General features: G+C 67.0%; 54 protein-coding genes. 29 read left to right on the forward strand and 25 right to left on the reverse strand.

The annotated features are described in order from the left end of the window. Window positions 1-30: 30 nt before the first annotated feature. Window positions 31-447, forward strand: coding sequence for a methylmalonyl-CoA epimerase (gene mce, locus ASE59_RS04170; protein ID WP_056452270.1), 417 nt, complete (start codon window positions 31-33; stop codon window positions 445-447). A 41-nt stretch (window positions 448-488) separates the two neighbouring features. Beyond that, complete coding sequence (locus ASE59_RS04175; protein ID WP_056452273.1) at window positions 489-1,181, forward strand: prolyl hydroxylase family protein; 693 nt, start codon at window positions 489-491, stop codon at window positions 1,179-1,181. 229 nt (window positions 1,182-1,410) lie between these two features. Here ASE59_RS04175 and ASE59_RS04180 read toward each other — a convergent pair whose 3' ends face one another. The 3 genes from ASE59_RS04180 to purF all read right to left on the reverse strand — a co-directional run bounded on the left by ASE59_RS04180 (window position 1,411) and on the right by purF (window position 4,069). Further along, on the reverse strand, window positions 1,411-1,791 hold the full coding sequence (locus ASE59_RS04180; protein ID WP_235515635.1) for a hypothetical protein: 381 nt from the start codon (window positions 1,789-1,791) through the stop codon (window positions 1,411-1,413). A gap of 113 nt (window positions 1,792-1,904) precedes the next feature. Beyond that, window positions 1,905-2,612, reverse strand: coding sequence for an SDR family NAD(P)-dependent oxidoreductase (locus ASE59_RS04185; RefSeq protein WP_056452276.1), 708 nt, complete (start codon window positions 2,610-2,612; stop codon window positions 1,905-1,907). After that, window positions 2,609-4,069, reverse strand: coding sequence for an amidophosphoribosyltransferase (gene purF / locus ASE59_RS04190; RefSeq protein WP_056452279.1), 1,461 nt, complete (start codon window positions 4,067-4,069; stop codon window positions 2,609-2,611). Before purF ends, ASE59_RS04185 begins: the two co-directional genes overlap by 4 nt. A 116-nt stretch (window positions 4,070-4,185) precedes the next feature. Here purF and hisI point away from each other — a divergent pair, with 116 nt between their 5' ends. Continuing rightward, complete coding sequence (gene hisI / locus ASE59_RS04195) at window positions 4,186-4,545, forward strand: phosphoribosyl-AMP cyclohydrolase (protein ID WP_056452282.1); 360 nt, start codon at window positions 4,186-4,188, stop codon at window positions 4,543-4,545. Further along, on the forward strand, window positions 4,542-5,009 hold the full coding sequence (locus ASE59_RS04200; protein WP_056452285.1) for a hypothetical protein: 468 nt from the start codon (window positions 4,542-4,544) through the stop codon (window positions 5,007-5,009). Before hisI ends, ASE59_RS04200 begins: the two co-directional genes overlap by 4 nt. Before the next feature lie 9 nt (window positions 5,010-5,018). On the opposite strand, the gene ASE59_RS04205 is transcribed toward ASE59_RS04200, so the two are convergent. Genes ASE59_RS04205 through ASE59_RS04215 form a run of 3 tightly spaced genes read right to left on the reverse strand, consistent with a single transcriptional unit; the run spans window position 5,019 to window position 8,523 of the window. After that, entirely contained in the window at window positions 5,019-6,197 is a 1,179-nt protein-coding gene (locus ASE59_RS04205) for an SAM-dependent methyltransferase (RefSeq protein ID WP_056452288.1), read from the reverse strand. A gap of 42 nt (window positions 6,198-6,239) precedes the next feature. Next, window positions 6,240-7,604 carry a cryptochrome/photolyase family protein gene (locus ASE59_RS04210; protein ID WP_056452291.1) on the reverse strand — a complete coding sequence of 455 codons (1,365 nt, stop codon included), beginning with the start codon at window positions 7,602-7,604 and terminating at the stop codon, window positions 6,240-6,242. 10 nt (window positions 7,605-7,614) lie between these two features. Beyond that, on the reverse strand, window positions 7,615-8,523 hold the full coding sequence (locus ASE59_RS04215) for a histone deacetylase (RefSeq protein WP_056452869.1): 909 nt from the start codon (window positions 8,521-8,523) through the stop codon (window positions 7,615-7,617). Window positions 8,524-8,586: 63 nt separating this feature from the next. Here ASE59_RS04215 and ASE59_RS04220 point away from each other — a divergent pair, with 63 nt between their 5' ends. From ASE59_RS04220 to ASE59_RS04255, 8 genes are all read left to right on the forward strand, one after another. Next, window positions 8,587-9,066: an RNA pyrophosphohydrolase gene (locus tag ASE59_RS04220; RefSeq protein ID WP_056452292.1), complete on the forward strand. Its 480-nt coding sequence runs from the start codon at window positions 8,587-8,589 to the stop codon at window positions 9,064-9,066. Between the two features lie 64 nt (window positions 9,067-9,130). Continuing rightward, the gene (locus ASE59_RS04225) at window positions 9,131-10,027 is read left to right on the forward strand and encodes a YdiY family protein (protein WP_056452295.1); all 897 of its coding nucleotides are present in this window, start codon (window positions 9,131-9,133) and stop codon (window positions 10,025-10,027) included. A 27-nt stretch (window positions 10,028-10,054) separates the two neighbouring features. Then, window positions 10,055-11,260 (forward strand): hydrolase, encoded by a 1,206-nt coding sequence (locus ASE59_RS04230; protein ID WP_056452298.1) that lies wholly within the window; start codon window positions 10,055-10,057, stop codon window positions 11,258-11,260. Continuing rightward, entirely contained in the window at window positions 11,257-12,270 is a 1,014-nt protein-coding gene (locus ASE59_RS04235; RefSeq protein WP_056452301.1) for an arginine N-succinyltransferase, read from the forward strand. The genes ASE59_RS04230 and ASE59_RS04235 overlap by 4 nt, the downstream gene beginning before the upstream one ends. A gap of 2 nt (window positions 12,271-12,272) precedes the next feature. Next, entirely contained in the window at window positions 12,273-13,526 is a 1,254-nt protein-coding gene (locus ASE59_RS04240) for an N-succinylarginine dihydrolase (RefSeq protein ID WP_056452872.1), read from the forward strand. A 66-nt stretch (window positions 13,527-13,592) separates the two neighbouring features. Continuing rightward, window positions 13,593-13,814, forward strand: a complete 222-nt coding sequence (locus ASE59_RS04245; RefSeq protein WP_056452304.1) for a hypothetical protein — start codon at window positions 13,593-13,595, stop codon at window positions 13,812-13,814. A gap of 9 nt (window positions 13,815-13,823) precedes the next feature. Further along, window positions 13,824-14,621: a TrmH family RNA methyltransferase gene (locus tag ASE59_RS04250; RefSeq protein ID WP_056452307.1), complete on the forward strand. Its 798-nt coding sequence runs from the start codon at window positions 13,824-13,826 to the stop codon at window positions 14,619-14,621. Between the two features lie 30 nt (window positions 14,622-14,651). Then, a complete protein-coding gene (locus tag ASE59_RS04255) occupies window positions 14,652-15,596 on the forward strand; it encodes an arginase family protein (protein ID WP_056452310.1) in 945 nt (314 codons plus the stop codon). A 4-nt stretch (window positions 15,597-15,600) separates the two neighbouring features. On the opposite strand, the gene rmuC is transcribed toward ASE59_RS04255, so the two are convergent. The 3 genes from rmuC to recR all read right to left on the reverse strand — a co-directional run bounded on the left by rmuC (window position 15,601) and on the right by recR (window position 18,258). Further along, window positions 15,601-17,025 (reverse strand): DNA recombination protein RmuC, encoded by a 1,425-nt coding sequence (gene rmuC, locus ASE59_RS04260; protein ID WP_056452313.1) that lies wholly within the window; start codon window positions 17,023-17,025, stop codon window positions 15,601-15,603. An 80-nt stretch (window positions 17,026-17,105) separates the two neighbouring features. After that, complete coding sequence (gene def / locus ASE59_RS04265) at window positions 17,106-17,630, reverse strand: peptide deformylase (protein ID WP_056452316.1); 525 nt, start codon at window positions 17,628-17,630, stop codon at window positions 17,106-17,108. Window positions 17,631-17,661: 31 nt separating this feature from the next. Continuing rightward, window positions 17,662-18,258, reverse strand: coding sequence for a recombination mediator RecR (gene recR, locus ASE59_RS04270; RefSeq protein WP_056452319.1), 597 nt, complete (start codon window positions 18,256-18,258; stop codon window positions 17,662-17,664). Window positions 18,259-18,311: 53 nt separating this feature from the next. On the opposite strand from recR, the gene fmt reads away from it, so the two are divergent. Together fmt and truA are read left to right on the forward strand one after the other, a co-directional pair. Then, window positions 18,312-19,217 carry a methionyl-tRNA formyltransferase gene (gene fmt, locus ASE59_RS04275; protein ID WP_056452322.1) on the forward strand — a complete coding sequence of 302 codons (906 nt, stop codon included), beginning with the start codon at window positions 18,312-18,314 and terminating at the stop codon, window positions 19,215-19,217. Next, window positions 19,214-19,957, forward strand: coding sequence for a tRNA pseudouridine(38-40) synthase TruA (truA, locus tag ASE59_RS04280; protein ID WP_056452325.1), 744 nt, complete (start codon window positions 19,214-19,216; stop codon window positions 19,955-19,957). Before fmt ends, truA begins: the two co-directional genes overlap by 4 nt. Window positions 19,958-20,064: 107 nt before the next feature. Here truA and ASE59_RS04285 read toward each other — a convergent pair whose 3' ends face one another. The 9 genes from ASE59_RS04285 to ASE59_RS04325 form a co-directional block, all read right to left on the reverse strand. Beyond that, window positions 20,065-21,267, reverse strand: coding sequence for a class I SAM-dependent RNA methyltransferase (locus ASE59_RS04285; protein WP_056452327.1), 1,203 nt, complete (start codon window positions 21,265-21,267; stop codon window positions 20,065-20,067). Next, entirely contained in the window at window positions 21,258-22,646 is a 1,389-nt protein-coding gene (locus ASE59_RS04290) for an NAD(P)H-hydrate dehydratase (RefSeq protein WP_082458059.1), read from the reverse strand. The genes ASE59_RS04285 and ASE59_RS04290 overlap by 10 nt, the downstream gene beginning before the upstream one ends. Then, window positions 22,643-23,032, reverse strand: coding sequence for a hypothetical protein (locus ASE59_RS04295; protein ID WP_056452330.1), 390 nt, complete (start codon window positions 23,030-23,032; stop codon window positions 22,643-22,645). Before ASE59_RS04295 ends, ASE59_RS04290 begins: the two co-directional genes overlap by 4 nt. A gap of 267 nt (window positions 23,033-23,299) precedes the next feature. Continuing rightward, complete coding sequence (gene ilvD / locus ASE59_RS04300) at window positions 23,300-25,021, reverse strand: dihydroxy-acid dehydratase (protein WP_056452333.1); 1,722 nt, start codon at window positions 25,019-25,021, stop codon at window positions 23,300-23,302. Window positions 25,022-25,030: 9 nt separating this feature from the next. Further along, window positions 25,031-25,750, reverse strand: a complete 720-nt coding sequence (locus ASE59_RS04305; protein ID WP_056452337.1) for an N-formylglutamate amidohydrolase — start codon at window positions 25,748-25,750, stop codon at window positions 25,031-25,033. Beyond that, on the reverse strand, window positions 25,747-26,481 hold the full coding sequence (locus ASE59_RS04310) for an enoyl-CoA hydratase/isomerase family protein (protein ID WP_056452340.1): 735 nt from the start codon (window positions 26,479-26,481) through the stop codon (window positions 25,747-25,749). The genes ASE59_RS04305 and ASE59_RS04310 overlap by 4 nt, the downstream gene beginning before the upstream one ends. A gap of 148 nt (window positions 26,482-26,629) precedes the next feature. Continuing rightward, window positions 26,630-27,457, reverse strand: coding sequence for a 4-(cytidine 5'-diphospho)-2-C-methyl-D-erythritol kinase (locus tag ASE59_RS04315; RefSeq protein ID WP_056452343.1), 828 nt, complete (start codon window positions 27,455-27,457; stop codon window positions 26,630-26,632). Window positions 27,458-27,461: 4 nt separating this feature from the next. Continuing rightward, window positions 27,462-29,141 carry a tetratricopeptide repeat protein gene (locus tag ASE59_RS04320; protein ID WP_082458060.1) on the reverse strand — a complete coding sequence of 560 codons (1,680 nt, stop codon included), beginning with the start codon at window positions 29,139-29,141 and terminating at the stop codon, window positions 27,462-27,464. Next, window positions 29,032-30,693, reverse strand: coding sequence for an electron transfer flavoprotein-ubiquinone oxidoreductase (locus ASE59_RS04325; protein WP_056452349.1), 1,662 nt, complete (start codon window positions 30,691-30,693; stop codon window positions 29,032-29,034). Before ASE59_RS04325 ends, ASE59_RS04320 begins: the two co-directional genes overlap by 110 nt. Window positions 30,694-30,813: 120 nt before the next feature. On the opposite strand from ASE59_RS04325, the gene ASE59_RS04330 reads away from it, so the two are divergent. From ASE59_RS04330 to moaB, 3 genes are read left to right on the forward strand one after another with little or no spacing between them, the layout of a single operon-like run. Continuing rightward, the gene (locus ASE59_RS04330; protein WP_056452352.1) at window positions 30,814-31,530 is read left to right on the forward strand and encodes a uracil-DNA glycosylase family protein; all 717 of its coding nucleotides are present in this window, start codon (window positions 30,814-30,816) and stop codon (window positions 31,528-31,530) included. Then, window positions 31,527-33,299, forward strand: coding sequence for a lytic transglycosylase domain-containing protein (locus ASE59_RS04335; RefSeq protein ID WP_321163214.1), 1,773 nt, complete (start codon window positions 31,527-31,529; stop codon window positions 33,297-33,299). The genes ASE59_RS04330 and ASE59_RS04335 overlap by 4 nt, the downstream gene beginning before the upstream one ends. Further along, window positions 33,289-33,816: a molybdenum cofactor biosynthesis protein B gene (gene moaB / locus ASE59_RS04340; RefSeq protein WP_056452354.1), complete on the forward strand. Its 528-nt coding sequence runs from the start codon at window positions 33,289-33,291 to the stop codon at window positions 33,814-33,816. Before ASE59_RS04335 ends, moaB begins: the two co-directional genes overlap by 11 nt. Window position 33,817: 1 nt before the next feature. Here moaB and ASE59_RS04345 read toward each other — a convergent pair whose 3' ends face one another. Continuing rightward, window positions 33,818-34,147: a VOC family protein gene (locus ASE59_RS04345; protein ID WP_056452357.1), complete on the reverse strand. Its 330-nt coding sequence runs from the start codon at window positions 34,145-34,147 to the stop codon at window positions 33,818-33,820. Between the two features lie 56 nt (window positions 34,148-34,203). Between ASE59_RS04345 and ASE59_RS04350 the strand changes: the two genes are divergently transcribed. The 8 genes from ASE59_RS04350 (at window position 34,204) to coaD (ending at window position 40,867) form a co-directional block, all read left to right on the forward strand. Further along, complete coding sequence (locus ASE59_RS04350; protein WP_056452360.1) at window positions 34,204-35,274, forward strand: PA0069 family radical SAM protein; 1,071 nt, start codon at window positions 34,204-34,206, stop codon at window positions 35,272-35,274. A 60-nt stretch (window positions 35,275-35,334) separates the two neighbouring features. Further along, window positions 35,335-36,753, forward strand: a complete 1,419-nt coding sequence (locus tag ASE59_RS04355; protein WP_056452362.1) for a M48 family metalloprotease — start codon at window positions 35,335-35,337, stop codon at window positions 36,751-36,753. 39 nt (window positions 36,754-36,792) lie between these two features. Beyond that, on the forward strand, window positions 36,793-37,959 hold the full coding sequence (locus tag ASE59_RS04360; protein ID WP_056452365.1) for an NAD(P)/FAD-dependent oxidoreductase: 1,167 nt from the start codon (window positions 36,793-36,795) through the stop codon (window positions 37,957-37,959). Continuing rightward, window positions 37,923-38,456, forward strand: coding sequence for a DNA-deoxyinosine glycosylase (locus ASE59_RS04365; protein WP_082458094.1), 534 nt, complete (start codon window positions 37,923-37,925; stop codon window positions 38,454-38,456). Before ASE59_RS04360 ends, ASE59_RS04365 begins: the two co-directional genes overlap by 37 nt. A gap of 195 nt (window positions 38,457-38,651) precedes the next feature. After that, window positions 38,652-39,119: a hypothetical protein gene (locus ASE59_RS04370; protein ID WP_235515636.1), complete on the forward strand. Its 468-nt coding sequence runs from the start codon at window positions 38,652-38,654 to the stop codon at window positions 39,117-39,119. Between the two features lie 103 nt (window positions 39,120-39,222). Next, window positions 39,223-39,465 carry an exodeoxyribonuclease VII small subunit gene (locus ASE59_RS04375; RefSeq protein ID WP_055999565.1) on the forward strand — a complete coding sequence of 81 codons (243 nt, stop codon included), beginning with the start codon at window positions 39,223-39,225 and terminating at the stop codon, window positions 39,463-39,465. After that, on the forward strand, window positions 39,465-40,370 hold the full coding sequence (locus ASE59_RS04380) for a polyprenyl synthetase family protein (RefSeq protein WP_056452374.1): 906 nt from the start codon (window positions 39,465-39,467) through the stop codon (window positions 40,368-40,370). Before ASE59_RS04375 ends, ASE59_RS04380 begins: the two co-directional genes overlap by 1 nt. After that, window positions 40,367-40,867: a pantetheine-phosphate adenylyltransferase gene (gene coaD / locus ASE59_RS04385; RefSeq protein ID WP_082458061.1), complete on the forward strand. Its 501-nt coding sequence runs from the start codon at window positions 40,367-40,369 to the stop codon at window positions 40,865-40,867. The genes ASE59_RS04380 and coaD overlap by 4 nt, the downstream gene beginning before the upstream one ends. Here the strand turns inward: coaD and ASE59_RS04390 are convergent. Further along, window positions 40,864-41,415: a DedA family protein gene (locus ASE59_RS04390; RefSeq protein ID WP_056452378.1), complete on the reverse strand. Its 552-nt coding sequence runs from the start codon at window positions 41,413-41,415 to the stop codon at window positions 40,864-40,866. The genes coaD and ASE59_RS04390 overlap by 4 nt on opposite strands. Window positions 41,416-41,515: 100 nt before the next feature. On the opposite strand from ASE59_RS04390, the gene ASE59_RS04395 reads away from it, so the two are divergent. The 4 genes from ASE59_RS04395 (at window position 41,516) to ASE59_RS04410 (ending at window position 44,622) form a co-directional block, all read left to right on the forward strand. Beyond that, on the forward strand, window positions 41,516-42,547 hold the full coding sequence (locus ASE59_RS04395; protein ID WP_082458095.1) for a COX15/CtaA family protein: 1,032 nt from the start codon (window positions 41,516-41,518) through the stop codon (window positions 42,545-42,547). A 128-nt stretch (window positions 42,548-42,675) separates the two neighbouring features. Next, a complete protein-coding gene (gene rplM / locus ASE59_RS04400) occupies window positions 42,676-43,155 on the forward strand; it encodes a 50S ribosomal protein L13 (RefSeq protein WP_082458062.1) in 480 nt (159 codons plus the stop codon). Then, the gene (gene rpsI / locus ASE59_RS04405; protein ID WP_082458063.1) at window positions 43,155-43,715 is read left to right on the forward strand and encodes a 30S ribosomal protein S9; all 561 of its coding nucleotides are present in this window, start codon (window positions 43,155-43,157) and stop codon (window positions 43,713-43,715) included. The genes rplM and rpsI overlap by 1 nt, the downstream gene beginning before the upstream one ends. Before the next feature lie 157 nt (window positions 43,716-43,872). Continuing rightward, on the forward strand, window positions 43,873-44,622 hold the full coding sequence (locus ASE59_RS04410; RefSeq protein ID WP_056452384.1) for a class I SAM-dependent methyltransferase: 750 nt from the start codon (window positions 43,873-43,875) through the stop codon (window positions 44,620-44,622). Window positions 44,623-44,841: 219 nt separating this feature from the next. On the opposite strand, the gene ASE59_RS04415 is transcribed toward ASE59_RS04410, so the two are convergent. The 5 genes from ASE59_RS04415 to kduD all read right to left on the reverse strand — a co-directional run bounded on the left by ASE59_RS04415 (window position 44,842) and on the right by kduD (window position 51,249). Next, window positions 44,842-45,600, reverse strand: a complete 759-nt coding sequence (locus tag ASE59_RS04415; protein WP_056452387.1) for a metallophosphoesterase family protein — start codon at window positions 45,598-45,600, stop codon at window positions 44,842-44,844. A 46-nt stretch (window positions 45,601-45,646) separates the two neighbouring features. Continuing rightward, complete coding sequence (locus ASE59_RS04420; RefSeq protein ID WP_056452391.1) at window positions 45,647-46,822, reverse strand: MFS transporter; 1,176 nt, start codon at window positions 46,820-46,822, stop codon at window positions 45,647-45,649. A 17-nt stretch (window positions 46,823-46,839) separates the two neighbouring features. After that, window positions 46,840-49,428 carry a PAS domain-containing protein gene (locus ASE59_RS04425; protein WP_056452394.1) on the reverse strand — a complete coding sequence of 863 codons (2,589 nt, stop codon included), beginning with the start codon at window positions 49,426-49,428 and terminating at the stop codon, window positions 46,840-46,842. A gap of 70 nt (window positions 49,429-49,498) precedes the next feature. Continuing rightward, window positions 49,499-50,500, reverse strand: coding sequence for a sugar kinase (locus ASE59_RS04430; RefSeq protein WP_056452891.1), 1,002 nt, complete (start codon window positions 50,498-50,500; stop codon window positions 49,499-49,501). After that, complete coding sequence (gene kduD / locus ASE59_RS04435; RefSeq protein WP_056452397.1) at window positions 50,497-51,249, reverse strand: 2-dehydro-3-deoxy-D-gluconate 5-dehydrogenase KduD; 753 nt, start codon at window positions 51,247-51,249, stop codon at window positions 50,497-50,499. The genes ASE59_RS04430 and kduD overlap by 4 nt, the downstream gene beginning before the upstream one ends. Window positions 51,250-51,399: the final 150 nt, after the last annotated feature.

Genomic DNA, 51,399 nt, shown 5'->3' on the forward strand with positions numbered 1-51,399 from the left:
TGGTCCCCCTCCCCGTGCCGGGGAGGAGTTGTGAGCCTCGGCCGTCTGAACCATGTCGGGGTCGCCACGCCTTCGATCGCCGCTTCGATCGCGATGTATCGCGACCTGCTGGGCGCGGACGCCATCGGTGAGCCGTTCGATCTGCCGGCGCAGGGGGTGAAGGTGTGCTTCATCGACGCGCCCAATACGCAGATCGAATTGATCGAACCGTATGACGATGCATCGCCGATCGCGGGGTTTTTGGCAAAGAATCCGGCGGGCGGACAGCATCACCTGTGCTTCGAGGTGACGGACATCCATGCCGCGATCGCCGACCTGACCGCCAAGGGCGCGCGGGTGCTGGGGACGCCGCGGATCGGGGCGCATGGGACGCCGATCGTGTTCGTCCATCCGCGCGACTTGGGCGGGGTGCTGATCGAGTTGATGGAGACCCCGGCGGGTCACTGACCCCTTCCCCTTGCCACTGCGATCTGATTGAACCCCTGCCCATGAACACGCCGATCCGCAAAGCCCCTGGTAGCCCCTCCCCCGTCCGTGCCGAATGGGGCCGGACGGTCGAGGCGAAGCTTGCCGCGATCTCCGGCATCCGCCGCGCCAAGACCGAGGCGGCGGTGCTGTTCGCGCTTCCCGATTTCCTGTCGAAGGATGAATGCGAGCTGCTGATGGCGACGATCGATGCCGGGCGGCGCAAGTCGACGTTGCTGACGAGCAGCAACGATCCCAATTTCCGGACGTCGGACAGCTGCGACCTCGACCGCTGGCACCCCGATCTGCAGCCGATCGACGAGCGGATCGCGCATCTGCTGGGCATCCCGCCCGAATATGGCGAGACGATGCAGGGGCAGCGCTACGCGCCGGGGCAGCAATTTCGCGCACATGCCGATTATTTCAACGAGAACGAACATTATTGGGCGCCGATGGCGGTGCAGGGCGGGCAGCGGACCTGGACGGCGATGGTCTATCTGAACGAGGTCGAACAGGGCGGCGCGACGTGGTTTCCGGTCGCCGGCGTTCGCTTCAACCCGCGGCCGGGGATGCTGGTCGCGTGGAACAACATGAACGCCGATGGCAGCCCCAATCTGTCGACGCTGCACGAGGGGATGGCGGTGGTCGATGGGACCAAATACATCATCACCAAGTGGTTTCGCGAGCGGCCATGGACCCCGACCGTGCAGCCATAAGCAGCCAAAGTTCACTAAGTTCACACTCGCGGCGTTTCGTGCGCCGTGGCGTTTCCTGATTGCATTCCGTCGTCCCGAGCTTGAGCCCGTGCCCTGCTTTTCAACAAGGGCTGGAAGGCAGGCAGGACTCCGGATCAAACCGGAGTGACGAGGGTGGCGGTTCAACGGCGTGTAGGAAAGCGCGATCGGCGCGGTGGCGGGGCATTCGTGACACCCCGCCGCCCTTCCTTCACGCCTTCTTGCGCGCCCGCTTCGGGGCCGCAGCGGCTTCGGTGTCTTCTTCCTCGTCGGGCGTTTCCTCGCCCGCTTCGCTCAGCGCTTCGCCAAGGGCACGCAGCTTGTCCTGCTGCTTGTCGGCCTTGTCGGCGATCTTGGTCGTGGCCGCACCCAGGCGGTGGAGCAGGTCGTGGACCCGGTCGCTATCGGGTGCGTCCTTTTCCAGTTGCTTGCGCAGCGAGGCGAGGTCGCGCAAGATGCCCTTGGCACCCGACACGTCGGTATCGGCCAGCGCCGCTTCCCAATCCTCGATCATCGTCGCGCCCTTGGCGGGCTTGGTATCGTCCAGTCCGCGATTGATCGCGTTCATCGTTCCGGCGAATTTCAGGGCCATGCAAAAGCTCCTCGAACGGCAAGCTGCACGCGCAGCCGCCGGACAACGAGCGAGGCGGGAGCCGGCCCCGGCAGGAACCAACTATTTGTTTTTGCCGGGGTCCGGAACCTTCGTCAGTCGACGCGGATACGGGTGCCACTGTCGAAGCCGTCGGCCATCAGCCGGACGATCGCATCGGCGACGCGTTCGGGTGGCTTGACCGACTGGGGATCTTCACCCGGATAAGCGCGCTCGCGCATCTTGGTCCGGGTGGCGCCGGGATCGACGATCGCAGTGCGGACCGGCGAGATGTTCGCCATTTCGAGCCCGTAGCTGGCGATGATGTTGTCGAACGCCGCCTTCGACGCGCCGTACATGCCCCAATAGGCGCGCGGGGCGGCACCAACCGACGAGGTGACGCCGACCACCCTGCCCGACCGCGCGAGGCGGAGCATCGGCGAGAAGGCAGCGATCAGCGCGGCATTGGCGGTGACGTTGAGCGCCATCACCTTGTCGAACTCCTTCAGGTCGAACGACGGCACCGGCCCCAGCGTGCCGAGCGCGCCGGCGTTGAGCACCAGCATGTCGAGCGCGCGCCAGCGTTCGGCGATCGCCGAGACCAGTTGCGGAATGGCGGTGCGGTCGTAGAGATCGACCGGCGCGATCGTCGCCGATCCGCCGGCGGCGTAGATCGCGTCCTCAACCTCCTCCAGCCCGCCTGCGGTGCGCGCGGTCAGGATGACGTGCGCAGCCTCCGCTGCCAGCGCGATGGCGGTGGCGGCACCGATGCCGCGGCTGGCACCGGTGACGAGGGCCAGTTGCCCCTTCAGTCGATCGCTCATCCGACGCGTTCGGCCAGCATTGCCAGTTGATCGACCGAGCTGGTTTCGTCCTGATCGGTCAGCGGCGTCGGATAGTCGCCGGTGAAGCAGGCGTCGCAATATTTCGGGCGTACCGACGTGCGCGACGCTTCGCCGAGCGCCCGGTACAGCCCGTCGATCGAGACGAAGGCAAGGCTGTCCGCCTGGATATAGTCGGTCATGCCGCCGAGATCGAACTTGGCGGCGAGCAGCTTGGCGCGTTCGGGGGTATCGACGCCGTAGAAGCAGCTGTGCCGGGTCGGCGGCGAGGCGATGCGCATATGCACTTCGGCCGCACCGGCATCGCGCATCATCTGCACGATCTTCAGGCTGGTCGTGCCGCGGACAATCGAATCGTCGATCAGGACGATACGCTTGCCCTCGATCAGCTTGCGGTTGGCATTGTGCTTCAGCTTGACGCCCAGATGGCGGACCTTGTCGCCCGGCTGGATGAAGGTGCGGCCGACATAGTGCGAGCGGATGATGCCCAGTTCGAACGGGATGCCCGACGCCTGCGCATAGCCGATCGCGGCGGGCACGCCCGAATCGGGGACCGGGATGACCAGATCGGCCTCGACCGAGTTTTCCTGTGCCAGTTCGGCACCGATCGCCTTGCGCACCGAATAGATCGAGCGGTCGTCGCTGATCGAATCGGGGCGCGAGAAATAGACCCATTCGAATATGCAGGGACGCGGGGACAGCGGCGCGAACGGGCGGATCGAGCGCAGTTCGCCATTCTTGACGATGACCAGTTCACCCGGTTCGACTTCGCGGACGAATTCGGCGCCGACCACGTCGAGCGCGACGGTTTCGGAGGCGAAGATGTAGCCGTCGTCGCCGAGCTTGCCCATCACCAGCGGCCGGATGCCGAGCGGATCGCGGCAGGCGATCATGCCCTCGGGCGTCATGCAGATCAGCGAATAGGCGCCTTCGACCTGCTTCAGCGCATCGATGAACCGGTCGAGCAGCGTCCGGTAGTTCGACGTGGCGACCAAGTGGATGATGACTTCGGTGTCGCTGGTCGACTGAAAGATCGATCCGGTGCGGACCAGATCCTTGCGCAGCCGCATGGCGTTGGAAAGATTGCCATTATGCGCCACCGCGAACCCGCCCGACGCCAATTCGGCATACAGTGGCTGGATGTTGCGGTTCGACGTCTCGCCGGTGGTCGAATAGCGGACATGGCCACAGGCGGTGGCGCCGGGCAGCGATTCGATGATTTCGGGGCGATCGAAATTGCCCGCGACATGGCCCTGCGCGCGCTGGGTATGGAACATGGCCCCGTCCCAGCTGCAAATGCCGGCCGCTTCCTGCCCGCGATGCTGGAGCGCATGAAGGCCGAGGGCCACCAGCGCCGCAGCGCCGTCCGCGCCGGATACACCGAAAATGCCGCACTCCTCGCGCAGCTTGTCGTCGTCGAATGGATGGGTGGTGAACATAGGCCCTTCCGGGGATAAGCGTGTCACGCGGCTGCCATATAAGTAGGCGGAATCGATTTGTCGCCCTTTGATCGTCGATTGCGGCGGAACCGTGATCGGGGATAGGAGTTGCGGCGATGGACAATCGCGATACCGGACTGGTGCTGAACCCGAAATTCGATGGCGACGGCCTGCTGACCGCGATCGCTGTCGACGCCGCCAGCGGCGAACCGTTGATGGTCGCGTTCATGAACGACGAAGCGCTGCGGCTGACGCTGGAGACGCGCGAAGCGACCTTCTGGTCGCGGAGTCGCGGGCGGTTGTGGAAGAAGGGCGAGACGTCGGGCAACGTGTTGCGCGTGGTAGAGGCGCGGATCGATTGCGATCAGGATGCGGTATGGCTGCGGTGCGAACCGGCGGGACCGGCGTGCCATACCGGGGCGGACAGCTGCTTCTTCCGGCGGATCGAGGGCGATCGGCTGGCGCCGGCGACGTGAAGCTTTGGGTCGTGGCGGCGCTGATGCTGGCGGGGTGTTCGCCGTCGGCAGCGCCGGGGGACGAATCCGCAACGCTGGAACAAGCGGCGATTGCGCGCGGGGTGGTGCGCAACCCGGCGGCGACGACGCCGATCGGGCTGTACGCGCGCGAGGGGGACCGGCTGTGCATCGCCGGCGACCGGATCGGCATGTTCGTCGATTATGGCGACGATATCGGATGCAGCGGGCGCGGGACGTTCACGCGCGACGGCGAGGCGCTGCGGATCGATCTGGGCAATGGCTGCGCATTCGAAGCCGCGTTCGATGGCGATCATATCCGCCTGCCCGGTGCGTTGCCGGCGACGTGCAAGCGGCTGTGTACGAGGCGCGCATCGCTTGCCGGCTTCGAGGTCAACCGGTTGAGCGAAAGCGGGTCGGAGGCGGCGGCGCTGCGCGATCCGAAGGGGCGGCAGTTGTGCGGTTGATGCCGCCGGTTACGCCTTCACCAGCGTCACCTGCGCGACGGTGATGCCGCCGCCGCGAAAGCCGCCTTCGCAATACATCAGATAGTAGCGCCAGAGATCGGCGAAGCGGTCGTCGATCATCGGCAGGCGGCCATCGGCGCGAGCCTTGTCGAACGCTTGCCGCCACAGGCGCAGCGTCTCGGCATAGTCGAGGCCGAAGCGGCGGACGTCGCGCCATGCAAGGCCCCGCGCCTCGGCCAGCGCGCGGAAGCGGGGCTCGGACAACAGCATCCCGCCGGGAAACACATGCGCCTGAATGAAGTCGACATTGCGCGCATAGGCATCGAACAGCGGTTCGGCTATGGCGATATACTGGATCGCGGCCCGGCCACCGGGTTTTAGCCGGACGGCGATGGCATCGAGATAGGCCGGCCAATATTCCCGACCCACCGCCTCGACCATTTCGATGCTGGCGATCGCGTCATAGGTGCCGGTGACGTCGCGATAGTCGGTCAGCGACACGGTGACGCCGGTCAGCGCGAGGGCATCGACGTGGCGCTGCTGCTCGGTCGACAGGGTGATCGCGTCGACCCGACGCCCGGCATCCGATGCGGTGCGGGCGAACGAACCCCAGCCGCAGCCGATTTCGAGGATGCGGTCCCCTGGACGAGTGGCGGTGCGATCGAGGATCGCCGTCAGCTTGGTATGCTGCGCTTCGACAAGGCCGGTCCTGCCGTCGAAGATCGCGCTGGAATAGGTCAGCGTCGGGTCGAGCCATTCGCGGTAGAAGTCGTTGCCGAGGTCGTAGTGCGCGGCGATGTTGGCGCGGGCGCCGGGGCGGTCGTTGCGGCGAGCGCGGTGGGCCAATCGGCGAAGCAGCCGCGATACGCCGCCCGCGCGCGCGGCGCTGCGGAGCGTTTCGGCATTGCGCATGAACAGGTCGAACAGTGGAACCGGATCGGGGCTGGACCAGTCGCCATCGGCCCAAGCCTCGTACCAGCCGGCCGACCCGCCGCGCGCCAGCCGCCACATCGCGCGCCAGCGGTGGAGCACGACCACCGCGACCGGCCCCGGTGCATGGCCGCCGACCCGGCGGAGGGTGCCGTCGGGCAGCGTCGCCTCGATCGCGCCCGCGACCAGACCAGCATCGATTCGGGCCAAGGCCCGGCGAAACAAGGGAGACAGGAAGCGATAGGGGTCGGACGACATCGCGCGCCTACATGCACGGCGCGCGCCCGCCGACAAGAGGGATCAGATGCCGCGCGCCGCCGCCAGCGCGCGCTCGCGTGCCTCGCGGTGCTCGATGATCTTTTCGGGATAGTCCTTTGGCCGGCAACCGGCGGCGTCGGGATCGTGGATCGCTTCGTCCGACAGGTGGGCCAATTCGGGCACCCAGCGGCGGATGTAATCGGCGGCGTCGAACTTCTCGGACTGGGTCAGCGGGGCCATGATCCGCCCGAACATGTTCGAATCGACCCCGGTGCCGGCGACCCATTGCCAGTTGACGGCATTGTTGCCGAAATCGGCATCGACCAGACAGTCCCAATACCAGCGCTCACCCTCCCGCCAGTCGATGAGCAGATGCTTGATGACGAAGGACGCGGCGATCATCCGCACGCGATTGTGCATCCAGCCGATCTGCCACAGCTGTCGCATCCCGGCATCGACGATAGGGTAGCCGGTGCGGCCCTGTTGCCAAGCCTTCAGGTCGCGGTTTGCGGCCGCCCCGGTCCGCCATTTCAGCTTGTCGTAACGCGGGCGGCCATTGGTGTCGGCATAGTCGGGCATCGACAGGATGACGCCGCTGGCGAAATCGCGCCACGCCAGTTCCTTGCGATAGGTGGTCAGGCTGTCGCCCTGTTCATCGAGCGCTGTCCAGACCTGTCGCGGGGAGATTTCGCCATGGTGGAGGTGCGGCGACAGGTTCGAACTGCCGTCGATCGAGGGCAGGTTGCGCGCCTCGGCATAGTCGTCGAGGCGGCTGGTAAAGGATTTGAGCGCCTTCAACGCGCCGTCCTCGCCCGGCTGCCATGCTTTGCCGAAAGCGGTTGACCAGTCTGGCTTGGTCGGCAGTAGCTTCCAATCGGTCAGCTTGTCGGACTTTGGCCATTTCTCCGGCGCGGGGATGGCGCGTGGCATCGCCAGCGGTTCGTCCGGGGGCAGCATCTGGTTCAGCGCCTTCCAGAAGGACGAATAGATTTTGAACATGCCGCCAGAGCCAGTGCGGACGCATTCGGGCGGACGCAGATGGTTGCCGTCGTGCAGCGTCAGATCGTCGCCGAGTTCGTCCTGCGCCTTAACCCACCATGGTTCGTAATGGCGCATGGCATGGACGAGCGACGCGCCAGTTTCGTGCATCAGCTTGCGCAGTTCGGCGACCGCTTCGCCCCGGCGCATGATCAGCCGCGATCCCTTCGCCTGTAGCGCGTCGTCCATGGCGGCGAGGCTGTGGTGCAACCACCAGCGTTGCGCGCCGCCGATCGCCCAGTCGCCGGGGCTTTTGTCGTCGAGGATGTAGACCGGGACCACCGCAACGGCATCGATCGCGGCGACGAGCGCGGGCTGGTCGCGCAGGCGGAGGTCCTGGCGGAGCCAGAGGATTACGGGTTCGGTCATGCGACAGGCGTTACGCCTGCGCCGCGATCCCGGTTCCCTGCGCCACCGCGACGATCGATGCGATATGGCGATGGGCGACTTCGAGCAGGTCACCATAGCCGCCGCCCAGTGCACTGGCGATCGGCAGGCCGCGTGTCCGCGCCAGTTGCCCGATCCAGCGGTCACGTTCGTTGAGGCCCGCCTTCGTCAGCGACAGCCGACCCAGCCGGTCGTCGGCGAAGGGATCGACCCCGGCCTGATAGAGTAGCAGCGACGGCGCGAAACTGTCGATGAGGGGCACGAGCGTCGCTGCCAGCGTCGAGAGATATTCGTCGTCGCCGACGCCGTCGGGCAGACCGACATCGAGCGTCGAGCGGGCTTTCCGTGCCGGGAAGTTCTTTTCGGCATGGATCGAATAGGTGGCGAGACCGGTGCGTCCGGCGAGCAGCGAAGCGGTGCCGTCGCCCTGATGCACATCGACATCGATCACCAGCACCCGCTCGCAGGTGCCTTCATCGACCAGCCGGTGGGCGGCGATGGCGAGGTCGTTGAACACGCAATAACCCGCGCCGGTATCGGCCAGCGCGTGGTGGCTGCCCCCGGCAGTATTGGCGGCATAGCCGCGCTCCATCGCCACGCGGGCAGCGGCATAGGTACCGCCGGGGACCGCGACCGCGCGCAATGCCATGGGTGGGGTGACGGCGAAGCCGATGCGGCGTTCCTTGGCCGGGGGTACGCGCGCCTCGATCACCTCGGCGACATAGCTGTCGTCATGGACCGCTTCGATCCAGTTGCGCGGCATCGGTTCGCCTTCGTGCCAGTCGATCGCCGGCCCCATCCCCAGCAGCAGGTCGCGGACGAGACCGTTCTTGCCCCAGCGATAGCGGCTACCCGGCGGGCTTTCGGCAACGTAATGCGGATGGTGGATAACGGGGATCACGCCGCCCAAGATAAGATGCCTTTGGTCCTCGCAAAAGCGGTGAGGCGCGGATAGGACGCGGGCATGGACAAGACCACCCTCCCCTATCGCCCCTGTGCGGGCGTCATGCTGATGAACCGCGACGGACAGGTGTTCGTCGGACAGCGGCTCGATTCGACGCTGGAGGCGTGGCAGATGCCGCAGGGCGGGATCGACGAGGGTGAAGAAGCGCGCGACGCTGCGGTTCGCGAGTTGCGCGAGGAAACCGGGGTAATGCCCGACAAGGTACGGCTGATCGCCGAGGCGCCGGGGGAATTCCTCTACGACCTGCCCGACGACATGATCGGCCGGATCTGGAAGGGGAAATGGCGCGGACAGCGGCAGCGCTGGTTCCTGTTCGCGTTCGAAGGCGAGGATGGCGATATCGACATCGCCACTCCGGAGCCTGAATTCCGGGCATGGCGCTGGGCCGACCCAGCCGATCTGCCGACGATGATCGTACCGTTCAAGAAGACGTTATACGAACAGGTGCTGGCCGCATTTGCGGATCACTTGCATCGGTGAAGCGCGCGAAAGCTGCGATGAACGGTTCAGCCTGACGACAGGCGATCGGCTATAGCGGGCGACGATGCCCAATCCCGCGCTCCTCCTGCCGCTCGGCCTGTATTTCGCGGAACCGCCGCCCGAACCCGATCTTCCGATCGAGATCCGGACGATGCTGGAAGAGGCGATGGCGTCGGGCAACGACAACGACGTCGCGACGATCGTCCGCTATGCGCGCAAGGCTGCGCCGAAACATTCGCAGAAGATCGCCGATCTGGCATCGCATTATACGTTCGAACGGACCGAGAAGACCGAGAAGCGGCTGCGCACCGCGTCGTTCGGGGCGCTGGTGAAGGGGCGCGCGGAAGTCGGTGGCTGGATCAACAGCGGCAATTCCGACAGCCTGGGCGTCACCGCCGTGCTCGACCTGTCGCGCGAAGGCTATCGCTGGCGACACAAGCTGAAGTTGCAAGCGGATTATCAGGAAAATAACGGCATTCCGACGCGGGAACATTATCTCGGCGCGTTCGAACCCAACTACAAGGTCGACGACCGGCTCTATATCTATGGCGCCGTGCAGTATGAATCGGACAAGTTCTTCGGCTATTACGACCGCTATTCGGCGTCGAGCGGTGCGGGCTATACCGCGATCGCACGCGGACCGGTGACGCTCGATCTGGAACTGGGGCCGGCGTTCCGGCATACTTCGTTCACCACCGGCACCGTCGAGCGCAATCTGGCGGCACGTGGGTCTGTCGATTTCGACTGGCGGATGACGCCGGCACTGACGCTGCGGCAGGATACGTCGGCCTATGTCCAAGCGGCGAACAGCACGGTGACCAGCCTGACGGCGGTCGATGCCAAGCTGTTGGGACCGCTGTCGGCACGGCTGTCGTACAACGTCCAGTATGAAAGCCGCCCGCCGGTCGGGCGCGTCAATACCGACACCACGGGGCGTGCATCTTTGGTCTATGCTTTCTGAAGCGAGCAATCCCGGTTACACGGGGGCATGGATGGGACGTATGAAGAAGCCCGGCTGATCGAAACGATCGACGGCCCGGCGATGCAGGCACAGGTCGAGCGATGGGTCGCGGTCAATAGCGGCACGCGCAACCTGTCCGGGTTGGCGACGATGGCCGGGTTGCTGGCGGACGATTTCGCCGCGCTGCCCGGCGCAATCGAACTGATCGATCCTGATCCGGTTGAGACGGTCGACGGCGACGGGAAGGTGCGCGCGATCGACCATGGCCGCCATCTGCTGCTGCGCGTTCGACCGGAGGCGCCGGTGCGGATGCTGTTCACCGGGCATATGGACACCGTGTACGGCGTGGACCACGCGTTCCAGTCCGCACGCTATCTGCCCGATGGGTCGCTGAACGGCCCCGGTGCGGCCGATATGAAGGGCGGGCTGTCGGTGATGCTCGCCGCGCTGAAGGCAGTCGAGGCGGCGGGGATCGGCGTTCGCTTCGGCTATGACGTCGTCATCAATTCCGACGAGGAAACCGGATCGTTCGCCTCCGCCCGGCTGATCGAGGGCATGGCGGCGGGCAAGGTCGCGGCGTTCACCTATGAACCGGCGCTGCCCGACGGGACGCTGGCCGGCGCGCGCGGCGGGACCGGCAATTTCTCGATCGTGGTCCGTGGGCGCAGCGCCCATGCCGGGCGCAATCCGGAAGAAGGGCGGAACGCCATCGTCGCCGCCGCCGACATCGCGCTACGGCTCAACGCGGTGAAGGGGCCGCGACTGGCGGTCAATCCGGCGCGGATCGAGGGCGGCGGACCGAACAATGTCGTGCCCGACCATGCGGTGTTGCGCGTTAATTTCCGCCCGCACGGACAGGATGAGATCGCGCGTGCTCGGTCGCAGATCGATGCGGCGACGGCAATGGTCGCCGCCGCCCATGACGTCGGCGTCGCGGTGCATGGCAGCTTCAACCGGCCGCCCAAGCCGATCGATGCCGGTGCCGCCAAGCTGTTCGCGCTGGTACAGGCGGTTGGGCACGACCTGTCGATCCCGATCGGCTGGCGCGACACCGGCGGGGTGTGCGACGGCAACAACATCGCCGCACAGGGCGTGCCGGTGATCGACACGATGGGGGTGCGCGGCGGCGCGATCCATTCGGCCGAGGAATACATGATCGTGGACAGTCTGGCCGAACGCGCCGCGCTGTCGGCAGTCGCCATTTCGCGTATCGTGGCACAGGGGGGTTTGTGACGTTTCGTATCCGCGCAGCACGCGAAGAAGACCTAAAATATCTCTATGAAATGGCCAAGCTGACCGGGGGCGGGTTCACCAACCTGCCGCCCGATCGCAACGCGCTGATGACCCGGCTGGAGCGCAGCGCCATCGCCTTCAGTCACGAGGAGGATGCCCCGCGCGACGAGGTGTTCGTACTGGTGCTGGAGAATATCGATACCGGCGAGGTGCGCGGCACCTGTCAGGTATTCACCAAGGTCGGGCAGCGCTGGCCCTTCTACTCCTATCGCGTCGCGACGCTGACCAAGCATAGCGAGGCGCTGGGGCGGACGTTCCGTGCCGATATCCTCAATCTGGTCAACGATCTGGAAGGGTCGAGCGAGGTCGGCGGGCTGTTCCTGCATCCGGGCGAACGCGCGGGGGGTCTGGGGCTGTTGCTAGCCCGGTCGCGCTATCTGTTCATCGGGCGGCATCGCGGGCGCTTTGCCGACCGGGTGCTGGCCGAATTGCGCGGGATCATCGACGAGGCGGGCGGGTCGCCCTTCTGGGACGGGGTGGCCGGGCGCTTCTTCGGCATGACCTTTCAGGATGCCGACCAGTTCAATGCGATTCATGGCAACCAGTTCATCGCCGACCTGATGCCGCGCCACCCGGTCTATATCGCGATGTTGCCGGAGGCGGCGCGAGCCGTCATCGGCCTGCCGCATCCCACGGGGCGGGCAGCGATGCGGATGCTGGAGAATGAAGGCTTTGCGTACGAGAATTACGTCGACATCTTCGACGGCGGCCCGACCATGACCGCGCGCACCGACCAGATCGCGACGATCCGCGACCGGCGCGAGGGCAAGGTCGTGGCAATCGACAACGGCGGCGGTAAGGCGTCGCTGCTGGCGACCGGGCGGCTGGCCGATTTCCGCGCATGTCTGGGCGAGGTGACGGTCCGCGACGACGGGATCGTGATCGATGCGGAGGCGGCACGCGCGCTGGGCGTCGAGGTCGGCGACACGCTGTGTCATGTGGGGCGGTGACGATAGTGCGGGAAATCAATTTCGACGGGATCATCGGTCCCAGCCATAATTATGCGGGGCTGAGCCACGGCAATCTGGCGGCGACGCGCAATGCCGGGGAGGTGTCGCGGCCGCGCTTGGCGGCGCTGCAGGGCATTGCCAAGATGCGCGCGAACCTCGCACTGGGGCTGACGCAGGGGATCCTGTTGCCGCACCCGCGCCCGGACCCGCGGTGGCTCGGGCGGCTGGCGACCGATTATGTCGCCGCCCCGCCGCATCTGCGGGCGCAGGCGTTGTCGGCGTCGGCGATGTGGGCGGCCAATGCCGCGACCGTGTCCCCTGCCGCTGATTGCGGGGACGGGCGCTGCCACCTGACCGTCGCCAATCTGGTGACGATGCCGCATCGCAGCCACGAATGGCTGGAGACGCTGAAGCAGCTCGAACTCGCCTTTGCCGATCCGGCCTTCGCGGTACATGGACCGGTCCCCGCCCCGTTCGGTGACGAGGGCGCAGCCAACCACATGCGGCTGTGCGACGCGCATGATGCCGAAGGGGTCGAGGTGTTCGTGTATGGCGTGGCGGGCGGTCCGTTCCCCGCGCGCCAGCATCGCGAGGCGAGCGAGGCCATCGCCCGCGCGCACTGGCTGGATAGCGACCGCACCTTGTTCGTCCGGCAGTCTGACGAAGCGATCGCGGCCGGGGCGTTCCACAACGATGTCGTCGCGGTCGCCAACGAACGCGTGCTGTTCGCGCATGAACAGGCATTCCATGACCGCGACGGTTTCCATGCCGACCTGCGGCGCGCGATGCCGTCGGTCGAGATCGTCGAGGTGCCGGCCGATCGGGTAAGCCTGGCCGATGCGATCGCCTCCTATCTGTTCAACGCGCAGTTGGTGACATTGCCCGATGGCGGCATGGCGCTGATCTTGCCGGCCGAGGCGCGCGAGACCGAATCGGTGTGGACGTGGTTGCAGGAACTGGTCGCGGGCAACGGCCCGATCCGGCGGCTGGAGGTGGTCGACGTCCGCGAATCGATGGCCAATGGCGGTGGTCCGGCTTGCCTGCGGCTGCGGGTGGTGGCCGATCCGGCGACGATCGATCCGCGCTTTCTGGTCGACGATGCGAAACTTGACCGGATCGCAGCGGTGATCGAGGCGCATTGGCCCGAACGGATCGCACCGACCGACATCGCCGATCCGGCACTGATCATCCGGATCGGCAAGGCACGCCATGCGCTTCTCGAAGCGCTCGACCTTGTCGGGTTAATTGACAGTTAACCATGTTGCTTGGTCAGAAACCGGCGAAAAACCGCCAGTGGTACGTAAATTGCGTGACTTCGAACCATGCTGACCCGGCTCAAGAACCTGTTCACGATCAAGTCGAAGTTCGAGGCGTTCCTCGTCATCTACGGTCTTGCCGTGGGGGCGGTGGAACGCGGGTTCCATTATATGCAGATGTACCCGGGGATCGCCGGCAAGCTGATGTTCGCGGTGTGCCCGATCGCGGTGTTCATGGCGGGTACGCGCATCATCGATTCAATCGACGCGGACAGCGAGGTTCGCTAGGGGCGGCGCATGCCTCGCGAGATAACCGCCTATTCGAACCCGATGGTGAAGGCCGCGCGCAACCTGCGGGAGAAGCGCCATCGCCGCGACCAGCGCCGCTTTCTGGCCGAAGGGCTGCGCATCCTGACCGAAGCGCGCGAGGCGGGCTGGCTGCCCGCCGAACTCTATTTCGCGAGCGACGCGCCGCATCCGCTGCTGGAAACATTGATCGACGAGACCGAGGCGTCGGGCGGCATCGCCATCGCCACCACGGTCGATATCCTGTCGAAACTGTCGGGCAAGGATAATCCGGGGTCGGTGGTCGGCGTCTATGACGAATTTTCGACCGAGCTGACGGGCATCGACCGGCGCAATGCGTCGCTATGGCTGGTTGCCGAACGGCTGCGTGATCCGGGCAATCTCGGCACGATCCTGCGCACCGCCGATGCGACGGGTGCGGGCGGGCTGATCCTGATCGACGAGTGCGTCGACCCGTTCTCGGTCGAAGCGGTGCGGGCGAGCATGGGGGCGATCTTCACCGTCGCGGTGGCGCGGGCCGACTGGACGACGTTCAAGACGTGGCTGCGGGGCGGTCCGGGCACGCTGGTCGGGTTGAGCCTCGACACGACGCAGGATTACCGCGCGGCGACCTATCCCGACCCCACCTTCCTGCTGACCGGCAACGAGGCACAGGGCATGCCCGAGCATATGGCGACGGAATGCGATCTGCTGGTCAAGATCCCCATGCTGGGCAAGGCCGACAGCCTGAACGCGGCGGTGGCGACGGCGGTGATGGCGTACACCGTGCTCGGGCAGCATCGCCCCTGAACCTTTGGGAGTGCGGCGCATTCAGCGGGGATGACACGCCCGACCTTTGCCGCCCTGCCCGCCGCCGATCTCGATAGTCTCGATACGCCCAGCATCGTGCTGTTCGGCGCGAGCGAGGCGACGCCCTATGACGATGGCGAACCGAGCCATTCGGCCGATGCGCCCGCCGCGATCCGCGCGGCGTCGCTGGGGTTTGCGCGGCAATTGTCGCAGATCGATTTCGATCTGGGGTTCACGCCCTTCCCCGATCCGAACGACGCGCGCGGCGTCGTCGATCTGGGCGATGTCGATACCCGACCCGAGGACGCAGCGGGCAATCGCGAGCGGATCGAAGCGACGACGCGCGCGGTGCTTGCTGCGGGTGCGGTGCCGATCGTGCTGGGTGGCGACGATTCGGTGCCGATCCCGTTCGCGGCGGGCTTTGCCGACCGCGAGCCGCTGATCGTCGTGCAGATCGATGCGCATGTCGATTGGGGCGACGATATCCGCGGGGAACCGCTCGGCTATGGATCGCCGATGCGACGGCTGGCGGAAATGCCGCATGTGACGGGCATGGTGCAGGTCGGCGTGCGCGGTCTGGGCAGCGGCGGTGCGTGGCAGATAGAGGATGCGCGGAACTGGGGCAGCCGGATCGTCACCGCTTACGACCTGATCCGGAGCGGGATTGACGCGGCGATCAATGCAGTGCCGGCGGGTGGACGCTATCTGGTGTCGATTGATTGCGACGGGATCGACCCGGCGGCATTCCCGGCGGTGGCGATGCCGACGCCGGGAGGCCTGCGCTATGAAGAGGTCGTGCTGCTGCTGCGCGCACTGGCCGCGAAGGGTGAGATCGTCGGGCTGGTGCTGGCGGAATATGTGCCGGCGCGCGACGATCCGCACCGGTTGTGTGCGACGATGGCGGCACGGATCGTGGCGGTGACGATGGGCTTGATCCTCGGCGATAACGGCCAGACACCGCCGCTCCCCGCCTGAGCCGCTATTCCGCCGCTGTCTCGGCCTGCTCGGTGCGGTCCTCGACGGCTTCCTCGGCCTGCGCGATCGCGACGGCCAGCTTGGTCAGCGGGCGCGGCGATTGCTCGACGACCGGCAGCGGATCGATCGACTTGCCGGCGGTGTCGATGTTGAGCGTTTCGAACCGCTTGGCCGAGGTCATCACCTGCGATTCGAGGCTGCCGACGAACGCGTTATAGGCGGTGTTCGCCCCTTCGAGATTCTTGCCGAGCTTGGCGACATGATCGCCCATCTTGGCAAGGCGGGCATGGAGCTCGCGGCCCAGCTGGCCGATCTGGCGCGCTTCGCCTGCAAGCTTCTCCTGCCGCCAGACCGCCGCGACGGTACGGGCGATGGCGATCAGGTTGGTCGGCGTCGCTATCAATACGCGGCGGTCGAAGGCATAGTCCCACAGGTCGGGGGCGTGTTCGAGCGCGGCGGCGAGGAAATGCTCGCCCGGCACGAACATCACGACATAGTCGGGCGTATCCTCGAACTGCGACTGATAGCTCTTGGCGCCGAGCGCGTTGACATGGTTCTTCATCGACGCGACGTGCGCGGTCATGAAGGCGGCGCGCTCGACCTCGTCGACGGCGCCATGCGCGTCCTGATAGGCGTTGAGCGAGACCTTGGCGTCGATGACCAGGCTCTTGCCGCCGGGTACCTTGACGATCGCGTCCGGACGCAGGCGACCTTCGCCGTGATCGACCGAGACCTCCATCTGGAAATCGGTGTGCTCGGCGAGGCCGCAGGTTTCGAGGACGTTGCGCAACTGTTGCTCGCCCCAGCGACCGCGCGCCTTGGGTGCGGAGCGCAACGCGTTGACCAGCTTCGCCGCTTCGCTCTTCACCGATTCCTGACCGACGCGCATCGCGTCCATCAGGCCCTTGAGCGTGCCATAGGCTTCCTGCCGCTCGCTCTCGACCTTGCCGATGCTGGCTTCGTAGCGCTTGAGCGTCGCCTCGACCGGAGCGAGCAGCGCTTTCAGTTTCATCTCGTTGGTGTCGCCGGCCTGCGCGAAGCGTTCCTGCGCGCGTTGCAGGAAGGATTTCTGCGCGCCGTCGAGCATGATCTGCGCGGTTTCACGGAATTGCGAGGCCATCGCCTCCCGCGCGTCCTTGAACTCGGTCAGCCGTTCCTCGAACGCCGCCGCATTGGCTTTCAGCGCAGCGTGGTCGAGAAGCAACGCGTCGCGATCGGCGCGAATTTCGGCCAGTTCCTCGCGCAGCGTCGGCACTTCCTTGGCGCGTTCGCTGGCGAGAGCGAGGTCGGCGATGGCGGCCTTGAAATCATCCTCGCGCTTGTCGCGCTCCTCGCGCAGCGACTGGACCTGCCGGCTGCCCATCAGCCAGCCGATCGCCAACCCCGCGAGCAGGACGGCGGCGACGATGACGATGACGAGCGGGTCCATGCGATACTCCGGGTGGAACGGACCCGGAACCTACCCCCGCCCCGCCCGCCGGACAAGGCGAACGGGGATCGGTTCGTCGCTTACGCCGCCTTGCGCGCCTTGTTCAGCTTCTTGATGACCATGTCGCGCTTCAGCCGCGACAGATGGTCGATGAACAGCACACCGTTCAGGTGATCCATCTCGTGCTGGAGGCAGGTCGCCATCAGTCCGTCGAGCCATTCGTCATGCTGCTCGCCCTTCTCATCGAGCCATGCCACGCGGCAGCGCGCCGGGCGGACGACGTCGGCATATTGCTCGGGGATCGACAGGCAGCCTTCCTGATAGGTCGACAGCTCTTCCGACTCTTCCTCGATCACCGGGTTCACGAACGCCCTGGGCGCCTTGATCGGCTTGCCCTCTTCGTCTTCCTCGTCCTGCAGATCGATGACCAGCACGCGCTTGGGCACCGCGACCTGGATCGCGGCGAGGCCGATGCCGGGGGCGTCGTACATCGTCTCGAACATGTCGGCGATGAGCGTCTTTACCTCATCCGTCACGCCGTCGACCGGTTCGGAGACGAGGCGGAGGCGGGGATCGGGAATTTCGATGATCGGAAGAATGGCCATAGCGGTTAGCTAGGTAGCATATTTCGAGCGGTCAAGCGACCGGACGTCGTGCTCTCAGCGCCTGCGCCAGCGTCCCTTCGTCGAGATAGTCCAGCTCGCCGCCGACCGGCAGGCCATGGGCGAGCTGGGTCAGGCGGACTGGGAATTTCTCGATCCGCTCGGCGATGTAATGGGCGGTGGTCTGCCCTTCCAGCGTGGCGTTCATCGCCAGCACGACTTCATCGATGCCGCCCGCCGTGACCCGGCCGACCAGCGAATCGATAGCAAGGTCGTCGGGGCGCACCCCCTCCAGCGCCGACAGCCGCCCGCCGAGGACATGGAAGCGGCCGGGAAAAAGGCGCGCGCGGTCGAGCGCCCACAGGTCGGCGACCTCCTCGACCACGCACAGCGATCGGTCATCGCGGCGCGGATCGGTGCAGATACCGCACGGATCGGTGGTGTCGACATTGCCGCACACCGAACACGTCGCCAGATTGCGCGCCACCCGGTCGAGCGCGACCAAGAGCGGATCGAGCGCAGTCTCGCGCTTCTTGACCAGATGCAGCACCGCGCGCCGCGCCGAACGGGGGCCGAGACCGGGAAGGCGGGAGAGCGCCTGCGTCAGCGCGTCGATTTCGGGAGAGGCCATTGTGACCAAGATAGGGGGTTGCGCGCGCCGACGCCACGGTGTCGAGAGGAGGGATGCGGATCATCTTCATGGGCACGCCCGATTTTGCGGTGCCCATCTTTCAGGCGCTGGTCGATGCCGGGCATGACGTCGTCGCGGCATACAGCCAGCCGCCGCGCCGCGCCGGGCGTGGCAAGGCGCTGACCCCCTCCCCCGTGCATCGTTTGGCCGAGTCGCTGGGGATCGAGGTGCGGGTGCCGGAGACGTTGCGCCATCCGGCGGTGCAGGCGGACTTCGCGGCGCTGGAGGCGGATGTGGCGGTGGTGGCTGCCTATGGCTTGCTGTTGCCGCGCGTCGTGCTGGATGCGCCGAAGCTCGGGTGCCTGAACGTCCATGGGTCGCTGTTGCCGCGCTGGCGCGGGGCGGCGCCGATCCAGCGCGCGATCCTGGCCGGGGACGCGGAGACCGGGGTCGGCATCATGCAGATGGCGGCGGGGATGGATACCGGACCGGTACGGTTGGAGGGGCGGACGCCGGTTGCCGGTAAGACCGCCGGCGAACTGGCCGAGGAATTGAGCGCGATGGGTGCGCGGTTGATGCTGGAGGTGCTGGCCGACCCGGACGCCTATCCGCCGGTCGAACAGGCGGCCGAGGGCGTGACCCATGCCGCCAAGATCGACAAGAGCGAGGCGAGGCTGCGCTTCGATGGCAGCGCGGTGGAGGCCGAGCGGCAGGTGCGCGCGTTCAATCCGGCACCCAGCGCCTTCTTCGAACTGAATGGCGAGCGGGTGCGGGTGCTGGCGGCGGAAATAGTCGACGGGTCGGGTGCGCAGGGGACGGTCGTCGACGATGCGCTGACCATCGCCTGTGCCGAGGGCGCGTTGCGGCCGACATTGGTCCAGCGCGCCGGGCGGGGCGCGATGACGCCGGCCGAGTTGCTGCGCGGCTTCGCGATCCCCGAGGGCACGCGGCTGGCATGACCCGTTTCGCATTGACAGTCGAATATGACGGGCGGCCGTTCGTCGGGTGGCAGCGCCAGTCCGAAGGGGCGAGCGTACAGGGTTCGATCGAACGCGCGCTGTTCGAGGTTACCGGGGAAAGCGCCGCCGTCCATGCCGCCGGGCGGACCGATGCCGGGGTCCATGCCACCGCGATGCGGGCGCATGTCGATGTCGCCAAGGATTTTGCACCGTTCCGATTGATGGAGGCGCTCAACGCGCGGCTGCGGCCCGATCCGGTCGCGATCCTCGATTGCCGGGTCGTGGCCGACGACTGGCATGCGCGGTTCTCGTGCATCCAGCGCGCCTATGTCTATCGCATCGTCTGTCGGCGGGCGCCGTTGACGCACGAATTGGGGCTGGCGTGGCGGGTACCGCAGGAACTGGATGCGATGGCGATGGCGGAGGGTGCGGCGCGGCTGGTCGGGCGACACGACTTCACGACCTTTCGATCGGCGCATTGTCAGGCCGACAGTCCGATGCGGACGCTCGATCGACTGACGGTCGAGCGCGATGGCGACCGGATCGCGATCCATGCCGCCGCCCGGTCATTCCTGCACCACCAGGTGCGCTCGATGGTCGGCTGTCTGGCGATGGTCGGACAGGGGAAGCGGACTTCCGACGACCTTGCCGGTATTCTCGCCGCGCGTGATCGGGCGGCGCTATGGCTCAACGCGCCGCCCGACGGGCTGTATTTCGTGGGCGCCGAATACCCCGGTTGAGCCTCAAAGTTCACGAAGTTCACACTCGTACGCGGTTTGCGCCATTGCCGGTTTCGCCCTGCCCCCGCCGCCGATCCTAAATGACAGGTCGGCGGCGAGTAGGAAAGTCAGCGGACCAGCCGCGCGACCAGTTCGACATGGGTCGACCAGCGGAATTGTCCGACCGGCTGCACCCAATCGAGACGATAGCCGGCCTGAACCAATGTCTTCGCATCGCGCGCGAAACTACTGGGATTGCACGAAACATAGGCGATGACCGGCACCCTGGACTCGGCCAGTGCTGCCGCCTGTTCGCGTGCCCCCGCGCGGGGCGGGTCGAGGATGAGGGCGTCGAAGCGATCGATCTCGACGGGCGTCAGCGGACGGCGGAACAGGTCGCGGTGATCGGCGACGACCGGGCGACCGGCGCGGGCGGCGGCGAGTTTCAGTGCCATGATCGCCTCGCGCCCCGCTTCCCCGGCATAGGTGCGAACGTTACCGCCGCGCGACAGGGTGAAGGTGCCGAGGCCCGCGAACAGGTCGGCGACGATAGCGGCGCCGGCAATGGCTTCGTCGACCGCGGCGATCAGTGCCGCCTCGCCATCACCGGTCGCCTGCAGGAAGCTGCCGGGTGGGAACGGAACAGGCACGCCGCCCAGCGTTACCGTGACCGGTTCGGGTTCCCAGCGCGCCTCCGGCCCCATGCCGTCGTCGATCGACAGCCGGGCAAGGCCCTGTTCCTGCGCGAAGATGGTCAGTGCTTCGGCGGCGGCGAGTCCTTCGGCAACCTTGCCGATGATGAGCACATCGACGCCCTGATCAACGCGGGCGAGATGGACGTCGGCACGGGTTCGATCCTTCAGCGCCGTGGCGAGCAGGCGGCGCAACGGGGCGATGGCGTCGAACAGTTCAGGCAGCAGGACATGGCATTCGCGGACGTCGACGATGCGGTGGCTGCCGGCCTCGGTAAAGCCGAGCGTCACCTGCTTGCCACGGCGATCGCCATGCAACGTCGCGCGGCGGCGGGTCTTGGGGGCCGAGAGGATCGTTGGGCGAACGGTCGCGGTCAGCGATTGGGAGGCAAGCGCACCGGCGACCCGGTCGGCAACGAAATCGAATTCCGACGGTAGATCAAGATGTTGCAGCTGACATCCGCCACAGGTCGGGAAGTGTCGACAGGGTGGCGTGGCATGATGCGGCCCCGGTTCGACCGACCCGTCCCCGAGCAGCCGGTCGCCGGGCGCGGCGAACGGGACATGAACGCCATCGCCGGTCACGCCCTCGCCCCGCGCCGCGACGCGGACAATCACATCGTCATCGATCAGCGACATTCGGCGATCGCCTGTCCCAGATGGTCGATCAGCGCATCGGCGAAGAAGGCCGGCCCGGAGAGGTGGGCGGCGCGGGCGTGCAGCCAGACCGCCTGTTCAGCCGCCGCCGACCCGCCCGGCCGCAGACGCGCCGCGAGCGTGCCGGCCAGCACGTCACCGGTGCCGGCGGTCGACAGCCACGACGGGCCATGGGTAGAAATTATGGCAGTGCCTTGCGGGCAAGCGATCACGGTATCGGGGCCTTTATGAACGATGGTCGCGCGCGCCTGTAGCGCAGCTTCACGGGTGCGGTCGATCTTGTTACCGGTCTTTGCGGCAAACATACGGGCAAATTCACCTTCGTGCGGAGTCAGCCATGTCGGTGCGGTGCGGGCGGCGATGCGTTCGGGGCCGGCCTGTCCGAGCAGCGAGATCGCATCGCCGTCGATTACCAGTGGCGCGTCGGCGGCGAGCGCCCTGTCGAGCAGGGCGCGGGCATGGTCGTCACGACCAAGGCCGGGGCCGATCAGCACCGCCGCCAGCCGATCGTCGTTGAGCAACGCCTGCGGATCGGTGCGGCGGACCAGTGCGTCGGGGCCGCCCTGCCCCGCATCGTCGCCGGTCAGTACGACATAGCCCGCCCCCGCCGACAGCGCGCCACGCGCGGCGAGCCTTGCCGCGCCGGGCATCGCGCCGCCGAGCACGGCGATCAGGCCGCGACTGTATTTGTGAGCATCGCGGGCTGGTGCAGCGATGGCGGGACGTTGGATCGTGCGGGTGGCCGTGGGCAGCCCTATGCCGAGGTCAGCAAGGACCACGTGCCCCATCCGACCCGTATCGGGTCCGGTAAGATGGGCGGGCTTGAGGGCTCCCAGCGCCACGGTCAGATCGGCGCGACCGGCACCGGTGAAACCTTGCTCGGCATCGCTGTCGACCCCGCTCGGCAGGTCGATCGCGACGACGAACGCATGTTCCGACAGGGCGGCGAGCGGATCGGCGAGTTCGGGGGCGAGCGGGCGGGTGAGGCCGGTACCGAACAGGCCGTCGACAAGGATCGGGCGAGGCTCGGCTTCGTTCAGGTCGAGTACCGGACCGGTCCATTCGGCGCGCATCCGGGCGGCTGCACCTTCGGTCGTTCCGGGGAGCGCGACGACGGTTACATCGCAGGCCCAGTCCCGTAAAGTTCGTGCGACTACAAAGGCATCGCCGCCATTATTGCCGCGTCCTGCGAGGACGAGAATCGGCCGGCCGAACGCGATCCGGCGCACCTGTTGCGCGACGGCCGTACCGGCGCGTTCCATCAGGTCGTCCTGCGCGACGCCGGACGCGAAGGCGGCTGCCTCCGCCGCGCGCATTTCTGCAGCACGCAGGACCGGCGCCCCGGTCGGAAAAAGGGTCATCGGGCGACCGGACCGACCGTGGCCGGCAGCCGATACCGTGCGTCGCCGATCGCGACCTCGATCCGGTCGTTACCGATGACGGTAACCTTCGCGACCTCTGCACCATCCGCCGCGATCACCCCGCGCCCGTCGCGGGTAATGCGGAGGCGATGAAAACCGCCATCGGGCTGGCGGAGCGTCAGGATCGTGTCGTTGCCGTCGGCAGTGCGTTCGATCGTGCAGTCGGCCGCGACTGGCGCCGTGCCCGTCGCGCATTCGATGCGCCCGGCATCGGCAGCGGCAGTGCGCTGCTCCGCGTCGACATTGGCGAGGACATTCGGGTCCGGGCGCCGGTCACAGGCGCCGAGCAGCAGCGCGGGGATCAGGAAAAGGCGTTTGTCGATCATGGCCGATCGATACCACAGGGTGGCAGACGCGTATCCCCCGCCTTTCGCCGTCAGGGTTCAGATGGGGAGCAGGCAGTTCCGCGGCCTGCGCAAGACCTCCGGGAAAGTCCGCTGCCAATCCCGGAACCCTTCCGTATCCCCGCGACCGCGAGGGTCCAGAGCCACGCAAAGTCGAGGCTTGCGCAATCTGGCTCTGGATCCCCGCCTACGCGGAGATACGGTCGAGCGGACCTTCGCAACGGTCTTGCCTGCGCCCGCGTACCTTGCTCAGATGTCGGCGTAGACGTGACGCTCGGCCTTTGCGCCGGGATGGGTTACCGCGCCCTGGTAGGCCGGGCCGACGGTGGTCGAATAGCGCCACAGCGCCCCCGCCTGATAATCGTTCACGCGCGGCTGCCATTTGGCGCGGCGATCGGCCAGCACGTCGGGGGCGACGTCGAGGTCGATGGTGCCGGCCTCGGCATCGATGGTGATAATGTCGCCATCCTCGACCAGCGCGATCGGCCCGCCTTCTGCTGCTTCGGGACCGACATGGCCAATACAGAAACCACGGGTCGCACCCGAGAAGCGGCCATCGGTGATGAGCGCGACGCTTTCGCCCATGCCGAGGCCATACAGCGCGGCGGTGGTCGACAGCATCTCGCGCATGCCCGGACCACCCTTCGGCCCCTCATAGCGGATGACGACGACCGATCCCTCGGTGATGTTGCGTGCCTCGACGGCGGCGAAGGCGTCTTCCTCGCAATCGAAAACCCGCGCGGTTCCCGTGAATTGCAGCCGCTTCATACCGGCGACCTTCACGATCGCGCCATCGGGGGCGAGCGTGCCGCGCAGGCCGACGACGCCGCCGGTCGGCGACAACGGCGTCTTCACGTCGTAGATCACCTTCTGGTCGGGGTTCCACGTCACCTCATCGATATTCTCGCCGAGCGTCTTGCCGGTGACGGTCATGCAGCTGCCGTCGAGGAGATCGTTGGCAAGCATCGTCTTCATCAGCATGTAGACGCCGCCGGCCTCGTACATGTCCTTGGCGACATATTTGCCGCCGGGCTTGAGGTCCGCGACATAAGGCGTTGATTTGAAAGCCTCGGCAACGTCGAACAGGTCAAAATCGATGCCCGCTTCCGAAGCCATCGCCGGCAGGTGCAGCGCGGCGTTGGTCGATCCGCCGGTCGCCGCCACGACGCGCGCGGCGTTGATGAACGCGGCGCGGGTCGCGATGTCGCGCGGGCGCAGGTTCAGGCGGATCAGCTCCATGACCTGCTTGCCGGCCGCGATCGCGATTTCCTCGCGGCTGCGATAGGGGGCGGGCACCATGTTCGAATTGGGCAGCGACAGGCCGATCGCTTCACCGACGCAGGCCATGGTGTTAGCGGTGAACTGTCCCCCGCAAGCGCCATGGCCCGGACAGGCGACCTTTTCCAGCGCGGTCAGGTCGTGCAGCGGGCAGGTGCCGGCGGCGTAGCGGCCGACCGCCTCGAACACGTCGACGACGGTGACGTCGCGATCCTCGAACCGGCCGGGCAGGATCGATCCGCCATACACGAAGATCGACGGCACGTTCAGACGCAGCATCGCCATCATCATGCCGGGCAGCGATTTGTCACAACCGGCAAAGCCGACCAGCGCGTCATAGCAATGGCCGCGCACCGACAGTTCGACGGAGTCGGCGATGACTTCGCGGCTGACCAGCGAGGATTTCATCCCCTGATGGCCCATAGCGATGCCGTCGGTGACGGTGATGGTGTTGAACCGGCGCGGCATGCCGCCACCCGCCACCACGCCCTCGCGTGCAGCATCCGCCTGAAAATCGAGGGTCGTGTTGCACGGCGCGCTGTCGTTGCCGGCAGAGGCGAGCGCGACGAAGGGCTTGGCGATATCCTCTTCGGCGATGCCCATCGCGTAATAATAGCTGCGATGCGGCGCACGTTCGGGGCCGACGGAAACATGGCGGCTGGGCAGCCGCGACTTGTCGAATTGCTGGGTCATGGCGACAGCCTATTGCGCAGGAGCGACGTTCAACGCAAGTCCGTTGCGCACCGCAGCGACCATGTCGGTCAGGATGCTGCACCAACTAGCGACGCCCACAGGATCAGCGATCAGGTCGTTGCGGATTTCGACCGACAGCGAGTGGATGCCCTGCCCATCGGCATGACGGTCGAGCGTCGCATTGAGGAGGCGGCCCGAATACGGCTCCTGATCGCCGGTGCGGATGCCCTGCGCGCGGAGGAAGTCGATGGCGATGCGGGCGGCGCGGTCGTCGCGGCCGTAGAGGATGCCGGCGTGCCATGGACGCGGGGCGCCGGCGGTTTCGAGTTGCGGGTTGAAGCTGTGGATCGCGACGATCAGGCACGGGCGGTCGCGGCGGACCTGTTCGCGGATCGCCCGGTGATAGGGCGCGTGGAAGCGGGCGATGCGATCGATACGGTCGGCATCGATATTGGCGGGGATGGCGTGGCCGTCCGATACGGTCGGGATCAGGCCGGGGTGATCGCTCTGACGGTGCAGGTCGATGACCAGCCGCGAGACGGTACCGAGGATGGCGGGCGCATCGAGACTGGCCGACAGCGCGCGGGTGAGCGGGCCGGCGCCGATATCGACGCCGATATGCAGCGTCAGCAGTTCGGGCGCGATGGCCATATCGGGCGGCACATATGCCGAGGCATGGTCGCACAGCAGCAGCAACGACGGGTCGCGGCCGGGAAGATGGTCGGTCATGGAAACTCCGGCGGGCGGCGGGACTGGAAGGCGGCGAGCCCTTCGCGCAGTTCGGGGCCGGCAAATGCGGCGTCGAACCGGGCTTCTCCGCCGGGTTCGGCGTTCAGCATGCGCTTCAGGCCGCGCACCGCCTGCGACGCGTTGGCGGCGATGCGGGCGGCGAGGGTTTGGGCGAAGGGTAAAGCAGCCGGCGTCCGGTAGTGGATCAGACCGATCCCGAGCGCTTCGTCGGCGGTGATGGCGTCGCCGGTGAAGAGCAGCCGGGCGGCGTGGCCGCGACCGACAGCGGCGGTCAGGCGGGCGACGTCCGCGGGCGGATAGAGGATGCCGAGCCGGGCGGGCGGAATGGCGAAACGGGCGGTGTCGCCGGCAATACCAATGTCGCAGGCGAGGATCAGCGCGACCGCCGCGCCGAAACAGCCGCCATCGACAGCGACGACGACCGGCATCGGCAGCGCGGCGATGCCTTCGATCGCGGCGGAGAGGGCTTCGCGGAAGGCGGTGACGCGCGCGGGACCGCGGTGCAGTTCGGCGAATTCGGCGATGTCGGCACCTGCCGAAAAGACGCCGGGTTCGCGGGAGGCGAGCAGGACGACGCGGGCGTCCGATCGGGCGAGGTCGGTGATGGCAGCGGCAAGGCCGCGCCAATGCGCAGTCGACAGCGCGTTCCTTGCCGCCCCGCGCGCCAGCCAGAGGGTGGCGACATGGGCGTCGCGCGTGACTTCGATCACGGGCAAAAAGTGGGCGGCGTCGGGAGAGGCCGCCCACGGACGATCCGCTCCTGGCGTTTGATCCGCGCGCCTTCCGTTACAAACTTCGTGCCAATTGCTTTGCCCAGAGGCGGTGGCGCGGATCGTCCCGCTTCGAGCCGCATCGCCGTCACGCGAGTGCCGTTTCGAGGCACCACCAGTCGGGTTGCGCCGCGCGGATGACGGTGGCGGCTTCGCTGCGGGCGGCGGCGGTGTCGAACAGCGCGAAACAGGTCGCGCCCGATCCCGACATGCGCGCCAGCGATACGCTCGGCGCGGCATGGAGCATGGCGAGCACGTCGTCGATTGCGGGGGCGATCGCGCGGGCGGGCGGTTCAAGGTCGTTGCGGCCGGACTGGGCGATCGACACCGCGTCGCCTTCACCAATCGGACCGCGATCAATGCGGTCCCAACCGGCAAAGACCTGTGCAGTCGATACGGCGACGCCGGGATTGACCAGCAGCACCGGCAGTTTCGGCGCGTCGATCGGGGTCAGTCGTTCGCCGCGACCGCGCCCGATCATGGTGCGGCCGACCAAACAGGCGGGTACGTCGGAGCCAAGCCGGTCGGCAATCGCAATCAGCGCCGGGTGGTCGAGCGCGACGCCGTGCGTCCGCGCCAGCCCGCGCAGCGTCGCGGCGGCGTCGGCCGATCCGCCGCCGATGCCCGAGGCGACGGGCAAGTGCTTGTCGAGTACGATCGACACCGGATCGCCGGGACCGAAGTCGGCACGGAAGGCGTCGCGCGCGCGGGTGACCAGATTATCACCCTCCCCGCTTAAACCCGCCGCGAACGGGCCGGTGATGGCGAAGCCGTCGCGTTCGGACGGGGTCAGCGTCACCGTGTCGCCATCGGTGACGAAGGCGAACAGCGTTTCGAGTTCGTGATAGCCATCGGCACGCCGCGCGCGGACGTGCAGCGCGAGGTTGAGCTTGGCGGGAGCGGGTTCGACGATCATCGGATCAGCGTTGCGACGAAGCGGGTCCGTTCGCAAGCTTGCCCGCCAATCGCGTCGCATCGGCACCATCGGCCGCGACCGATGCCGCGCGCCATGCATAGCGTGCCTCGACCCGGCGACCGGCGGCCCAATAGACGTCGCCGAGATGTTCGTTGATCTCGACATCATCGGGTGCTTCGCGGGCAGCGGCTTCGATCAAGGGCAGCGCGGCGTTCAGGTCGCCGGCGCGAAACCGCGCCCAGCCGAGCGAATCGGCGATGGCCGGGTCCTTGGGCGCGAGGGCATGGGCGCGTTCGAGCATTTGCGTCGCCGCGGCGACATTCTCGCCGCGATCGACCTGTGCGTAGCCGAGATAGTTGAGCGCGGCAGGTTCCTGCGGGGCCAGCTCGACCGCACGGCGGAGCATCGGCAGCGCCGCCGCCCAGTGCCCCGCCCGGTCGAGTGCGGCGCCGCGTTGCAGATAGAGCGACCAGTCGTTCGCCGCACCGGGCAGCGCCATGGCACGGGCGTAGACGGCGGCGGCTTCGCCCGCACGGCCGGTCTCGAGGAGCAGGTCGGCGTAGCGGCGCAGGCTGGCGGTGGTCGCGTCGGCGCGCCCAGCCTGTTTGGCGGCCAATGCCAGTGCGGCGTCGAGATTGCCGGCGCGCTGCTGGATGACGATGGCGAGCGCGGCAGCGCTGGTTGCGAAGGGATCGTCGGCGGGGATCGCCGCCAGAGCCGCCTGCGCTTCCGTCGTCGCTTCGCTGCGCGCGAGCGCATCGGCGAGCGCGAGACGGGCGCGAGAAAATTTCGGGTCGAGCTGAAGCGCCGACCGGCTGAGCATGATCGCCAGTGGCTCGGTCCCTTCCGCCGACAGGTCACCAGCCATGCGCGTGAACAGACGGGAGATGCCAAAGCGGGCATCGCCCTTGCTGCCCCGACCGAGCGTCGCGGCGCTGCGCGACAGGACCGGATCTTCGCTGGCGAGGAGCGCGCGCGCCGTGTCGCCCTGCCCGGCCCGCGCTAGCAATTGCGCGGCGTTCAGACGGAAATCGGCGTCGTTGCCGCCGACCGTCAACAGCGTGCGGACGGCGGCGATGCCCTCCGTCACCTGTCCGGTCGCGAGCAGGCGCAGCGCGTGGTTCTCGGCGGCATAGCGGCGGGGGATGGCACCGCCGTCGCCGGCGATTGCGGGAGCGGGCACATCGACCCATTCGGCCAGCAGCGGCGCGAGGAAGCCGAGCGGCGATCCCGCCAGCCGGGCGAGCGCCGTTCGCTGGCCGGTGACGTCGCGCTTGTCGACGGCATCGGTGAAGGCGAGGATATCGAGATCGGGTGGCGCGACGTCGGCGGCACACAGCACGGCCCCGGCACGACGGGCGAGTACCAGGTCGCCACTCGCCAATGCCTCGCGCAACGCCCGCACCGCGATGACCGGATCGGACGGCTGCGCCGCCAACGCCTGCGCATAGCCCTGCGCCGCGATCGTTACCCGGCCATCGGCATCGGCGGCACGGGCACGGGCATAGGCGGCAAGCGGAGTGTCGGCGGCAAGGGCGGGTGACGCGGACAGCGCCGCCGCGAGGATGCCGAGACTACATGTTCGGATAATTCGGTCCTCCGCCGCCTTCCGGCACGACCCAGTTGATGTTCTGGGTCGGATCCTTGATGTCGCACGTCTTGCAGTGGACGCAGTTCTGCGCATTGATGACGAATTTCGGCGTGTCGGTCTCTGCCCCGACGATTTCATATACGCCCGCCGGGCAATAACGTTGCGCGGGTTCGTCGTAGAGCGGCAGGTCGTATTCGACCGGTACGTCGGGGTCTTTCAGCGTCAGATGGACCGGCTGATCCTCTTCGTGATTGGTGTTCGACAGGAACACCGACGACAGGCGATCGAAACTCAGCACGCCATCGGGCTTGGGATAGGCCATCGGCTGTACCTGATCCTTGCGCCACAGGCTTTCGTGATCGGGATGATGGCCCATGGTGAAGGGCATGCGCAGGCCCCAATGTTCCGCCCACATCGTCGCATTGGCGACGCCCGATCCGACGAAATCGCCGAACTTCTTGACCAGCGGCACGACGTTGCGGACCTTGCGCAGCTCTTCGTAGACCCAGCTTGCTTCGTAGGCGGCGGTGTAGGCGGTCAGCTCGTCGCCCTGCCGTCCGTCGCGGACGGCGGTGAAGGCGGCTTCGGCGGCCATCATCCCCGACTTCATCGCGGTATGGATGCCCTTGATCCGCGGCACGTTCAGGAAGCCCGCCGAACAACCGACCAGCGCGCCGCCGGGGAAGGTCAGCTTCGGCACCGACTGCAAACCGCCATCGTTGATCGCCCGCGCGCCATAGGACACGCGCTTGCCGCCCCTGAGGATCGCGGCGATCGCCGGATGGGTCTTCCAGCGCTGCATCTCGTGGAAGGGCGAGAGATACGGGTTGGAATAGTTGAGCCAGGTGACGAAGCCCAGCGCCACCTGCCCATTCGCCTGATGGTAGAGGAAGCCGCCGCCATTGGACCCACGCGTTTCGCTGAGCGGCCAACCCTGGGTATGGATCACGCGGCCGGGGACGTGGTTCTCGGCGGGAATGTCCCACAATTCCTTGATGCCGAGGCCATAGACCTGCGGCTGGCTGTCACGGGCAAGGTCGAAGGTACGGATGATCTGCTTGGACAGATGCCCGCGCACCCCTTCGGCGAAGAAGGTGTATTTGGCGTGGAGTTCGAGGCCCGGCTGCCAGTCGGGCTTGTGCGCGCCGTCGCGCGCGACGCCCATGTCGCCGGTCGCGACGCCCTTTACCGAACCGTCCTCATGAAAGAGGATTTCCGCCGCCGCGAAGCCGGGGAATATCTCGACACCCAGCCCTTCGGCCTGTTCGGCCAGCCAACGACACATATTGCCGAGCGACCCGGTGTACGTGCCGGTATTCTGCATGAACGGCGGCAGGATACGGTGCGACACCTCGCTGCTGCCGGTTTCGGACATCAGCCAGTGATGGTTTTCGGTTACCGGCACTTCGGCCATCGGGCAGCCCATCGTCCGCCATTCCGGCAACAGTTCATCCATCGCGCGCGGATCGAACACCGCGCCCGACAGGATATGGGCGCCGACCTCCGACCCCTTTTCGAGGACGCAGACGGCGATCTCCTCGCCCGTCTCGCCCGCCGTCTGCTTCAGCCGGATCGCCGCGGACAGGCCGGCAGGCCCCGCGCCGACGATCACGACGTCATAGGGCATCGATTCCCGTTCGCTCATCTTCCATCCTCTTCGCGGGCGCCGCGTACGGCCCAACCTCGTCGCGCTACTGCAACGCCCTGTCCTCCCCCACGATTTGGGCAGATTGACGGGGAGGTCAAGGCAAGCCTTAAAGGCTGCATGGGGGCGGACCAGCATATCCAGTGGCACGAAGCCGCAGCCAGCGCACTGGAATGGTGGCAGGATGCCGGTGTCGACACGCTGGTCGAGGACGAACTGCGCGACTGGTTCGCGACTCCCGCGCAGTTGCGGGCGCCCGCTGCCGTAGCGTCGACGCCCGTTGCCGACCTGCCGCCCGACACGCTCGATGCGTTTGTGGCGTGGCGTATGGGCGATGCGGCGCCGGAGGCCGGATGGAATGCCGAGCGGCTGCCGGTCACCGCGACAAAAAATCCGGCGCTGATGATTTTGACCGACCTGCCCGAACCCGATGATTCGGCGGAAGCCGGGTGGATGACCGGACCGGTCGGCGTGCTGCTCGACCGGATGCTGGCGGCGATCGGGCTGGACCGGGATGCGGTGACGATCGCCGGGGTCGCGCAGGCGCGGCCGCTGACCGGGCGGATGCCGGGCGAGGCGCAGGCGACGCTCGACGATCTGGCGCAGCGGCTGGTGACGCTGGTCGCGCCGCGCAAGTTGTTGTTGTTCGGGGCGGAACCGTGCCGGGCGCTGCTGGGGCCGGACGGGCAACGCGGTGGTTTACGGACCCTTCACCATGATGGCATAGACTGCCCCGCCATCGCCACTTTCCATCCGCGCTTCCTGTTGGAGCGGCCCTTGGCCAAGGCGGAAAGCTGGCGGCATTTGCAGTTGCTTACCAGGGAAACGACCACGTGAAGCTGACCCCTATCGTGTTCGCGGCGCTAATGTTGCCCGCCCTCGCCGCTCATGCCGGCGAGGCGCCGACGCTGGGGAGCGTTGCCCGCACGCCGGTCGAGGCGCGGGTGCCGCCGCAATTGTCGGCCGAGGACCGGGATGGCTATCTTCAGGTGTTCGCCGCGATTCGCGCCGCGCGCTGGGCCGATGCGCAATTGCGGCTGGACGCGATGAAGCCGGGTCCGCTGCATGCCGTCGCCCGCGCTGAACTTTACACCGCCAAGGGATCGCCACGGGTCGAGCTTCCGCAATTGCTGGCGCTGCTGGCGGATGCACCCGACCTGCCGCAGGCGCCAGACCTTGCCCGCCTCGCCAAGCTGCGCGGGGCGGACGCGGTGCCCGAACTGCCGACGCCGCAGAAGCTGGTGTGGTTCGACGCAGCACCAGTGCGGGTGCGTGCGAAGGCCGCGCGCAGCGATGCCGCCGCCGCGCAACTGCTCGAAGCGATGAAACCGTTCGTGAAGGCCGACGACGGTGCCGCCGCCGAAGCGCTGATCGGACCGCGCGAATCGGAACTGACACCCGAAGCGCTGACCGAGATGCGCGGGCGGGTCGCGTGGATCTATTTCGTGGGCGGCGACGATGCCAATGCGCGCCGGCTGGCGGCGGTGGCACAGCGTGGGTCGGGCGACTGGGCGGCGCAGGCCGACTGGACGCAGGGGCTGGCGGCGTGGCGGCAACAGGATTGCGCGGCAGCGCAGACCGCCTTCGCCAGCGTTGCGCAGCGGGCGGGCGATACCGAATTGCGCTCGGCCGGGCTGTATTGGGCGACGCGTGCCGACATCGCGTGCGGGCGGCCCGATCTGGTGCAGGCGCGGTTGCAGACCGCCGCGCAATATGGTGAAACCTATTACGGGTTGCTGGCGCGGCAGGCGCTGGGGCTGATCGACGGGGCCGATGCCAATGGACGCGCGCCTGCGACCGACGACTGGCGCGCGCTGGAGCGCCGGTCGAACGTCAAGGTCGCCGCCGCCCTGACAGAAATCGGCGAAGGCGCGCTGGCCGACAAGCTGCTGCGGCATCAGGCGCGGATCGGGGGTGCCGGCGACTATGCGGCGCTGACCCGGCTGTGCGGCAGCCTGAACCTGCCCGCGACGCAGCTATGGCTGTCGCATAACGGTCCGCAGGGCGCACGCCCGCTGGCCGAAGCGCGCTACCCCGCGCCCGACTGGACGCCCGAGGGTGGCTGGCGCGTCGACAAGGCGCTGGTGTTCGCGCACACGCTGCAAGAATCGCGCTTCGATGCCGGTGTCGTCAGCCCGGCGGGCGCGACCGGGCTGATGCAGATTCGCCCCGGTGCGCTGACCGACTATGCCCGTTCGCATGGGTTACAGCTGGAAAAGTCGGCGCTGTCGAAGCCGCAGGTCAATATGGCGGTCGGGCAAAGCTATCTGGAACAGCTGCGCGATCGGCCGTTCACCGGCGGGCTGCTGCCCAAGGTCATCGCCGCCTATAATGCCGGTCCGACCCCGGTCGAGGCGTGGAATGTGCAGTTGAAGGACGGCGGCGATCCGCTGCTGTACATCGAATCGATCCCCTATTGGGAGACGCGCGGCTATGTCATGACCGTGCTGCGTAACTACTGGATGTACGAGAAGCAGGCGGGCAAGCCATCGGCGAGTCGATCCGCGCTGGCGCAGGGGATGTGGCCGAAATTTCCCGGCCTGCCGGGTGCCGCCGCCGTGCGGGTGAGCAAGACCGGCCGGACGCGCGTCGCCGATGCCAATTGATGAGTCGCGGGCGTTCGTGCCCGTGCGGATCGCGGTATTGACCGTTTCGGACACGCGGGGACTGGCCGAGGATCGCTCGGGCGACACGCTGATCGCGCGGGTCGAGGGGGCGGGCCATATCCTTACCGCCCGTGCGATCGTGCGGGACGATATCGATACGATCGTCGCGCAACTCGACCAATGGATCGACGATCCGGCGATCGACTGCGTCATCACCACCGGCGGCACCGGGGTTACCGGGCGCGACGTGACCCCGGAGGCGGTCGAGCGGGTTGCGACCAAGCTGATCCCCGGCTTTGGCGAACTGTTCCGCTGGCAAAGCTATGCCAAGATCGGCACGTCGACGATCCAGTCGCGCGCCACCGGCTGTGTCGCACGCGGTACCTATGTCTTCGCGCTGCCCGGATCGACCGGCGCGGTGAAGGACGGGTGGGACGGCATCCTCGCCGAACAGCTGGATAGCCGCCACCGCCCCTGCAACTTCGTCGAACTTATGCCGCGCCTGCTGGAACGGTAACTTATTCGGGCACCATCGCCGCCAGCACATGCCCGTCGGGATCGCGGAAATGAAACCGCCGCCCGCCGGGAAAGGAAAAGATCGGTTCGACGATCGTGCCGCCCGCGGCTTCGACCGCGGCCAGCGTCGCTTCGAGGTTGTCGACCTGAACGACCGGCAGCATGACCGTCAGCGACGTATCGGCATCCAGCCCGACATCGGTATCGCCGGTCGTCGTCGCCGCATAATCCGGTCCGTAATTGGTGAAGGTCCAGCCCATCACCTTCGCGTAGAAGTCCGCCGCCGGTCCGGTCGACGCGACCGGCAGTTCGAGATAGTTCAGGCGCGCCATATCGTCCTCCCGTTCATGTTCTTGCTTCGTTCTAGATGAGGCAGTAGGATCGCGCAATGCGCAACCGTCCTGCCCGTGGAGCGACCGACAATGCGGTAAGCAACCGCTTCGCGGCACCGGTGCGCGATGCGAATGGTGATTGGCTCGATTGGCGCGAGACGGTGGACGGCGCGGAGCCGGTGCTTCGGACGACGGTGACGATCGAACAGCCGCGCACGATCATCGCCCGCAACACCTCCCCCGACATGCCGTTCGATCGGAGCATCAACGCATATCGGGGTTGTGAGCATGGCTGCATTTACTGTTTCGCGCGGCCGACGCACGCCTATCACGACCTGTCGCCGGGGCTGGATTTCGAGACGAAGCTGTTTGCCAAGCCAGAGGCGGCCAAGTTGCTGCGAGCCGAACTCGGCAAGCCCGGCTATGTCGCGCGGCCGATCGCGATGGGGACCAATACCGATCCCTATCAACCGATCGAGCGCGAGTGGCGGATCACGCGCGACTGTATCGCGGTGCTGGCGGAGACGAACCATCCGTTGACGATCACGACCAAGTCGGACCGGGTGGTGCGCGATATCGACCTGCTGGCCCCGATGGCGGCGAAGGGACTGGTCAGTGTCACGCTGTCGGTGACGTCGCTCGACCCGGTCATTGCGCGGACTCTCGAGCCGCGCGCGCCGCATCCGCTGAAACGACTAGAGGCGGTGGCGAAACTGAGTGCGGCGGGGATCCCGACCTATGTCTCGATCTCGCCGGTCATTCCCGCGATCACCGATCATGAGGTCGAGCATCTGATCGAACGGGCGGCCGAATCGGGGGCGAACGGTGCGTATTTCCTGCCCGTGCGGCTGCCGCACGAGGTCGCACCACTGTTCCGCGCATGGCTCGATACGCATTTCCCCGATCGCGCGGGCAAGGTGATGGCGATCGTCCGGTCGCTGCGCGGCGGGCGCGACAATGATCCGGGGTTCCATTCGCGGATGCGGGGGCAAGGCGTGTGGGGACAATTGCTGGCGACACGCTTCGCCATCGCCTGCCGTCGGCATGGGTTGACCGGTGGCCATGCGCCGCTGCGCTGCGACCTGTTCCGCCCGCCGGCCGGGGCGCAGGGCGAGTTGTTCAGCTGAGCGACGGAACCGTTGTCGTATCGCAACGTATTCCGAACGAGACTGAACGGGGACTGGAAGATGACGACACGGATCTGGACCGCGGCCATGCTGTGCGCTGCGACGATCACCACCCCGGCGGCGGCGCAGACGCGATCGATCTCGCAGAGCGACCGGGCGCAGGGCGCGCAGGCCAATCCGCAGTTGCTGGCGCAATATGGCGGCAAATATTCGGGGCCACAGTCGGCCTATGTCGAGCGGGTCGGCAAGCGGGTGGCGGTGCAGTCCGGCCTGTCGAACGCCAGCGGCGACTTCACGGTGGCGCTGTTGAATTCGCCGGTCGAGAACGCCTTCGCGATCCCCGGCGGCTATGTCTACATCACCCGGCAGTTGCTGGCGCTGATGAACAGCGAGGCGGAACTGGCGGCGGTGATGGGCCATGAGGTCGGCCATGTCGCCGCGCGGCACAGCAATTCGCGCAGCACCCGTTCGACGCTCGGCACGGTCGGCGCGACGTTACTGGGGGCGGTGACCGGCAGCGATCTGGTCGGGCGGATCGCCGGGGTCGGATCGCAGCTCTATACCCTGTCGTACAGCCGCAATCAGGAATATCAGGCCGATCAGTTCGGCGTGCGCTATGCAACGGCGGCGGGCTATGCGCCGTCGGGCATGGCCGATGCGCTGGTGCAGCTGAACGAAGCGCAGGCGTTGGCGGCGCAGACCAGCGGGCGGGGCGGCAACGCCGTGCCGACATGGATGAGCACCCACCCCAATGGCGCCGATCGCGTCCGCCGGGCGCGGGCGCTGGCGCAGCAGGCCGGTCGCGCGACGACCCAACCGGCACAGGACGTGACCTATTTGCGGATGCTGGATGGCCTTCGCTATGACGACGATCCCGCGCAGGGGGTGATCGACGGCACGACCTTCAAGCACCCCGCGCTCCGCATCCGCTTCACCGCACCGGCAGGCTATGCGCTGCAGAACGGAACCGACGCGGTGACCATCGCCGGGCAAGGCGGGCAGGCCGAGTTCCGGATGGGGCCGGCCGGCGATCCGGCGAGCTTCGTGCAGCAGCGGCTGGCGTCGCTGGGGGCGCGGACCGCGGTCGAGCCACAACTGACGAGGATCAACGGCACCGAAGCCGCGATCGCGACGACGCGCGCTACCGCCAACAACCAAGCGGTCGATGTGACGATCGTCGCCTATCGCTACCCCTCGGCCATCTATTATTTCCAGATCGTCACGCCCGCCGGACGCGGCATCGGCCCGTTCGAACCGCTGCTCGACAGCTTCGGCACGCTCAGCCAGGCCGAGGCGAATGCGATCGTCGGCAAGCGCATCCGCATCGTCACGGTGAGGGCCAACGACACCGTCGATTCGCTCAGCCGGCAAATGGCCTATCCCGATTTCCAGCGCGACCGGTTCCTGACCCTGAACGGGCTGGAGGACGGCGCACGGCTGGTGCCGGGGCAGTTGGTGAAGGTCGTGGTGCGAGGCTGACCCCTTCACCTCGCCCTTCGGCCATGCGAAGGGCGGGCGATGACCAGCCATGACGTCATCATCCTAGGCGCGGGCGGTGCGGGCCTGTTCTGCGCCGGGATCGCCGCGCAGCGCGGGCGGCGGGTGCTGGTCGTCGACCATGCGCCCGAGCCGGGACGCAAGATCGTCATTTCAGGCGGCGGGCGGTGCAACTTCACCAATATCGGGGCGAGCTGGGATCGCTATGTGTCGGCCAATCCGCAATTCGCGCGATCGGCACTGTGGCGCTACACGGCACAGGACTTTGTCGCGCTGGTGGATCGGTACGGCATCGCGTGGCACGAGAAGACGCTGGGGCAGTTGTTCTGCGACGGGTCGGCACGGCAGATCGTGGCAATGCTGCTCGACGAGGCGGCGGGCGCGGATATCGCGCTCGGCCAGCCGATCCGCGACGTGAGTCATGCTGACGGCGTGTTCACCGTCGTGCATGGGGACCGTAGCGCCACCGCGCCGTCGCTGGTCGTCGCGACCGGTGGACCGTCGATCCCGAAGCTCGGCGCGACGGGGTTCGCCTATGATCTTGCCAAGCGCTTCGGGCTGAAGCTGGTCGAGCCGCGGCCGGCATTGGTGCCGTTGACGCTGCCGCCCGAGGATGCGCTGTTCCGCGAATTGTCGGGAGTCGCGACCGAGGTCGTGGCGGGGGCCGGCAAGGCGAAGTTTCGCGAGGCGGCCTTGTTCACCCATCGCGGGCTGTCGGGACCGGCGATCCTGCAGGCGTCGTCCTATTGGCGGCATCGCGAGGCGGTGACGATCGATTTCGTACCCGACCAACCACCGGGCTGGCTGCTCGCGACCAAGCGCGCGCGTCCCCGCGCCGGGCTGCGGTCGGCGTTGGGAGCCGCCCTGCCCGACCGGCTGGCGGAAGCGCTGGCGGCGAAGTTCGAGGTGACGGGCGAACTCGGCAATGCGCGCGATGCGGTGCTGGGCGATATCGAACGGCGGCTGTCGGGCTGGGAATTCCATCCCAACGGCACCGAAGGCTTTGCCAAGGCGGAGGTGACCGTCGGCGGCGTCGCGACCGATGGGCTGAATCAGAAGACGATGGCGGCAAAGCATCTGCCCGGCCTGTATGTCATCGGCGAGGCCGTCGACGTGACCGGCTGGCTCGGGGGCTATAACTTCCAATGGGCATGGTCGAGCGGCTGGGCGGCGGGACAGGCGGTGTGACGCGCAAGGCGTCGTTCCCGCCGGTCGTGGATGCGGGGACGCGCGTGCTGATCCTTGGCAGCCTGCCGGGCGACGCCTCGCTGGCGGCGGGGCGCTATTACGCGCATCCGCAGAACCAGTTCTGGCGATTGCTGTCGCCGGTGGTCGGCGTCGACCTGCCGGTGCTGGGCTATGACGCGCGACTGGCCGCGCTTCAGGCAGCGGGCATCGGCTTGTGGGACGTGGTGGCGAGTGCGACCCGCCCCGGCAGCAGCGACGCCGCGATCCGCGATGCGACCGCGAACGACGTTGCGGCGCTAATCCCTACCCTGCCCGCGTTGCGGCTGGTGGCGTTCAATGGGGGTACGGCTTGGAAGGCCGGACGCTGTTTGGTGGCAGGCGTCGAGACGCTGGCGCTGCCGTCGAGCAGTCCGCTGCATACGGTCGGGGTAGCAGCGAAACAGCCGGCTTGGGATGCCATCGCCCGGTTTGTTTGGGCTAGGAGAGGGACGAGGTGACGCCTCCTTGTAACTGCGGATCATACCCGGCAGGATTGCTACCGAGGAGCCTCAAGTCGATGAGCAGGGACGCCCGGGATTCAATCCGATTATGGACAACCAGTCTTGCCATCTTTGGGTTCATATGGGCCGCATGGCACTTTAGTTGGTTCGACGGAGTGTCTGACGGGTGGTTCGGCTCGATCGCCGGCCTACTTGGCTTCGTTAACCTTGCGCTGTTCTTCCACGGCCTATGGCAACGCCGGGATACCAACCCCGACCATCCGAACCGGCGCTGATCGGGGACGTTCGTCGGTGATGTCGCTTCGGACCCGGCTCGCGTTACTCCTGCTGACGACCATCGTTCTGGCAGACGGTTGCCATCGCCCGACGCTCGACCATTCCGAATTGGCAGCGATCCGGTCGGGTGCAGTGCGGCTCATGCGGATGCAGGCCACGCAGCCCTCCCACGACGAACCTGCGTCTGACGACTGGCCGATCGCCATCCAGCAGCTCCGTCCTGACCGGGTGATTGTCCGCCAGCAAAGCGTCTATATCATCACCACATCTTGGTTCGACGGCGGTTGGGGATATTACGTCACCCACGATCGATCGGCTACGGCGCTTCCCAATGTCTGCTACCGTCCAATCGGCAAGGATGTTTACTGGCACGACTCCTGCTAACACTGCCCGGTATCGATCTCATCCGTCCTTAATCTTCGGCAATTTCCGCGACCGGTCGCTCCCCGGTTGCAATCGCCCTGCCCCCTGCCCCATAGCGTCGCTTATGTCCGACGAACGCGATGTTTCCGCCCTGTCCTTCGAAGATGCGCTCCGCGAACTCGAGGGAATCGTAAGCCGGTTGGAGACGGGTCAGGAAGACCTTCAGACCGCGATCGACCTGTATGCCCGTGGCGACCTGCTGCGTGCGCAATGTGCCGCGCGGCTCGATGCGGCGCAGGCGCGGATCGAAGCGATCCGGGTCGATGCCGAAGGGCGCGCCTCGACCCAGCCGTTCGACGCGCAATAATGGCGACGATCGCGCCGCCGGTGTCGCTGAACGCCGCCCTCCGCGAAATCTCGGCAGAGATGGATCGGCAGTTCGATGCGCTGCTGCCGGTACCCGGCGATCCGCGCGCGAACCTGTACCGGGCGATGCGGCATGCCGCGATCGGCGGCGGCAAGCGGCTGCGGCCGTTGCTGGTGTTCGCGACCGCGCGGCTGTTCAACGTCGAGCGAACCCGTGCCGCCCGCGCCGCGCTCGCGATCGAATGTATCCATGTCTACAGCCTGATCCACGACGATTTGCCGGCGATGGACGACGATGACATGCGGCGCGGCAAGCCGACCGTGCACAAGGCGTATGACGAAGCGACCGCGATCCTGGCCGGCGACTGTCTGCACGCGCTGGCATTTGAAATTCTGGCGCATGAAGCGACCCATCCCGACAGCCATGTTCGGATCGAACTGATCGACGATCTGGCCCATGCATCCGGTCCGTCGGGTATGGCGGGCGGGCAGGCCATGGACCTAGAAGCCGAGGAAACCAGCTTCGACCTGAACACCGTGACCCGGTTACAGGCGATGAAGACCGGCGCACTAATCGCGTGTTCGGTGGAAGCCGGTGCGATCCTCGGCCGGCTGCCGTCCGATCAGCGCACTTCGCTGCGCGGCTATGCGCGCGACATCGGCCTCGCCTTCCAAATCGCCGACGACATTCTCGACGTCGAGGGCGACGAGGCGGCGGTCGGCAAGGCGCTGCGCAAGGATGGCGAGGCGGGCAAGGAGACGTTCCTGTCGCTGCTCGGCCTCGATCGCGCGCGCGAACAGGCGCGGTTGCTGGTCGAACAGTCGATCGAACATCTGCGGGACTTCGGCCATGAAGCCGACCTGCTGCGCGCCATCGCCCGCTATGTGCTGGAGCGCGATCGGTGAGGATCGGCGTTTATCCCGGGACCTTCGATCCGATCACGCGCGGGCATATGGATATTATCCGGCGTGGTGCAAAGCTGGTCGACCGGTTGGTCATCGGCGTTACGACAAACCCTTCAAAATCGCCAATGTTTTCGCTCGACGAACGCTTAGCGATGGTCGAGCGCGAGGTGGCCGAGGTCGGGGGCGATATCCGGGTAGTCGCGTTCGATGCGCTGCTGATGACCTTTGCCGAGCGGCAGGGAGCGAACGTGATCGTGCGGGGACTGCGTGCCGTCGCCGATTTCGAATATGAGTATCAGATGGCGGGCATGAACCAGCAGCTGAACGACCGGATCGAGACGGTCTTCCTGATGGCGGACGTGTCGCTGCAACCGATCGCGTCGCGGCTGGTCAAGGAAATCGCGATGTATGGCGGGTCGATCGCCAAGTTCGTGTCGCCGGCGGTGTGTGAGGACGTGGTCGCGAGGGTCGAGAAGCTGGGGCGCAAGGGCGACTAACGCCGGCGCCACCACCAGGTCAGGCCGCCCAACAGCAGGATCGCGATGCCGCCGCCGGCCAGTACCTGCCAAGACGGCAGCCAGCGGCCGATGAGTTCGCTGAGGCCATGGCCGAACCAATAGCCGATCGAGACGAAGATCGTCGCCCAGAGGAGCGCCGCCGATCCGTTGAGGATGGCAAAGCGTGCCAGCGGCAGGTGGGTGGTGCCGATCGCGACCGGGCTGACGGTGCGTAACCCGTAGAGGAAGCGGAAGGCGAAGACGAACAGCGTCGGATGCCGTTCGAACGTCGACAAGGCGCGGGCAAAGGCGGGCTTATCCTGCCAGCGTACGACGCGCGGATGATGGCGGAAGCGGCGCCCGGCGGCGAAAAACAACTGGTCGGCGATGAACGATCCGATCGCGGCAGCGAGGATCGCACCGACATATGGCAGCACCCCGCGCTGGACCATGATCCCGCCGAGGATCACGACCGTCTCCCCCTCCACGCCCGCGCCCAGCACCAATGCGGCAAGGCCGTAGCGGGCGATCAGTGCTTCGATCGTCATAAGCGGGCTTTCGGCATGGCGGCACCGTAGCGGCAAGTCTTCGCGGGTAAAGCGAAACGCGCCCCTTTCGTGCGACCGGTACCAGCGCTAGATGCCGGACATGCTTGCTCCTCCCCTTCCCTCGCGCGCCCGGCCGGGCGCAATCGCCCGCTGGCTGTGGTGGGTCGCGGCGCTGATCGTGGCGATGGTGGTGGTCGGGGGCATCACGCGCCTGACCGAATCCGGGCTGTCGATCACCGAATGGAAGCCGCTGTCGGGGACGATCCCGCCGCTCAACGCCGCGCAGTGGGAGGCGGAGTTCGCCAATTACCGCCGCATCCCGGAATATCAGCTGCTTAATCAGGGCATGACGCTGGCGCAGTTCAAGGGCATCTTCTTCTGGGAATATGTCCACCGGCTGCTGGGGCGCGTAATCGGGCTGGCCTTTGCCCTGCCGCTTGCGTGGTTCTGGATACGCGGCGCGATCCCGGCCGGGTATAAGGGGCGGTTGCTGGCGCTGTTGGCGCTGGGCGGGCTGCAGGGGGCGATCGGGTGGTGGATGGTAGCGTCCGGGCTGGCGGTGCGGACTGACGTGTCGCACATCCGGTTGGCGGTGCATCTGCTCAACGCGCTGTTCATTCTTGCGGGGACGGTATGGACCGCGCTCGACCTGCGCGAGTTGGCAGCGGATCGCTATGCGCGGCCGGCGCGGATGACGGCGATCGGCGGGGTCGCGGGGCTGGTGCTGTTCGTGCAGCTGTTGTTCGGGGCATGGGTCGCCGGGCTGAATGCCGGGCTGGTCACCGATGAGTGGCCGCTGATGAATGGGCGGTCCTTTCCGGCGGACGAATGGGCGGCGCGCAGTCCGTTGGATGCGATCGTCAACGATCCGTACGTCGTGCACTTCATTCACCGCTGGTGGGCATGGGTGACGGTCGCGGCGCTGATCGTGCTGGCGCGCGCCGCGAAACGGGCCGGGCATCCGAAGGTGGCGAAGGTGGTACATATCGCATTCGGCATTCAGATCCTGCTGGGCATCGCCACCGTCATGACCGGGGTGCGGATCGAGCTGGCGGCGCTGCATCAGTTCGTGGGGGCGATGCTGGTCGTGGCGACGACGTGGGCGGCGCATACGACCGGTCGACGGGCATAGGGTATCCAGATACCTGTCAGCAAAGCCGCGCTTTGCTTGACTTTAGCGCCCGGTTTCGGCAATTGCCCGGCGTTCGCACCGCTCCGGTTCGGGGTGGATGCGGTTAACTTCCGAAAGGTCCAACGCCCATGAAGGCGCTCATGAAGACCACCAAGTCGGCCAAGCCGCACGAGGTGGAGAAGAAGTGGCATATCGTCGATGCCGACGGCCTGGTGGTCGGTCGCGCTGCGTCGATCATCGCCAACGTGCTGCGCGGCAAGCACAAGACGTCGTTCACCCCGCACGTCGATTGCGGTGACAACGTCGTCGTCATCAATGCCGACAAGATCCGCTTCACCTCGAACAAGGCGAAGACGAAGACCTATTACAAGCACACCGGCTATGCCGGCGGCATCAAGGCGGTCACCGCCGAGAAGGTCCTCGAAGGTCGTTTCCCCGAGCGCGTCCTGGAAAAGGCCGTCGAGCGGATGATCCCGCGTGGTCCGCTGGGCCGTGAGCAGATGCGCAACCTGCGCATCTTCAAGGGCACCGAGCATCCGCACGGCGCGCAGAACCCCGAGGTTCTCGACATCGCGAGCATGAATCGCAAGAACAAGGTGGGCGCATAATGTCCGACAACCGCCAGTCCCTTTCCGACCTCGCCAACCTGACCGGTCAGCAGGCACCCGCCGCCGCGCCGCAGGCCGCTCCGGCCGCCGAAGTTGGCACCGACGCCCCCGCCGCCGCTCCGGTCGAGCCGGCCCGTCCGACCATGCCGCTGCGCGCGCAGGAAATCGACGCCTATGGCCGCGCCTATGCGACCGGTCGTCGCAAGGACGCCGTCGCCCGCGTGTGGCTGAAGCCGGGTTCGGGCAAGATCACGATCAACGGTCGCGATCAGGAAGTGTATTTCGCACGTCCGACGCTGCGTCTCGTCATCAACCAGCCGTTCGGCGTCGCCGACCGCAATGGTCAGTATGACGTGATCTGCACCGTCAAGGGCGGCGGCCTGTCGGGTCAGGCCGGCGCGGTCAAGCATGGTATCAGCCAGGCGCTGACCCGCTACGAGCCGATCCTGCGCGCGCCGGTCAAGGCCGCCGGGTTCCTGACCCGCGACAGCCGCGCGGTCGAGCGCAAGAAGTACGGCAAGGCGAAGGCCCGCCGCAGCTTCCAGTTCTCGAAGCGCTAATCGGATCGGCCACGCACGGGATACCGAAAGGTTCCCGTTTGCGGCCAGTCGCGGTACGTTTGGGGCGGTCCGGTGTCGGGCCGCCCTTTTCGTTTGTCCGGTAACCGTATAGCGAGTGCCGGTCCGCACGCTGGCGGAGCCGAAAACAAGAGACGCCATGACATCGCGTGCCAAGACTTCGTTGCTGCCGCTTGCCGATTCGGACCTGTGGCCCGACGAACTGCGTCGCAGCCTGTCCGACAAGCTGTTCACCATCGCCTTCGGTGCGATCCAGTGGCCGTGGCTGCTGCGCAGCCTGTCGGGTGGCAAGCGCGCCGACAAGGCACGGTTGATGGCCGACCTCAGCCTTGCCGCCGATGCGCTGCCCAATCTGGGAAGCTGGAAGGCGGATACCGGCTATCTCTCGCTGATCGTCGAGCAGATCGCCGCCAGCCGGCCGCGTACCGTCGTCGAACTGGGCACCGGCGCGTCGAGCCTGGTGACCGGCGCGGCGCTAGCCAAGCATGGCGGCGGACAACTCATCAGCTTCGACCAGCATGCCGGCTTCGTCGATGCGACGCGCGAATGGCTGGCGGAGCATGGCATCGCCGCCGATCTGCGCGCGGCGCCGCTGGTCGAGGCACCGGGCGACTGGCCGGGTGTCTGGTACGATATCGATGCGCTGCCCGATCAGGTCGACCTGCTGCTGATCGACGGGCCGCCATGGACGATCCACCCCTATGTACGCGGCGCGGCCGAGACGCTGTTCGACCGGTTGCCGGTGGGCGGCGTGGTGATGCTGGACGATGGTGCGCGGCCGGGCGAACGGGTGGTCGCACAGCGTTGGCGGCGGCGCTGGCCGAACTTCCGCTTCGAACTGGTCAATCGCGGGACCAAGGGGACGCTGATCGGGCGGCGATTGGCGTAGGGCTGAGGTCTGCCGACGTTGTGTCCGGACCTCTGAGCAGGCGGGGGTCCAGAGCCGAGCAAAACAACAGCTTGCGTATGTGGCCCTGGATCCCCGCCTGCGCGGGGAAACGGTGAGGTGGACTTCCGCATTGATCTCGACGTGATCGGCGTTGCTGCTTTCACTGCGCGCTGAAGAAGCGGGCCTCCGGATCAAGTCCGGGCGACGGAATCGGTCACCCTATCCGCCCAGCGTCACCGGTTCGTCCGCCGCGCCCATCTTGCGAGCGATGGTTTCGAACTCCCGCCCTTCGATGCGGATTTCGTTGAACGACGGCGGGTCGCGGCGGGTGCGGGTCGACAGGGTGCCGGCCCCGACCATGCGCAACGTGCCGCCGGACGATCGATAGGGCATGTCGAACGGGTCATGGACATGGCCCGACAGGACGGCGTGAGCACCGGCAGCGGCAACCGCATCGAGCGCCGCTGCGCCGCCATCGGTTTCACCCCTGGACTTGGTGCCGACATCGACCAGCGGATGATGCGCCGCGATGAAGATCAGGTCGTCCTTCGGCACGCGTTCGATCAGTTTGAGCGTCCGCGACAGCGCCTTCGGCCCGACATAGCCCTTCGACCAGTCCCAGCGGAACTGGAAGCGAGCGGTAGTCTTGAGCGGAACGATGGCGACGCCGTCGATTTCGAGCGGGCGTTCGATCATGCGTTCCAGCCGCTTGTAACGCTTATACGGGCGGATGAAGCGGGCGAAGAGGTTGTAGAGCGGCAGATCGTGATTGCCGACCTCCACCGTGACCGGGCGGCCGAGGCTTTCGAGCCACTCCGCCGCCGCTTCGAACTCCGCGGTGCGGGCGCGCATCGTCAGGTCGCCGGTCATGATGATCGCATCGGGTTGTTCGCGCTTCACCGCTTCGCCGAACCACGCGATCGCCGCCTTGTCCTCCGCGCCGAAATGGACGTCGCTGACATGAAACAGGCGGATCATCGGGCGTTCCCCTAAAACTGCAATTGCAGCCAACGCGCGAGGGGGGTTAGCGCTCCGACCGAATGGTGAGCGCTGTCAACCCGCCGGCGGCCGCGACCAATGCCAGCGCGACGAATATGGCGCCAAGGCCCGCCCCGGCCGGTACCAGCGCCGCGAGCAGCGGCGGCACACAGGCCGGCAGCGTGTTGGTAAGGTTGAGGATCGCCAGATCGCGACCACGCGTGGCCGGCGACGGCAGCAACTGCATCGCCAGCGCCGAATGCAGCGCGAGGAACACCGACAGCCCGGTCTGGGTCACGCCATAGCCGATCGCGGCGCCGACGAAGCCGGGGGCCAGCGCCATGCCGATCAGCCCGGCGACGACCAGCAGGGTCGCGCCGCCCAGAAAAGGCTTGCGCCCGCCGACCCGGTCCGACCAGCGCCCGGCCAGGATAGTCGCGACGACGACGACGCCGGTCACGACGGCCATCGCCTGTGCGACCGGCCCCGCCGCATCCCCCTGCCCCCGCCAGCGATCGGCGAAATGGAAAAAGGCATAGGCGGTCAGGCCGTTGCCGGCGACCTGCATCGCCAGCCGCGCGACCCATGCGCGGATAAGGTCGCTGCGGGCGAGCGCGGTCGTGGCCGGGGTGTCTGCATCGGCGCCGCCGCCGGCGCCGCGTTCGCGCACGAACAGCAGGAACGGCACGATCATCACCGCTGCCAGCACGACGTTGGCGGCGAACCGGGCGGCTTCGGTGGCGAAGAACGGCGCGGTCACCGCCGCTGCCGACAATACCCCGATCGGGTGCGAAATGCCGAGCAGCCCCGACACCCGCCCCTTCGTCCCGTCCGGCACTTCGTCGGCCATGACGGCGACCATCGGCGCGAACATCAGGTTCAGGGCGACCTGCCACAGCGCGATCGCGACCAGCAACGACGTGGCGGTGGCGGCGGCATGGACGGCGGCGAAGGCGAGCGCGATCAGCACCAGCCCGACCGCGATGGGCAGGCGCCGGCTGCCGCGACGTCGCCAGCCGATATCGCTCACCCAGCCGGCGGCGATATTGGCGATGCTGGCGACCAGCGCCCCGCCCAGTACCGCCTGCCCCAACAGGGTCACGCGGTTGGCGGGATCGATCGCCGCGACCTTCACCTGCAACAGGATCGAGACGAACGGCATGAACGCGACGAACAGGCCGCAATAGGCGAGCGTGTAGAGCGCGACGAACCCGCGCGGCATCGCAACCGGTGTCGGCGTCAACGCCCCGCCGTCCGGCGCAGCGCGACGACCAGCTGGCTGATGGTATAGGGCTTGTGCAGCAGGTCGAAACCCATGGTGCCGTGCCGGACGATCACGTCGCTATAGCCGCTGGTCAGCAGCACCGGCAGCCGGGGATGCGTTTCGCGCACGCGTGCCGCCAGCTCCATGCCGCCAATGCCCGGCATCATCACGTCCGAGAATACCACGTCGAAACCATCGGGGTCGTCATCCAGCAGGTCGATCGCGGCCTGACCATCGGGCGCATGGACCGTGACGAAGCCCTGCGCCTCCAGCGCGTGAGTGGTGGTGGTGCCGACCGCTTCGTTATCCTCGACCACCAGGACGCGCAGCCCGTCGCCGCCGCTGGGTTGGGCATCGCTGCGCGCGGTTGCGGCGTCGCCCGTGGGAGCGGCGGCGCGTGGCAGGTACAGGATGAATTCGGTGTTGCCCGGCACGCTGCGCGCGCGGACCTCACCGCCCGATTGCTTGGCGAACCCGAATACCTGACTGAGGCCGAGACCGGTGCCCTTGCCCAGTTCCTTGGTCGTGAAGAACGGTTCGAACATGCGACCCAGCGTTTCTTCGTCGATGCCGCTGCCGGTGTCGGCGATGGTCACCGCGACGAACGATCCCGATGCGGCGGGGGCGGTCGAACTGGCGGGCAGGCCGTCGATGCACGCGACCGACAGGGTCAGCCGCCCCTCACCCTGCATGGCGTCGCGGGCGTTGGCGGCCATGTTGACGATGGCGGTGTCGAACTGATTGGGATCGGCATCGATATAGGCCGGATCGGCGCTGGCCTCGATCGTTACATCGATCCGCGAACCGGCCAGCGTACGGATGATGTCGCCGAGGGCGGCGACCGCGACATTGGCGTCGAACGTCTCGGGCTGGAGCGCCGAACGTCGGGCGAAGGCGAGCAACTGTCCGGTCAGCTTGGCGGCGCGATCGACGGTGTCACTGATCGCCGAGAGATAGCGTTCGCGCCGTTCGGGCGCGAGGGTCGGTTGCCGGAGCAGATCCACCGAGGAACGGACGATGGTCAGCAGGTTGTTGAAGTCATGGGCGACGCCGCCGGTCAGCTGGCCGATCGCTTCCATCTTCTGACTCTGGCGCAGCGCGTCCTGTGCCGTCACCAGCGCCTGGGTCCGGTCGACGACTTGCTTCTCCAGCGACGATGCGAGCGCCGCCAGTTCGCGTTCGGCACGGCGGCGTTCGGTTGCCGCCCGGGTCCGCTCGGCAACCTCGCGGACGAAGGCGATCTCGTCGTCGCGCCACACGCGCGGTTCGCCATGATTGGCGTAGATCAGCGCGACCAGCCCGCCCAGTTCGGTGAGCGGCATGTTGATGAACGCGCGGGCGTTGATCGATTCGAGCTGCGCGGCAGTGTCGACGGTACGCGGATCGGTCCGGGCATCGGCGACTACCGCCGTCTCGCCACGCTTCAGATCGTCGATATAGCTGCCATAGTCGCGGAAGTGCAGCACGCCGGCGATGGTGGTGACGCCCGGCGCGTTCCAGTCGCGTTCGATGGTAATCGTCTCCGCCGCGCGATCCACCAAGCCATAACCGACGCGGTCGACGCCCAGCGCCTCGCCGATGATACGCGACGCGGCGGTGGTCATCTCGACCGGATCGTCGAGCAGGCGCAGCATCTCGTTCAGCTCGGCCATCGCCGCGCGCATGCCCTCCAGCCGCTTATAGACGGTGACGTCGATCGACACGCCGGTCAGGCGCGTAATCTCGCCCTGCGCATCGCGGGTCGGCTGGCCACGGCTGGCGATCCAGCGCGTCTCGCCGCCGGGTACGCAGACGCGGACCTCGATCTCCAGCGGCTCGCCCGCGAAACTCGCATCGATCGCCGCCAACGCCGCCGCGCGGTCGTCGGGGTGGAGGATGGCGGAGATTTCGGCGGGCGATGGCGGATAATCGGCGTCGAAGCCGAAATTGGTGCGGCAGATCGCCGACATGCTGAGCTGGTGCGTGGTGCGATCGAACGCCCAGGTGCCGAAGCGCCCCGCCTCCAGCGCGAACAGCATCTCGCGCTCGCGTTCTTCCTGTTCGCGGAAGCGGCCGGCGAGTTCGACGAGCAGCGCGGCGTTGCTCGATTCGAGGCCGTCGACCCGGTCGCGTTCGGCGGTGACATCGAGCTGGCTGGCGAAGAAATAGGCGAGCTTGCCGTCGGCATCGGGGACGGGTGCAAGCAGCAGCCGGTTCCAGAACGGCGTACCGTCGCGGCGATAGTTGCGGATGTCGACCTCGATCGACCGCTCGCCCGCCACCGCCTCGCGGATCTGCGCGACCGTCGCCGGGTCGGTGTCCTTGCCCTGCAGGAAACGGCAGTTGCGGCCGATGATCCAGTCGCGGTCATAGCCGGTCAGGCGGCAGAAGGCGTCGTTGACGAACACCACCGGATTGTCGGGCAAACGCGGGTCGGTGACGAGCATCGGCATCCGCGTCGCGCGGACCGCTGCGACGAACGGATCGGTGCCGATGTCGGTCCCGGCAATTTCCAGCGCGATACGACGATCGTCTTGCCGCGCCGTTTCGCTGCTGCCCCCGTCCTGATCCACGTCGCCTCGCATCGCCCAAGTAACGTGGCCCGCCGGCTGCCGGTCCGCAGCCGCGCCCCCCTCCGGCTATGCTATGATAGGATCAGCGGCGAACGTCCAGCCCGCCGGCAAGAAACGCATCGATATCGGATTGATGGAACAAGCTAAAATCACCCGGCAACGAATGTTTCAGCGCAGCGACCGCCAGTCCCCAATGCGCGGCGACTTCCTCGTTCTTGCCCGACATCAATCCGTGGAGCACGCCGCTGGCAAAGGCGTCGCCGCCACCGATGCGGTCGACGATGCCCGAGATCGTGATTTCGTCGGTCTGTACCGACCCCGACGGCGTATCGATCCGCGCCGACAGCCGATGCCGGTCGGCATCCTCGACCTGACGCGCGGTCGAGGCGATGTGCTTGAGGTTCGGGAAAGCCGCGAACGCCGCCTCTGCCGCCTCGCGCCGGCGATCCTCGCCCTCGCCCGAAAATTCGCGGCCGAGCAGCAGCGATACGTCGCGGTGGTTGCCGAACAGCAGGTCGGCAAGCCCCACCAGCTTCGTCAGCACGCCGCGCGGATCGCTGTCCCATGCTTCCCACAGGCGGGCGCGATAATTGCCGTCGAACGAGATGGTCAGCCCCTTCGCCCGTGCCGCTTCGGCAGCGGCGATAGCGGCATCGGCGCTGTCCGGCCCGAGCGCGGGGGTAATGCCCGAAAGGTGCAACCGGGTGCAACCGTCGAGCAGCCGGTCCCAGTCCCAGCTATCGGCTGGGGCGGTGGCGAAGCTGGACCCGGCGCGATCATAGACGATGTCGGAGGCGCGCAGGCCGGCGCCGACGCTCAGGAAATACATCCCCATCCGCCCGTCACGGGTGACGACGCGCGAACAGTCGACGCCCTGCGCGCGGATGGCCGAGACGGCACCGCGCCCGAGCGGATTGTCGGGAACCGCGCTGACGCAGGCGGCGGCATGGCCGAGATTGGCGAGACCGACCGCGACATTCGCCTCCGCCCCGCCGACATGCACGTCGAACCGGTGGCTTTGCATCAGCAACTCGCGACCCGGAGCGCTGAGCCTGAGCAGCAATTCGCCAAAACACAGGATCATCGTGCCAGCCATCCCCCATCGACCGCGAGGACATGGCCGTTGACATAATCGGACGACGACGAGGCAAGGAATACCGCAGCGCCGCCCAGATCGTCGGCCGCACCCCAGCGCCCCGCCGGAATGCGTTCGAGGATCTGGCGGTTGCGGGTTTCATCGGCCTGCAACGCGGCGGTGTTGTTGGTGGCGATATAGCCCGGCGCGATCGCGTTGACGTTCACGCCCTTCGCCGCCCACTCGTTCGCCAGCAGCTTGGTCAGGCCGCCGATCCCCGATTTCGATGCGGTGTAACTGGGCACCCGCACGCCGCCCTGAAACGTCAGCATCGATGCGATGTTGATGATCTTGCCCCGCCCCTGCGCCACCATGTGGCGGCCGGCGGACTGGCAGAGGAAGAACACGGATTTCAGGTTGGTGTCGATGACCGCGTCCCAGTCCGCTTCCGTAAAGTCGAGACTGTCGGCGCGCCGGATGATTCCGGCATTGTTGACCAGAATATCCAGCCCACCGAGTGTGTCGACGACCTGTGCCACCACCCCCTCGACCGGGGCGATGGTCGACAGGTCGGCGGAGACGATCTCCGCCCGGCGACCCATCGCCCGCACCTGTTCGGCAGTCTCGGTGGCGGGGGTGCGCCCGATCAGCGCGACGTCGGCCCCGGCGGCGGCCAGCGCCAGCGCGATCGCCTGTCCGATGCCGGTATTGGCACCAGTGACGGCCGCGACCCGGCCCGAAAGATCGAAAGGATTCATGGTAACTCCTCGGTTCCCCATGGGGGGTCGCTTGTCGCAGGCAGTTGGTCAGAAACGCCGTTTGTCCTGAGTAGCCATTGAGCCTGCCGAAATGGCGTATCGAAGGACCGTCTGTGACAAAGTGCTTCGATACGGGTCTTCGACTTCGCT

It is taken from the genome of Sphingomonas sp. Leaf10 (assembly GCF_001421245.1).
In the GTDB taxonomy this organism is placed as follows: domain Bacteria; phylum Pseudomonadota; class Alphaproteobacteria; order Sphingomonadales; family Sphingomonadaceae; genus Sphingomonas.

Bases quoted from the DNA above. Each gene is read 5' to 3' on its own strand.
- ASE59_RS04330 (WP_056452352.1), top strand. From the start codon at position 30,814: ATGGGGGCGGACCAGCATATCCAGTGGCACGAAGCCGCAGCCAGCGCA.
- purF (WP_056452279.1), bottom strand. From the start codon at position 4,069: ATGTTCACCACCCATCCATTCGACGACGACAAGCTGCGCGAGGAGTGC.
- ASE59_RS04415 (WP_056452387.1), bottom strand. From the start codon at position 45,600: ATGATCCGCCTGTTTCATGTCAGCGACGTCCATTTCGGCGCGGAGGAC.
- ASE59_RS04210 (WP_056452291.1), bottom strand. From the start codon at position 7,604: ATGACCGAACCCGTAATCCTCTGGCTCCGCCAGGACCTCCGCCTGCGC.
- fmt (WP_056452322.1), top strand. From the start codon at position 18,312: ATGCGGATCATCTTCATGGGCACGCCCGATTTTGCGGTGCCCATCTTT.
- ASE59_RS04205 (WP_056452288.1), bottom strand. From the start codon at position 6,197: ATGTCGTCCGACCCCTATCGCTTCCTGTCTCCCTTGTTTCGCCGGGCC.
- def (WP_056452316.1), bottom strand. From the start codon at position 17,630: ATGGCCATTCTTCCGATCATCGAAATTCCCGATCCCCGCCTCCGCCTC.
- ASE59_RS04345 (WP_056452357.1), bottom strand. From the start codon at position 34,147: ATGGCGCGCCTGAACTATCTCGAACTGCCGGTCGCGTCGACCGGACCG.
- ASE59_RS04250 (WP_056452307.1), top strand. From the start codon at position 13,824: ATGCCTCGCGAGATAACCGCCTATTCGAACCCGATGGTGAAGGCCGCG.
- ASE59_RS04390 (WP_056452378.1), bottom strand. From the start codon at position 41,415: ATGACGATCGAAGCACTGATCGCCCGCTACGGCCTTGCCGCATTGGTG.
- ASE59_RS04290 (WP_082458059.1), bottom strand. From the start codon at position 22,646: ATGACCCTTTTTCCGACCGGGGCGCCGGTCCTGCGTGCTGCAGAAATG.
- ASE59_RS04355 (WP_056452362.1), top strand. From the start codon at position 35,335: ATGACGACACGGATCTGGACCGCGGCCATGCTGTGCGCTGCGACGATC.
- ASE59_RS04380 (WP_056452374.1), top strand. From the start codon at position 39,465: ATGGCGACGATCGCGCCGCCGGTGTCGCTGAACGCCGCCCTCCGCGAA.
- ASE59_RS04315 (WP_056452343.1), bottom strand. From the start codon at position 27,457: ATGATCGTCGAACCCGCTCCCGCCAAGCTCAACCTCGCGCTGCACGTC.
- ASE59_RS04185 (WP_056452276.1), bottom strand. From the start codon at position 2,612: ATGAGCGATCGACTGAAGGGGCAACTGGCCCTCGTCACCGGTGCCAGC.
- ASE59_RS04180 (WP_235515635.1), bottom strand. From the start codon at position 1,791: ATGGCCCTGAAATTCGCCGGAACGATGAACGCGATCAATCGCGGACTG.
- rpsI (WP_082458063.1), top strand. From the start codon at position 43,155: ATGTCCGACAACCGCCAGTCCCTTTCCGACCTCGCCAACCTGACCGGT.
- rmuC (WP_056452313.1), bottom strand. From the start codon at position 17,025: ATGGACCCGCTCGTCATCGTCATCGTCGCCGCCGTCCTGCTCGCGGGG.
- ASE59_RS04305 (WP_056452337.1), bottom strand. From the start codon at position 25,750: ATGACCGACCATCTTCCCGGCCGCGACCCGTCGTTGCTGCTGCTGTGC.
- ASE59_RS04325 (WP_056452349.1), bottom strand. From the start codon at position 30,693: ATGAGCGAACGGGAATCGATGCCCTATGACGTCGTGATCGTCGGCGCG.
- ASE59_RS04245 (WP_056452304.1), top strand. From the start codon at position 13,593: ATGCTGACCCGGCTCAAGAACCTGTTCACGATCAAGTCGAAGTTCGAG.
- ASE59_RS04230 (WP_056452298.1), top strand. From the start codon at position 10,055: ATGGATGGGACGTATGAAGAAGCCCGGCTGATCGAAACGATCGACGGC.
- ASE59_RS04360 (WP_056452365.1), top strand. From the start codon at position 36,793: ATGACCAGCCATGACGTCATCATCCTAGGCGCGGGCGGTGCGGGCCTG.
- recR (WP_056452319.1), bottom strand. From the start codon at position 18,258: ATGGCCTCTCCCGAAATCGACGCGCTGACGCAGGCGCTCTCCCGCCTT.
- ASE59_RS04175 (WP_056452273.1), top strand. From the start codon at position 489: ATGAACACGCCGATCCGCAAAGCCCCTGGTAGCCCCTCCCCCGTCCGT.
- ASE59_RS04320 (WP_082458060.1), bottom strand. From the start codon at position 29,141: ATGCGCAGAACTGCGTCCACTGCAAGACGTGCGACATCAAGGATCCGA.
- ASE59_RS04220 (WP_056452292.1), top strand. From the start codon at position 8,587: ATGGACAAGACCACCCTCCCCTATCGCCCCTGTGCGGGCGTCATGCTG.
- ASE59_RS04285 (WP_056452327.1), bottom strand. From the start codon at position 21,267: ATGTCGCTGATCGATGACGATGTGATTGTCCGCGTCGCGGCGCGGGGC.
- kduD (WP_056452397.1), bottom strand. From the start codon at position 51,249: ATGAATCCTTTCGATCTTTCGGGCCGGGTCGCGGCCGTCACTGGTGCC.
- ASE59_RS04425 (WP_056452394.1), bottom strand. From the start codon at position 49,428: ATGCGAGGCGACGTGGATCAGGACGGGGGCAGCAGCGAAACGGCGCGG.
- ASE59_RS04375 (WP_055999565.1), top strand. From the start codon at position 39,223: ATGTCCGACGAACGCGATGTTTCCGCCCTGTCCTTCGAAGATGCGCTC.
- truA (WP_056452325.1), top strand. From the start codon at position 19,214: ATGACCCGTTTCGCATTGACAGTCGAATATGACGGGCGGCCGTTCGTC.
- ASE59_RS04410 (WP_056452384.1), top strand. From the start codon at position 43,873: ATGACATCGCGTGCCAAGACTTCGTTGCTGCCGCTTGCCGATTCGGAC.
- ASE59_RS04395 (WP_082458095.1), top strand. From the start codon at position 41,516: ATGCTTGCTCCTCCCCTTCCCTCGCGCGCCCGGCCGGGCGCAATCGCC.
- ASE59_RS04255 (WP_056452310.1), top strand. From the start codon at position 14,652: ATGACACGCCCGACCTTTGCCGCCCTGCCCGCCGCCGATCTCGATAGT.
- ASE59_RS04420 (WP_056452391.1), bottom strand. From the start codon at position 46,822: ATGCCGCGCGGGTTCGTCGCGCTCTACACGCTCGCCTATTGCGGCCTG.
- hisI (WP_056452282.1), top strand. From the start codon at position 4,186: ATGGACAATCGCGATACCGGACTGGTGCTGAACCCGAAATTCGATGGC.
- ilvD (WP_056452333.1), bottom strand. From the start codon at position 25,021: ATGACCCAGCAATTCGACAAGTCGCGGCTGCCCAGCCGCCATGTTTCC.
- ASE59_RS04225 (WP_056452295.1), top strand. From the start codon at position 9,131: ATGCCCAATCCCGCGCTCCTCCTGCCGCTCGGCCTGTATTTCGCGGAA.
- ASE59_RS04295 (WP_056452330.1), bottom strand. From the start codon at position 23,032: ATGATCGACAAACGCCTTTTCCTGATCCCCGCGCTGCTGCTCGGCGCC.
- moaB (WP_056452354.1), top strand. From the start codon at position 33,289: ATGCCAATTGATGAGTCGCGGGCGTTCGTGCCCGTGCGGATCGCGGTA.
- ASE59_RS04350 (WP_056452360.1), top strand. From the start codon at position 34,204: ATGCGCAACCGTCCTGCCCGTGGAGCGACCGACAATGCGGTAAGCAAC.
- rplM (WP_082458062.1), top strand. From the start codon at position 42,676: ATGAAGGCGCTCATGAAGACCACCAAGTCGGCCAAGCCGCACGAGGTG.
- ASE59_RS04430 (WP_056452891.1), bottom strand. From the start codon at position 50,500: ATGATCCTGTGTTTTGGCGAATTGCTGCTCAGGCTCAGCGCTCCGGGT.
- ASE59_RS04365 (WP_082458094.1), top strand. From the start codon at position 37,923: ATGGTCGAGCGGCTGGGCGGCGGGACAGGCGGTGTGACGCGCAAGGCG.